56 protein-coding genes and 1 pseudogene (2 of these 57 cut by a window edge) are annotated in these 56,534 nt (G+C 58.9%); 47 read left to right on the forward strand and 10 right to left on the reverse strand.

Annotated features, from left to right (window positions below):
• The 25 genes from sucD to ACIY1O_RS00385 all read left to right on the forward strand — a co-directional run.
• Window positions 1–493, forward strand: partial view of a succinate--CoA ligase subunit alpha gene (gene sucD, locus ACIY1O_RS00265; RefSeq protein ID WP_397473056.1) — the 3' portion only. Its footprint begins 389 nt before the window's first position; the window shows 493 of its 882 coding nt (coding positions 390–882); its start codon lies beyond the left edge, outside the window; it ends in the stop codon at window positions 491–493.
• Window positions 494–636: 143 nt separating this feature from the next.
• On the forward strand, window positions 637–1,356 hold the full coding sequence (locus tag ACIY1O_RS00270) for a TerC family protein (protein WP_397473057.1): 720 nt from the start codon (window positions 637–639) through the stop codon (window positions 1,354–1,356).
• Entirely contained in the window at window positions 1,343–1,471 is a 129-nt protein-coding gene (locus ACIY1O_RS00275; RefSeq protein WP_397473058.1) for a hypothetical protein, read from the forward strand. Before ACIY1O_RS00270 ends, ACIY1O_RS00275 begins: the two co-directional genes overlap by 14 nt.
• Window positions 1,464–2,450, forward strand: a complete 987-nt coding sequence (hemC, locus tag ACIY1O_RS00280; RefSeq protein WP_397473059.1) for a hydroxymethylbilane synthase — start codon at window positions 1,464–1,466, stop codon at window positions 2,448–2,450. The genes ACIY1O_RS00275 and hemC overlap by 8 nt, the downstream gene beginning before the upstream one ends.
• A 9-nt stretch (window positions 2,451–2,459) precedes the next feature.
• Window positions 2,460–3,287, forward strand: a complete 828-nt coding sequence (locus tag ACIY1O_RS00285) for a uroporphyrinogen-III synthase (protein ID WP_397473060.1) — start codon at window positions 2,460–2,462, stop codon at window positions 3,285–3,287.
• 27 nt (window positions 3,288–3,314) lie between these two features.
• Window positions 3,315–4,808 (forward strand): uroporphyrinogen-III C-methyltransferase, encoded by a 1,494-nt coding sequence (locus ACIY1O_RS00290; protein WP_397473061.1) that lies wholly within the window; start codon window positions 3,315–3,317, stop codon window positions 4,806–4,808.
• Between the two features lie 3 nt (window positions 4,809–4,811).
• Window positions 4,812–6,347, forward strand: a complete 1,536-nt coding sequence (locus tag ACIY1O_RS00295) for a heme biosynthesis HemY N-terminal domain-containing protein (RefSeq protein WP_397473062.1) — start codon at window positions 4,812–4,814, stop codon at window positions 6,345–6,347.
• Between the two features lie 38 nt (window positions 6,348–6,385).
• Entirely contained in the window at window positions 6,386–6,922 is a 537-nt protein-coding gene (ppa, locus tag ACIY1O_RS00300; protein WP_397473063.1) for an inorganic diphosphatase, read from the forward strand.
• Window positions 6,923–6,967: 45 nt separating this feature from the next.
• Complete coding sequence (locus ACIY1O_RS00305) at window positions 6,968–7,102, forward strand: entericidin A/B family lipoprotein (protein WP_397473064.1); 135 nt, start codon at window positions 6,968–6,970, stop codon at window positions 7,100–7,102.
• A 256-nt stretch (window positions 7,103–7,358) separates the two neighbouring features.
• Window positions 7,359–7,622: a hypothetical protein gene (locus ACIY1O_RS00310; RefSeq protein WP_397473065.1), complete on the forward strand. Its 264-nt coding sequence runs from the start codon at window positions 7,359–7,361 to the stop codon at window positions 7,620–7,622.
• Window positions 7,619–8,914, forward strand: coding sequence for a hypothetical protein (locus ACIY1O_RS00315; RefSeq protein WP_397473066.1), 1,296 nt, complete (start codon window positions 7,619–7,621; stop codon window positions 8,912–8,914). The genes ACIY1O_RS00310 and ACIY1O_RS00315 overlap by 4 nt, the downstream gene beginning before the upstream one ends.
• Window positions 8,911–9,804 (forward strand): hypothetical protein, encoded by an 894-nt coding sequence (locus ACIY1O_RS00320; protein WP_397473067.1) that lies wholly within the window; start codon window positions 8,911–8,913, stop codon window positions 9,802–9,804. The genes ACIY1O_RS00315 and ACIY1O_RS00320 overlap by 4 nt, the downstream gene beginning before the upstream one ends.
• A gap of 154 nt (window positions 9,805–9,958) precedes the next feature.
• On the forward strand, window positions 9,959–10,534 hold the full coding sequence (locus tag ACIY1O_RS00325) for a hypothetical protein (RefSeq protein WP_397473068.1): 576 nt from the start codon (window positions 9,959–9,961) through the stop codon (window positions 10,532–10,534).
• 78 nt (window positions 10,535–10,612) lie between these two features.
• Window positions 10,613–11,575: a Flp pilus assembly protein CpaB gene (cpaB, locus tag ACIY1O_RS00330; RefSeq protein ID WP_397473069.1), complete on the forward strand. Its 963-nt coding sequence runs from the start codon at window positions 10,613–10,615 to the stop codon at window positions 11,573–11,575.
• Window positions 11,576–11,593: 18 nt separating this feature from the next.
• Window positions 11,594–13,000: a type II and III secretion system protein family protein gene (locus ACIY1O_RS00335; protein WP_397473070.1), complete on the forward strand. Its 1,407-nt coding sequence runs from the start codon at window positions 11,594–11,596 to the stop codon at window positions 12,998–13,000.
• A 2-nt stretch (window positions 13,001–13,002) separates the two neighbouring features.
• Entirely contained in the window at window positions 13,003–14,931 is a 1,929-nt protein-coding gene (locus tag ACIY1O_RS00340) for a TadA family conjugal transfer-associated ATPase (RefSeq protein WP_397473071.1), read from the forward strand.
• Entirely contained in the window at window positions 14,928–15,773 is an 846-nt protein-coding gene (locus ACIY1O_RS00345) for a type II secretion system F family protein (RefSeq protein ID WP_397473072.1), read from the forward strand. Before ACIY1O_RS00340 ends, ACIY1O_RS00345 begins: the two co-directional genes overlap by 4 nt.
• 13 nt (window positions 15,774–15,786) lie before the next feature.
• Window positions 15,787–16,650, forward strand: a complete 864-nt coding sequence (locus ACIY1O_RS00350) for a type II secretion system F family protein (protein ID WP_397473073.1) — start codon at window positions 15,787–15,789, stop codon at window positions 16,648–16,650.
• Between the two features lie 23 nt (window positions 16,651–16,673).
• On the forward strand, window positions 16,674–17,102 hold the full coding sequence (locus tag ACIY1O_RS00355) for a DUF192 domain-containing protein (protein WP_397473247.1): 429 nt from the start codon (window positions 16,674–16,676) through the stop codon (window positions 17,100–17,102).
• Between the two features lie 108 nt (window positions 17,103–17,210).
• A complete protein-coding gene (gene greB, locus ACIY1O_RS00360; RefSeq protein WP_397473074.1) occupies window positions 17,211–17,780 on the forward strand; it encodes a transcription elongation factor GreB in 570 nt (189 codons plus the stop codon).
• Window positions 17,781–18,050: 270 nt separating this feature from the next.
• Window positions 18,051–22,100, forward strand: a complete 4,050-nt coding sequence (gene purL, locus ACIY1O_RS00365) for a phosphoribosylformylglycinamidine synthase (RefSeq protein WP_397473075.1) — start codon at window positions 18,051–18,053, stop codon at window positions 22,098–22,100.
• A gap of 36 nt (window positions 22,101–22,136) precedes the next feature.
• The gene (gene guaB / locus ACIY1O_RS00370; protein ID WP_397473076.1) at window positions 22,137–23,597 is read left to right on the forward strand and encodes an IMP dehydrogenase; all 1,461 of its coding nucleotides are present in this window, start codon (window positions 22,137–22,139) and stop codon (window positions 23,595–23,597) included.
• Window positions 23,598–23,662: 65 nt separating this feature from the next.
• Window positions 23,663–25,249, forward strand: coding sequence for a glutamine-hydrolyzing GMP synthase (guaA, locus tag ACIY1O_RS00375; protein WP_397473077.1), 1,587 nt, complete (start codon window positions 23,663–23,665; stop codon window positions 25,247–25,249).
• Between the two features lie 244 nt (window positions 25,250–25,493).
• Window positions 25,494–25,814, forward strand: a complete 321-nt coding sequence (locus tag ACIY1O_RS00380; RefSeq protein ID WP_397473078.1) for a FitA-like ribbon-helix-helix domain-containing protein — start codon at window positions 25,494–25,496, stop codon at window positions 25,812–25,814.
• A complete protein-coding gene (locus ACIY1O_RS00385; RefSeq protein WP_397473079.1) occupies window positions 25,777–25,929 on the forward strand; it encodes a type I toxin-antitoxin system ptaRNA1 family toxin in 153 nt (50 codons plus the stop codon). Before ACIY1O_RS00380 ends, ACIY1O_RS00385 begins: the two co-directional genes overlap by 38 nt.
• Window positions 25,930–26,029: 100 nt before the next feature.
• On the opposite strand, the gene ACIY1O_RS00390 is transcribed toward ACIY1O_RS00385, so the two are convergent.
• On the reverse strand, window positions 26,030–26,281 hold the full coding sequence (locus ACIY1O_RS00390) for a hypothetical protein (protein WP_397473080.1): 252 nt from the start codon (window positions 26,279–26,281) through the stop codon (window positions 26,030–26,032).
• Between the two features lie 756 nt (window positions 26,282–27,037).
• On the opposite strand from ACIY1O_RS00390, the gene ACIY1O_RS00395 reads away from it, so the two are divergent.
• From ACIY1O_RS00395 to ACIY1O_RS00405, 3 genes and pseudogenes are all read left to right on the forward strand, one after another.
• Window positions 27,038–27,265 carry a hypothetical protein gene (locus ACIY1O_RS00395; protein ID WP_487047363.1) on the forward strand — a complete coding sequence of 76 codons (228 nt, stop codon included), beginning with the start codon at window positions 27,038–27,040 and terminating at the stop codon, window positions 27,263–27,265.
• 200 nt (window positions 27,266–27,465) lie between these two features.
• Window positions 27,466–27,786 (forward strand): FitA-like ribbon-helix-helix domain-containing protein, encoded by a 321-nt coding sequence (locus ACIY1O_RS00400; protein WP_397473078.1) that lies wholly within the window; start codon window positions 27,466–27,468, stop codon window positions 27,784–27,786.
• Window positions 27,783–28,208: pseudogene (locus ACIY1O_RS00405) on the forward strand (PIN domain-containing protein). Before ACIY1O_RS00400 ends, ACIY1O_RS00405 begins: the two are co-directional and overlap by 4 nt.
• Before the next feature lie 63 nt (window positions 28,209–28,271).
• Here the strand turns inward: ACIY1O_RS00405 and ACIY1O_RS00410 are convergent.
• The 3 genes from ACIY1O_RS00410 to ACIY1O_RS00420 all read right to left on the reverse strand — a co-directional run bounded on the left by ACIY1O_RS00410 (window position 28,272) and on the right by ACIY1O_RS00420 (window position 30,310).
• Window positions 28,272–28,709 carry an Ivy family c-type lysozyme inhibitor gene (locus tag ACIY1O_RS00410; protein ID WP_397473081.1) on the reverse strand — a complete coding sequence of 146 codons (438 nt, stop codon included), beginning with the start codon at window positions 28,707–28,709 and terminating at the stop codon, window positions 28,272–28,274.
• Between the two features lie 430 nt (window positions 28,710–29,139).
• Complete coding sequence (locus ACIY1O_RS00415; protein WP_397473082.1) at window positions 29,140–29,487, reverse strand: two pore domain potassium channel family protein; 348 nt, start codon at window positions 29,485–29,487, stop codon at window positions 29,140–29,142.
• A 199-nt stretch (window positions 29,488–29,686) separates the two neighbouring features.
• The gene (locus ACIY1O_RS00420) at window positions 29,687–30,310 is read right to left on the reverse strand and encodes a pseudouridine synthase (protein ID WP_487047364.1); all 624 of its coding nucleotides are present in this window, start codon (window positions 30,308–30,310) and stop codon (window positions 29,687–29,689) included.
• Between the two features lie 128 nt (window positions 30,311–30,438).
• Between ACIY1O_RS00420 and ACIY1O_RS00425 the strand changes: the two genes are divergently transcribed.
• Window positions 30,439–30,846 (forward strand): carboxymuconolactone decarboxylase family protein, encoded by a 408-nt coding sequence (locus ACIY1O_RS00425; RefSeq protein ID WP_397473083.1) that lies wholly within the window; start codon window positions 30,439–30,441, stop codon window positions 30,844–30,846.
• A gap of 135 nt (window positions 30,847–30,981) precedes the next feature.
• Here ACIY1O_RS00425 and ACIY1O_RS00430 read toward each other — a convergent pair whose 3' ends face one another.
• From ACIY1O_RS00430 to ACIY1O_RS00440, 3 genes are all read right to left on the reverse strand, one after another.
• A complete protein-coding gene (locus tag ACIY1O_RS00430) occupies window positions 30,982–32,967 on the reverse strand; it encodes a M48 family metallopeptidase (protein WP_397473084.1) in 1,986 nt (661 codons plus the stop codon).
• 11 nt (window positions 32,968–32,978) lie between these two features.
• Entirely contained in the window at window positions 32,979–33,575 is a 597-nt protein-coding gene (locus ACIY1O_RS00435; protein WP_397473085.1) for a LemA family protein, read from the reverse strand.
• A 155-nt stretch (window positions 33,576–33,730) separates the two neighbouring features.
• Window positions 33,731–34,498, reverse strand: a complete 768-nt coding sequence (locus ACIY1O_RS00440; protein ID WP_397473086.1) for an IclR family transcriptional regulator — start codon at window positions 34,496–34,498, stop codon at window positions 33,731–33,733.
• A 298-nt stretch (window positions 34,499–34,796) separates the two neighbouring features.
• Here ACIY1O_RS00440 and ACIY1O_RS00445 point away from each other — a divergent pair, with 298 nt between their 5' ends.
• The 11 genes from ACIY1O_RS00445 (at window position 34,797) to ACIY1O_RS00495 (ending at window position 46,206) form a co-directional block, all read left to right on the forward strand.
• Window positions 34,797–35,468, forward strand: a complete 672-nt coding sequence (locus ACIY1O_RS00445; RefSeq protein ID WP_397473087.1) for a cysteine hydrolase family protein — start codon at window positions 34,797–34,799, stop codon at window positions 35,466–35,468.
• Window positions 35,465–36,955, forward strand: coding sequence for an aldehyde dehydrogenase (locus ACIY1O_RS00450; protein ID WP_397473088.1), 1,491 nt, complete (start codon window positions 35,465–35,467; stop codon window positions 36,953–36,955). The genes ACIY1O_RS00445 and ACIY1O_RS00450 overlap by 4 nt, the downstream gene beginning before the upstream one ends.
• 1 nt (window position 36,956) lies before the next feature.
• On the forward strand, window positions 36,957–37,961 hold the full coding sequence (locus ACIY1O_RS00455; protein ID WP_397473089.1) for an amidohydrolase family protein: 1,005 nt from the start codon (window positions 36,957–36,959) through the stop codon (window positions 37,959–37,961).
• Window positions 37,962–38,013: 52 nt separating this feature from the next.
• Complete coding sequence (locus ACIY1O_RS00460; protein WP_397473090.1) at window positions 38,014–38,910, forward strand: polysaccharide deacetylase family protein; 897 nt, start codon at window positions 38,014–38,016, stop codon at window positions 38,908–38,910.
• A 49-nt stretch (window positions 38,911–38,959) separates the two neighbouring features.
• Window positions 38,960–40,054, forward strand: coding sequence for a carbon-nitrogen hydrolase family protein (locus ACIY1O_RS00465; protein WP_397473091.1), 1,095 nt, complete (start codon window positions 38,960–38,962; stop codon window positions 40,052–40,054).
• A gap of 91 nt (window positions 40,055–40,145) precedes the next feature.
• Complete coding sequence (locus tag ACIY1O_RS00470; protein WP_397473092.1) at window positions 40,146–41,243, forward strand: mandelate racemase/muconate lactonizing enzyme family protein; 1,098 nt, start codon at window positions 40,146–40,148, stop codon at window positions 41,241–41,243.
• 17 nt (window positions 41,244–41,260) lie between these two features.
• Window positions 41,261–42,052 carry an SDR family NAD(P)-dependent oxidoreductase gene (locus ACIY1O_RS00475; protein WP_397473093.1) on the forward strand — a complete coding sequence of 264 codons (792 nt, stop codon included), beginning with the start codon at window positions 41,261–41,263 and terminating at the stop codon, window positions 42,050–42,052.
• A 37-nt stretch (window positions 42,053–42,089) separates the two neighbouring features.
• Window positions 42,090–43,298: an alpha/beta hydrolase family protein gene (locus ACIY1O_RS00480; RefSeq protein ID WP_397473094.1), complete on the forward strand. Its 1,209-nt coding sequence runs from the start codon at window positions 42,090–42,092 to the stop codon at window positions 43,296–43,298.
• 25 nt (window positions 43,299–43,323) lie between these two features.
• Window positions 43,324–44,340 carry a TRAP transporter substrate-binding protein gene (locus ACIY1O_RS00485; RefSeq protein WP_397473095.1) on the forward strand — a complete coding sequence of 339 codons (1,017 nt, stop codon included), beginning with the start codon at window positions 43,324–43,326 and terminating at the stop codon, window positions 44,338–44,340.
• Window positions 44,337–44,885 (forward strand): TRAP transporter small permease, encoded by a 549-nt coding sequence (locus tag ACIY1O_RS00490; RefSeq protein WP_397473096.1) that lies wholly within the window; start codon window positions 44,337–44,339, stop codon window positions 44,883–44,885. Before ACIY1O_RS00485 ends, ACIY1O_RS00490 begins: the two co-directional genes overlap by 4 nt.
• A gap of 37 nt (window positions 44,886–44,922) precedes the next feature.
• Window positions 44,923–46,206: a TRAP transporter large permease gene (locus ACIY1O_RS00495; protein ID WP_397473097.1), complete on the forward strand. Its 1,284-nt coding sequence runs from the start codon at window positions 44,923–44,925 to the stop codon at window positions 46,204–46,206.
• Between the two features lie 60 nt (window positions 46,207–46,266).
• Here ACIY1O_RS00495 and ACIY1O_RS00500 read toward each other — a convergent pair whose 3' ends face one another.
• Window positions 46,267–47,832, reverse strand: coding sequence for a diguanylate cyclase (locus ACIY1O_RS00500; protein ID WP_397473098.1), 1,566 nt, complete (start codon window positions 47,830–47,832; stop codon window positions 46,267–46,269).
• 316 nt (window positions 47,833–48,148) lie between these two features.
• On the opposite strand from ACIY1O_RS00500, the gene ACIY1O_RS00505 reads away from it, so the two are divergent.
• A complete protein-coding gene (locus ACIY1O_RS00505; RefSeq protein ID WP_397473099.1) occupies window positions 48,149–49,318 on the forward strand; it encodes an MFS transporter in 1,170 nt (389 codons plus the stop codon).
• A 117-nt stretch (window positions 49,319–49,435) separates the two neighbouring features.
• Window positions 49,436–50,440, forward strand: coding sequence for an asparaginase (locus tag ACIY1O_RS00510; protein WP_397473100.1), 1,005 nt, complete (start codon window positions 49,436–49,438; stop codon window positions 50,438–50,440).
• Between the two features lie 78 nt (window positions 50,441–50,518).
• Here ACIY1O_RS00510 and ACIY1O_RS00515 read toward each other — a convergent pair whose 3' ends face one another.
• Window positions 50,519–51,064, reverse strand: a complete 546-nt coding sequence (locus tag ACIY1O_RS00515) for a carboxymuconolactone decarboxylase family protein (protein WP_397473101.1) — start codon at window positions 51,062–51,064, stop codon at window positions 50,519–50,521.
• Window positions 51,065–51,314: 250 nt separating this feature from the next.
• On the opposite strand from ACIY1O_RS00515, the gene ACIY1O_RS00520 reads away from it, so the two are divergent.
• A complete protein-coding gene (locus ACIY1O_RS00520; protein WP_397473102.1) occupies window positions 51,315–51,950 on the forward strand; it encodes a TetR/AcrR family transcriptional regulator in 636 nt (211 codons plus the stop codon).
• 97 nt (window positions 51,951–52,047) lie between these two features.
• Here ACIY1O_RS00520 and ACIY1O_RS00525 read toward each other — a convergent pair whose 3' ends face one another.
• Entirely contained in the window at window positions 52,048–52,806 is a 759-nt protein-coding gene (locus tag ACIY1O_RS00525; protein ID WP_397473103.1) for an alpha/beta fold hydrolase, read from the reverse strand.
• Window positions 52,807–53,046: 240 nt separating this feature from the next.
• Here ACIY1O_RS00525 and ACIY1O_RS00530 point away from each other — a divergent pair, with 240 nt between their 5' ends.
• The 4 genes from ACIY1O_RS00530 to ACIY1O_RS00545 all read left to right on the forward strand — a co-directional run.
• On the forward strand, window positions 53,047–53,586 hold the full coding sequence (locus tag ACIY1O_RS00530) for a flavin reductase family protein (RefSeq protein ID WP_397473104.1): 540 nt from the start codon (window positions 53,047–53,049) through the stop codon (window positions 53,584–53,586).
• Window positions 53,587–53,737: 151 nt separating this feature from the next.
• Complete coding sequence (locus ACIY1O_RS00535; RefSeq protein ID WP_397473105.1) at window positions 53,738–54,829, forward strand: LLM class flavin-dependent oxidoreductase; 1,092 nt, start codon at window positions 53,738–53,740, stop codon at window positions 54,827–54,829.
• 52 nt (window positions 54,830–54,881) lie between these two features.
• The gene (locus ACIY1O_RS00540; protein ID WP_397473106.1) at window positions 54,882–55,805 is read left to right on the forward strand and encodes a polysaccharide deacetylase family protein; all 924 of its coding nucleotides are present in this window, start codon (window positions 54,882–54,884) and stop codon (window positions 55,803–55,805) included.
• Window positions 55,802–56,534: the 5' portion of a branched-chain amino acid ABC transporter permease gene (locus ACIY1O_RS00545; RefSeq protein ID WP_397473107.1), read on the forward strand. It continues 122 nt past the right edge of the window; 733 of the gene's 855 nt are visible here — the first part of the coding sequence; its start codon is at window positions 55,802–55,804; the stop codon falls past the right edge of the window. Before ACIY1O_RS00540 ends, ACIY1O_RS00545 begins: the two co-directional genes overlap by 4 nt.

The raw sequence follows: 56,534 nt of genomic DNA on the forward strand, positions 1-56,534 counted from the left end.
GGGCCTAATCACCCCCGACGAGATCAAGATCGGCATCATGCCCGGTCATATCTCGCGCAAAGGCCGTATCGGCGTTGTCAGCCGTTCGGGCACGCTTACCTACGAAGCGGTGGCGCAGCTTACCGAGCTGGGCCTGGGCCAGTCCTCTGCGGTTGGTATTGGCGGCGACCCCATCAATGGCCTCAAGCACGTCGATGTGCTGAAGATGTTCAACGACGATCCGGATACTGACGCGGTTGTCATGATTGGTGAAATCGGCGGTCCTGATGAAGTCAACGCCGCAGAATGGGCCAAAGACAACATGAAGAAACCCGTGGTCGGCTTCATTGCCGGTGTCACGGCGCCTCCGGGCAAGCGCATGGGTCATGCCGGCGCTCTGATCTCAGGCGGAGCCGACACGGCCGATGCCAAGCTCGAGGTTATGGAAGCCTGCGGTATCCGCACTACGCGCGACCCGTCCGAAATGGGCAAACTGCTCAAATCGGTGCTGTAAGGCTTGCTTGTGTCGTAAAAATGCAAAAGGCCCGCCTCGGCGGGCCTTTTGCACCCTGAAGAGTCCGATCACAAGCGGGCGGCGCAACACGCCACTGCACTACGATAGTGTGCATCACGCTTTTTCCACGGTCAGGAGACCTGATGACAGAATTTCTAAGCACCCTGCATTGGGGCGCACTGTTCCAAATAGTCATGATCGACATCTTGTTGGGAGGCGACAATGCGGTGGTTATCGCGCTGGCCTGCCGCAAGCTCGATCCCAGGCAGCGGATGCGTGGAATTCTTTGGGGTACGGCGGGCGCCATCATCATGCGCGTGGTGCTGATATTCTTTGCACTGCAACTGCTCAATATCCCCTTTCTGAAGGTCGTCGGCGGGCTGCTGCTGGTCTGGATCGGCATCAAGCTATTGCTTCCGGATGACGGCCATCACGACGGCATCACTGCCGGCTCGTCCGTGTGGACAGCGGTCAAGACCATACTGATCGCCGATTTCGTCATGAGCCTGGACAACGTCATCGCCATTGCCGGGGCGGCCATGAACGCTCATACAGATCATCAGATGGGCTATGTGATCTTCGGCCTGCTGCTTAGCGTGCCCATCATCATCTGGGGCAGTACCTTGGTGCTCAAGCTCATTGATCGCTTCCCCATCGTGGTGCTGTTTGGCGCCGGCCTGCTGGGCTGGATCGCCGGAGGCATGCTGGTCACCGACGTGTTTGTCGTAAATCAAGTGGGTGCTCCTACCACCACGGCTAAAATAGCCGCGGAAGTGGTCGGAGCCGCTCTGGTCATCCTGGCCGGGAAATGGCTGGCCGCACGCAAGAATGCCAAAAAGGTGAATACACATGGGTCTATTTAAACCATCGTCGGGCGACAAGAAAGCTGTTGATGGCGGCATGTCGCTGCTTAAAGGGTTGCTTATCCTGGCCATCATTGGGATCATCGCCTACCTGATTTTCAACCACTATGCATGAGCGAAACCAAAGCCCCGCGAGCCTGGTCATCGCCACGCGAGCTAGCCGACTGGCGCTGTGGCAAGCCGAGCACGTAAAAAGCCGGCTGTTGGAGCTGTATCCGCGATGCCGGGTCAGCTTGCTTGAAATGACTACACGCGGCGATCAGATACTCGATCGCACGTTGTCCAAGGTGGGCGGCAAAGGCCTTTTTGTCAAAGAGCTTGAAACCGCCTTGCTCGACGGGCGGGCCGATCTGGCAGTGCATTCGCTTAAAGACGTGCCTGTCGACCTAAAGTTGCCCTTTGCCCTGACCGCGGTCATGAAGCGCGAAGATCCGCGTGATGCGCTGGTGTCCAATCAGGTCGACGATCTGGCCAAGTTGCCGGCCGGCTCCGTGGTCGGCACGTCCAGTTTGCGCCGCGAGTCGCAGGTGCGCGCACTTTACCCTCACCTGGAAGTGCGGCCTTTGCGCGGCAATCTCGATACTCGGCTGGGCAAGCTCGACCGGGGCGAGTATGCGGCCATCATTCTGGCGGCGGCGGGCTTGCAGCGATTAGGCATGGAGTCGCGCATACGGGCTTATTTGTCGCCCGAGCAAAGCTTGCCGTCGGCGGGGCAGGGCGCCCTGGGCATCGAGGTTATGGCCGAACGGGCCGAGCTGCGCAAGTGGTTGGCGCCGCTGGAATGCCGCGCCTCGTCGTGGTGCGCGTTGGCCGAACGCACGGTGTCGGCGGAGCTGGGCGGGTCGTGCCAGGTACCGTTGGCGGCTTACGCTCAATTGGAAGACAAGGTCTTGCGCCTGCGTGGTCTTGTCGCTGAACCTGATGGGGCCGTGCTGATAAGGGCCGAAGCATCGGGCCCGCCCGAGCAGGCGGAAGCACTCGGGCGGCAGGTGGCCGGGCAACTGCTCGATCAAGGCGCACGCGAGATACTCGCCCAACTGCTGCCCGGTCATCCAATTCCGGAGTCGCCTGGTTCGGGCTCCCCAACTGACTAGGCCACGGGCATGCCGGGCAGTTTGGCTAATGCACTGGTCTTGTTGACCCGTCCGAAGGGTCGCAATGAACCCTTGATGCAACGGCTGGCTTCAAAAGGGCTGGAATCGCTGGTGTTGCCGGTATTGGATATTGTTCCGGTTCCTGCCGCGTTGAACCCGCCCCCTGTGCCTGGGGGCTATGATCTGGTCGTTTTCGTCTCGGGCAATGCGGTGAACTGTTATTTCCGGCAGTTGAATCAGGCCGGCGCCATGCCGGCGGCCTGGCCTGAGCATACCCGCGTGGCCGCGGTGGGTGCGGCCACTGCAAAGGCTGTACTGGATACCGGCTTCGTTCCCGCCGAATGCATACTTGCCCCCCACGAGGCAGAGAGCCAAGATTCCGAATCGCTTTGGAAGTATTTGCAGGCCTTGACCGCGGCCATGAGCCGAGCGCTGATCGTGCGTGGTCAGGAAGGCCGTGAATGGTTGGGCCTGCGGCTGGAACAAGCCGGCGTAGAAGTGATCCGCCATATTTCTTATGAGCGGCGCACACTAGAATGGCCCGCGTCAATAGTTCGGCACTTGCGCGGCGGTCTTGATTCGGGGCGGCCTGTCATCTGCTTGCTGACCAGCGCGCATGGAGTGACGGCTTTCATCGATAATGCCGCACGGCATGACCTGTTGCCGGCGTGCCTTGGCTTCCACTACGTGGTGATACACCCCCGCATCGCGGCCCGTTTACAATCGTCGCTCGAAAGCTCTTCCGCTTCTGGTAAGGTAGGCGATCTGGCGGTTACCATATGCCCGCCAGGGGAAGACGCCATTGTGCAAGCAGTATTTTCGCTCGCTTCCCGCTGACAAGGTGCCAAGGATTACAATTTCGCCATGACAGACACAAAACCCGACAATACGTCCGATAGCGGCAGTGCCACAGCGCACGACAAACCCAATCAAAAAAAGGTTGCAGCGCCCACTGGCGCTCGTGTCGCCAAGTCGTCCCGGCGTTCGAGCATCGTCGTTGCCATTTTGATATTGCTGCTGATTGTGGCGGCGCTGGCTGCCATGGTCTGGTACCAGCATCGCGTCATGCACGAGCGCGTTGATACATTGCTTGGCCAGGCGCAGCAAAGCTCGCGTGAGGCACAGGCTGCCTCGGGCCAGGCGATGCAGGCGTTCGGTCTGGCGCGTCAGCAACAGCAAAAGATCGAACAGATGGCCGGCGAACTTGAATCTGCCCAGCAACATCTGCAAAGCCTTGAGCAGGCCTTGCAGATGATGACTGACAGCGGCGCCGATATCGCGCTCATCAACGACATGGACCATCTCGTATCCATTGCACACCAGCAATTGCTGCTGGGAGGCAACGTCAGCAATGCCATTATCGCGCTTGAAACCGCCCAGGCCCAGCTTGCGCGGGCGAACCGTCCGAGCCTGGCCTCGCTGCAGCAAGCCATCAACGGCGACGTAGAACGCTTGCGCGCCGTCTCCACCATCGACATCAATCGCCTGTCCAGCCGCATCGACGAGCTGGGTCGGCTGATTGAGTCAGCCCCCTTGCTCATCCCTGATGATGCCGCGCCGGCCCTTGCGCCGTCTCCGGCGGCGACAAGGCAAAATTCCGCGCCCGCGCCCAAAGCGGTTGACCCGTCTGCGCCATGGTGGAAACAAAGCATGTCTTCGGCGGCCGAGTGGTCGCGCCATACTTGGTTCAACATCAAGCAGGATCTGGCCGGCTTCATCAGTGTCCGGCGCGTAGACGATGCCGCTGCATTGTTGATGTCGCCCGAGCAGGCGGGCAGTTTGCGCGACAAATTGCGTTTGCGGCTCATGACGGCTCAGCTTGCCCTGCTGATGAAGCAGCCTGATGTCTGGGCCACTGAAACCCGCGCGGTGGTGCAATTGCTGCAGGCGCGCTACGACATCAACTCGGTCGAAGGGCATCGCGCACTCAGACTTGCCTTGCAGCTTGCCGATACGTCGATAAAACTCGAGCTTCCCACTGTGGCCAATAGCCAAAGCGCAATTCAATCCTTGCGCGAAGAAATTGCGAAATCGGCCCAGACAGGCTTGAACGACGCGGAAACCGACGAACAAGCGCCGAGCCAGTCGACCGAGCAAGGCGCAACCAATGGTGGCGACACCGACGGCCCCACCGAGGCGCCTGCAGAAGATGAAGCTGCGCCCGAGCCCGAGGCTCAAGACTCACCCGGTTCCGCTGCCCCGACCGAGGGGGCGACAGGCTCTGACCCGCAAGGCGTCGGCGAGCTGGTCAATGGCGCAGATTCGGGCGAAGCCGAGACACCAGTACCCAGCACCGAGTCGACGCCTGCGGCCACCAGCGCCGGCGCCGGCGTCCGTATCGCAATGGCGGGGGTATAACAAATGAGGACATGGTTGTGGATGTGCGTACTGCTGGTCTTGGCTGTGGCCTCGGCCCTCGTGCTGCGCGAGCACAGCGGCAACGTGCTGATCATCGCACCGCCGTGGCGGATCGAGCTGTCCCTGATATTCGCGGTATTGCTAATATTCGCTTTCTTTGTGGCTTTGTATGTCGTGCTGCGCATAATCGCCTGGCTCGTATCGGGGCCCGAACGATTTCGTTCGTGGCGCGGCTTGCGCGCCCGCAAGAAAGAACACGAACTGCTCGAATCCGGTTGGATCAGCGTGCTCGAAGGGCGTTATAACGATGCCGAGCAAAAGCTGTCCAAATTGCTTGGCCGCAGCAAGTCTGGCAATACTCGGGTGTTGGCGGGCCTGGCATTGGCCAGGGCCTCGCATCACCTCGGAGAATACGCCCGTCGCGACGACGCGTTGCGTTTAGCGGCCCAAGCAGCCGGCAAAAATGCCCGGCTCAAGGAAGCCCATGCGGCTGCGTCCGCCGAGATGCTCCTCGAACAGAACCGGCCGCAAGAGGCGTTGGCTTTGCTGCAGCCTTTGCATGATACCAACCCGCGCCATTCTCATGCGGCCCGCTTGCTGCTGAAGGCATACAGGCAATTGCATAATCACGAACGCGTTTTCGAGCTGGCTCGCTTATTAATGCGCCGCGGCGATCTGGATCGGGCCGAAGCGCTGTCGCTTATTGAGTCGGCTGCGGCGTTCCGGCTGGCATCGGCCACGCCTGACGAGTTCAAGGCGATTTGGGGTGGGCTTAAGTCAGAAGAGAAGACGCTGCCCGAAATCGCCCTGGCTGCCGCCGCGTTTCACGAAGGCCAAGGCGATTTTGACACCGCCGGCAAGGTGCTGGAAAACGCGCTCAACACAAAGCTTGAGTCGCGTCTGCTCAACGCCTATTCGCAGAGTCCGCCCGACCAAGTGGCGCGCCGCCTGGCCAAGGCAGAAGTCTGGCTCAGGAATGAACCGCAAAACTCTGATCTGCTGGCAGCATTGGGCAACCTTTGCCTTACAGGCCAATTGTGGGGTCCTGGCGAGCGTTATTTGCTGCGAAGCATGAAGGTGCGCAGCGATGTGCGCATTCATGCCTTGCTTGGCAACTTGTATGATCGCCTGGGCCGCGAGGCCGACGCCATGAAGCACTGGCGTTTGGCCTCGGGTGTGGCCGGTGTTTTGCCGGTGCTGGAAATTAGCAAGGTACTTCCGGCAGCCGACACAAGGTCCGACCCTACCTTGATCGACGTAGGCAGTATGCCCATTCCGGTACCAATCGACGCCGAGCCGTTCTCTCCTGTGGCTGCCAGCGCGGCTGATTATCTGGACGACTCGCCGCAATCGCCGCCGACCCGCGCGCCCAAGGCGCCGCCCGAGGCGGGTTCCGTTCCGTCGGCAGACTCCGACCTGGATGAGTATTTCGACAGCGCGCCCATTCCGGGGGTGGACGTGAGCCAGACCTCTGACCGGCCCTATAGCCCGGCTCACGACTCTTCGCCGGCCGACGATCCAGCAAGACGCAAAGACTGATTTTTCCCACTTTTTTATTTTACCGAGGTAGTGCAAGCATGAGCTTAGACCGCGTCCCCGCCGGCGCCAAGTTGCCCGACGAATTCAACGTCATTATTGAAATCCCCATGAACTCCGACCCCGTGAAGTACGAGGTTGATAAAGACACTGGGGCAGTATTTGTAGATCGCTTCATGTTGGCCGCCATGCACTACCCGGCCAACTACGGTTATATCCCCGAAACCATCTCCGATGACGGAGACCCGGCTGACGTCTTGGTGATTGCGCCGTTCCCCATCCAGGTGGGCGCCGTGGTACGCTGCCGCGCCATTGGCGTCCTGCACATGGACGACGAAGCGGGAGGCGATGCCAAGCTGCTGGCCGTGCCGGTCGACAAGCTGTATCCTCCGTATCGCAACATTCAGTCTCCCAAAGATTTGCCCGAAGAAAGCCTGGCTCGCATCCAGCATTTCTTCGAGCACTATAAAGACCTCGAGAAGGGCAAATGGGTCAAGGTCAAAGGTTGGGATGGCCCCGAGGCAGCCCGCAAGGAAATCATGGAAAGCGCCAAGCGCTACGCTGATTCGAGCAAGTAATTTGTGTTTTATCTGTACGCAGTCTTTTCTTAGAAGGAGTTCACCATGCTTATAAATAAAATCGTGTCGTCCTTGCTGATCTTGGGCTGCCTGGCGGCAGCGGGCTGCACCAACACCGTGCGCGGCGCCGGTGAAGATATTTCCGCGGCCGGCGAAGCCGTGCAAAAATCCACCAAGTAGGGTCTTTCACCATAGATCAAACGCGATAACGCCCCGGAGCCGGTAAAACTGGCTCCGGGGCGTTTGCTTTTCCGCGCTCAGCAAGCGATTGCTGGCATGCGTGGCTCAAGCCGTGGCGCTTGCATTTTGCGCGCCGCTTGAGGATAGGTGGATTGGAACCGCCTTGCGCGAATTGGTCCGTGTCGGCATCTGCGAATTGTGGCTTGCCCGCCTGAGGTCCAGACTTGCAGTACGACTGGATCAACAGGAGGCGACCATGCAAGCGCACACGCGGCAACGCGGCCAGGGCATGACCGAATACATAATTATCGTTGCACTGGTTGCGGTGGCGGCCATTGCCGTTTATCAATTATTCGGCCAGGTGGTGCGTTCCCAAACCGCTGCCATGGCGCGCGAGCTGGCCGGCGAAGACGGCACCGCGCAAAGCCAGGCGGCGCAGGCTGCATCTGAACTGGCCGCCGGCCAAACCGAGACCAAGACCCTGAAGTCCTTCACCGGCAACGCCGGGGTAGGGCAATGAGCCCGCATTCTCAGGGCGGGCAGGCGCTGGTATGGGGCGTTCTGCTGGTTGCTGTCGCATCTACGGTGCTGGTGCGCTACTTTGCCACGGGGCAGATGGTGGCAGCCAAGGCCCGCCAGCTTCATGGGCTTGACGCCGCGGCGTACAGCGGGGCGTTGGTGCAGGCGCGCGCCCTGAATATGCTGGCCTTGCTCAACCGCACCCAGGTGGCGCACCAAGTGGCCATGGCGCACTTGGTCACGTTGGGTAGCTGGGCATTTCTGGGTGGAACGGAAGCACGCCAGGCGTCGGTTGGAAACCCGCCGGTTTATCTCATCGGCATGCTGTTCGGTGCGGCCCATGGGACGGCATATGCGGCCTCTTTACGCGCTACCGGCACAGAGCTCCTTGCCAAGACGCCGGGTCAGCTGGCGCAAGCTTATGCAAATCACGAACAACTGGTTCATGGGGTACTGGGCTCTGTTCAGCACGACATCGTATCGACATTAAGCCAAGCACGCTACCACGCGATGATGCAAGTGCTTGAGCGCCACTATGATGGCGAGCCCTCAAAGATTGAGGTAACGCACGACGATTGGCCCGCGGCGGTAGGCGCGCAATCGGGGCGCAGGCTGCTTGCCCCTTTTGTGCGCCAAGTGGCGGGGCGTCACTCCTTTCTTGATCCACGCAATCACACGGCGCGAAATCCCTGGCCGGTGCAGGCGCGCTGTCCCACGCGGCGGCACGAACTGAGGCGACGCGGGCAAACCCAGCTAGACGATGCAGGGATTTGGCAGTCTCTGGACACACAATCATTTCATGCGCTGCGCTCCAACAGATGGATAGGTTGCTACTTTCGCGAATACGTCATGGGTTGGGGGTGGATTCCCACATCACGTACGCAAAACATCGATGCGCCCCACGTGGATAATCCGCCTGATAACTTCTCTGCTCAAGACTTTTGGCGCTGGGTGCAAGAAGCCACAAACTGGAACATTCTTTCCGGCGACAGCAACCCTCTTGCAAGCTCACGCGCCCTGGTTGATCGGTCTCGATGGCAATCGGCGGGCTTGCCCGACTATTTCGACGTGGCCTCAGGGCCGGCACAAGCCCGGGTGAGCTTCAGCGTAAAACTTCGGCGACAGGGGCCGGAAGAGACGCCCATTACCACATATGGCGCGGCCGAGACTTTCTTTGCCAGGCCTCATGCGCGTATTGACGGCGGTGGTGAATTTCCCAACTTGTTCCATCCCTATTGGCAGGCCCGGCTGACGGCTGACGGCACCGGTGCATCCGAACGGGGGACGCCATGATATCCCCTATCTCCTCCAGGTTCGCCGTCGATCAGTTTGCGACGTGTCAACTGTTTCATCAGACGGTGTGCAGGATATGTAATGAACGTTCGGGCCGGCAGTTCATGCAGCGACAGAAGCAAAAGCTCAATCGGACGTTCGCAACGGCCCCCCAGGCGGGCCAGGCGCTTGCAGAAGCCTTGCTCGCGCTTTCCGCGTTGTTGCTTGTTTGGGCGGCCGTGGCTTGGTTGGGGCGCTACCAAGACATGGCCTTGCAGGCTTCGCATGCAAGCCGGTACACGGCATTTGCCGAGGCGCGTGGCGAAGCGCCGGCACCCGATATTGTTCGGCGGCATTATTTTTTTGGCCCCACTCACCGTTGGTCAGACCGTCGGGGGGAATTGCTGCTGGCGGACAAGAACCAGGTCGCATTGGAGTTGAGCCGCGGACCACATCTTGAGGCCGTTGCCCAGCCAGGCCAGGCTGTGAGTCATGCTCAAAACTTGCGTGAACAGTGGGGCGTTGCCGATGCGGGAATCGTCGATGCCCGGATTAGCGTTGGGTTCCCATCGCGGCAGGCCCACAACGGCCCCGAGAAGCGGGCGTTCATGTCCGGCTTGCGCGATTTCGACGGCTATCCCGTGCTTGTGCGCCATACCTCGATTCTGAAGGGGGCCGGCCATGCCGCCGGTGACGCACAGGCCCAGCAACGAGTGGCCGGCTCGGCGTTGGCCTGGGGTGATGCAGCAAGCATTTCGTATGGCCTGGCGCAGCAAATCAAAACCGTCATGAAGCCTGTCGATGCAGGCTGGCGCAGGCCTGACCCCACGCAGGACTGGCTTGGGTCCTGGGCAGGAGACGTGCCCGAGTGGCACCAACACAGGGAGAGAAACCATGAATCAATGCCATAAGGCTGCATGCCCTCCAACGATAAGCGATTCCAACCACTTTGCTCTTGCTGTTGTTTTCAAAAGCACGCTTGTTTGTTTGATCGCCGCGGCCAGCCTGACAGGGCCGGGCTGTGCTTTGGCCTTCGCAAAAAGCGATATGGCATTCCCTCATGCAATGACTCCTTCTTTTCGCTGGTCTGAGCCTGTCGACATGCATTTGTCCGGCGTCCCGGTCGTCGTGCGGGGCTTCGTTGCCTCCGCGACACTTGACCAGGCTGCCCGGGTGATGGCGCGTCATCAAAGGCATTTTCAACGGATCACAACCTTGCCAGGCAGCATATTGCTGTCGGGCGTATACGCCGGTCGTCATTGGGTTGCGCAATTGGAAGCCGGCCCAGGGCAGGTCAAAGGCCTGGTGTCCACTTTGCCCATGAACCTGGAACCGACACCGAACGGTAACGATGGTGGTGTGCTCGGCCCATGGCTGACCCAAAACGCAGGCTTTGTTTTTAGCCAGTCGTCGACGGTGCTCGGACGCACGGTTTCGCATAGCCTGCATCGACCCAAGCAGCCACTTGGCGACTTTGTCTTGGCACTGAACCGTCGCATGGCCCAGGCCGGATGGCAGCCTAGTGGAAAGTATTCATGGGTTGCGGGCCCTTCTCAGAATCGCGCCGGCCGTGTCGACCTGTTTCCGGTTCCGGCGGCCGAAGGGCATGGTGGCGCTGTTCTGATCAGCCAGACGGATTGAGCATGGCTGCCCAATTCATGGCTGAGCATCCCTTGCTCATCAGCAATTCATCGGTTCACCACGTTGCCGAGGGCTGCCATGCGTCTGCCTCTTGATCGAAGGACCATCATCATGCTCGGGATCGCCCTGGCGGCGGGTTTGCTTGCCATGTGGACAGCGCGCCAGCATATCCAGGGCCGCATCACGCAGATTGAAGCCCAGTCCCGGGTTCCCACCGTGCAGCGTATCGTTGCGGCCCATGATTTGCCGGCGGGCGTCCGGTTGTCAGTCGACCATCTGGCGGTGCGCAGCTTTCCCGCAGCCTTGACCGCCAGCGACAGTCTTTCCCCCGACAACTTGGCGATGCTCGAGGGGCGTCTTCTGAGGACCCCGCTTCGGGCCGGCGATGCTGTGCTTCCGACGCATACCGCGACGGAAAGAGGCTTGCCTTTCTCGGCCCGATTGGGTGAAGGCCGTCGCGCCATCACCATGCCCATTGACGCCATTAACTCGGCGTCAGGGCTGCTTGAGCCGGGAGACCTCATCGACTTGTATGTGTCGTTCGACCATCAGCGAAGGCGTATTACGGCTCCGCTGCTGCAGGGGGTGCTGGTGTTGGCCACGGGTTCGTCCATAGACGGCCAGGCCAGGCACGAAGGGGCCATGGGCTATTCAACCGTTACGCTGGACACTGCGCCCGAGGACGCCATCAAGCTGGTGGCCGCCCGACAAAGCGGCTCCATTACCGCCTTGTTGCGACGTTCCGATGATGCCACGCCGACGCAACGCGCTTCACGAGGTGACCTGGCCAGTTTGCTCGGGGTGCAGCAACCGGTTGTGGCGACTCAGACGCCCCGGCGGGCGCCGGTCATCTACGGAGACAAGCCTGTACGCAGGTTGGCGGGCCTGCGTCCCTCGACCGATGCGGCGCCTGTGGCCGGCATGTTCGACCTGCCCGACGTTCCGCAGCTTGTCAGTGCTTGGCTTGCCGCTCGACAAGAAGTGGAGACTGACGAGCCGGATACAGGATTGAGCAACGATGAGCCAATCTACGAGCCCTGAATGGACAGCCGCATGGTTATGAAAGCACCTTTGCCACGCTGGCCGATAAGCCTTGCATTGACTTTGGGCTGCCTGTTCTTCGGCCATTCCCTGGCTGCCGCCGATCAAATCTTGAGCATGCAGGTTGGTGAGCTGCGGGTTTTGGCAGTGCCAGACGTGGCTCGGGTCGCGGTGGGCGACGGCAAGGTCGTCAATGCGATCACGACAGAAGAAAAGGAAGTTATCGTGTTTGCGCGCGGCGAAGGTTCAACTGTTCTGCAGGTATGGTCCGAAGATGGGCTGAGGCGTCGCTACGAGGTCGAGGTTGCTCCGGAGGGGACGCGCCAGACTCAACAGGAACTGCGCGCCGTGCTCGAGCGTATTCCCCAAACCCGTGTTTCCAGTGTGGGTGACAAGCTCATTGTAGAGGGCGATGACTTGTCCGACGCCGACCGTGAGCGCCTGGCCCAACTTTCGCAGCGCTATCCCCAGTTGCTTGATCTTACCGGCCAGATCGGCTGGGACAGCATGGTATTGCTCGATGTACAGGTAGTCGAGGTGCCTCGCAGTCAATTGCAAGAACTGGGTGTCCGCTGGAATGGCGAAAGCGATGGCGGTTTGTTTGCCGGCCTGGCCTGGGATAGCGGCACTCGCCGCTGGGATCAGCGCCCAGGAACCGGGGCGGAGTTATCACCGATGCCCATCCCCGGCATTGCTTCGCCGCTGGCGGGATATTTCGGCGTGAACACACTGCTTTCGGCCCGCATCAACGCCATGGCGCAAACCGGCACGGCAGTCGTGCTTGCCCAGCCTCAATTGCTTGCACGCAGCGGGGCCACGGCCGAGTTCCTGGCGGGCGGAGAGGTTCCGTATTCCACAGTGGATGCCAACGGCAATACCAATACGTCGTTCAAGCCTTATGGGGTCTCGCTTCGCATCACCCCGCAGATCGAGCGCAATGGCGCGGTGCGATCGCACATCGAGGTCGAGGTCAGTTCCATCGACAGTGCGCTGTCGGTGCCGAACGGGCCCTCGCTCAAGACACGGCGCGCCTCTACCGAATTCAATGTCCGGTCGGGTCAAACACTTGTAATGGCGGGTTTTCTGTCGCGCGATGAATCGCGCAACATCAGCAAAGTGCCTGGGCTCGGCGACCTCCCGGTGCTGGGGCGCTTATTCAGTTCAACGCGCTTCCAGCACAATGAAACCGAGCTTGCCATCTTTGTCACTCCGGTCGTCGTGTCGGCCGATCATCCCGATCTTCAGGCCCGGGTCGGCAGAGGTCGCGAAATACTTCGGGATACTTTCCGTGCGCCTGAAGTCTTGAATGTGCCGGTCCGCGATCTGCGGACATTGCCCGCACCCCTGGTTGGCGACGCGCATGGCTGGAATCCTCATTCGGGCCCTGGCTCTCAGTGGGTCGAAGAAAATTCATTCCAGGAGTAGTCATGGTCGAGCTTGAACTCGAATTCGAAGACGGCACAACCGAGCAGCGCAACGTGAGCCTACCGGTCGACATCGGGCGCTCAATCCGTTGCGGCTTGCACATTGCCGCCTGGCGTGTCGGAAAAAGGCATGCTCGCATCGAACAGGGGTCTGACGGCCCCTTCATTGACGATCTGGGCGCTTTGAGCGGTACCTTGGTAAATGGTCGCCGCATTACGCACTACGGGCCGCTATTGCCAGGAGACGAGATTCTAATTGGCCCTTGCCTGATGCGGGTACGGCGTTGCCCGCCAACCGGTTTGCCCGTCTCGGAATCCGACAAGGCTGGTCGTTCGATGCCTGCGGAGCCTGTCTCGATGAAGTTTTCGCCTGAGCAGGTTACGCCGGCCTTTTCGAAGCCCGGTCTCGATGCGGACCCTGATAGCAGCCCGGCCGACTGCAAGACGGCGGGTTCCGCTTCCATCGCGGCGCCTTCACTCGATAATGGCATGGCTGAGCTGGCTAAGCGCTTGCCGCATCGCAAAAGGCTGCAACGAGCTTTGCTCAAGGCGCTGGATCTGCGCCGGCGCGATGTGGTTAATCTTAGCGATTCGGCATTGCGCGGCGAAGCCTTTCAGGTGCTGGGTGACATCATCCGCGACGACGCCGATCTGCCCGACGACATGGATCGCCAAGCCTTGTTGACCGAAGTCGTCGACGAGGCGATAGGATTAGGCCCCCTGGAACCGTTGCTGGCTGATGAGTCCATCACCGAGATCATGATCAATCGGCATGACGAAATTTTTATCGAAACGGGCGGCTGTCTTCAGCGTCATCCCTCCGGGTTCAGCAGCGAACAAGCCGTACTGGGCGTTATCGAGCGCATCGTTTCGCCGCTCGGTCGCCGCATCGATGAAAGCTCTCCCATGGTGGATGCTAGGCTGCGAGACGGCTCGCGCGTCAACGCCATCATTCCGCCCATTGCTTTGCGCGGCGCAAGTCTGACCATCCGCAAGTTCCCCAAGCAACGGCCGACCATGGATGACCTCGTGCAAGTCGGGGCGCTTGATCCCGCCATGCGTGATTTCCTGGCGGCCTGCGTCAGAAATCGCAAGAACATCGTGGTGTCGGGCGGTACGGGCTCCGGCAAAACCACCTTGCTGAATGTGCTGTCCAATTGCATACCACGCGGCGAGCGCATCGTCACCATCGAGGATGCGGCCGAACTCAAGCTTCACCATGAGCATCTGGTGACACTTGAAGCGCGGCCGCCGAATCTAGAAGGGCGGGGTGCAGTGCAGATTCGCGATTTGGTGCGCAATGCGTTGCGCATGCGTCCCGATCGCATCGTGGTGGGTGAATGCCGAGGCGGTGAAGCATTCGATATGCTCGCCGCAATGAACACAGGTCATGAAGGTTCTTTGACCACCTTGCATGCCAACAGCCCGCGCGATGCGCTTTCCCGTCTTGAAACCATGATATTGATGGCCGGTATGGATCTTCCCCTGGCTGCGGTGCGCGAGCATATAGGCGCCAGCATTGACCTGATTGTCCAACAGATAAGGGCAAGTGACGGTCGACGCTACATTGATTCCATTGTCGAGGTAAGCGGCATTGAAAGCGGCCGTATCCAGTTGCAGCCATTGTTCGCGTACGAGGCTGGGCCGCCTCCTGCTTTTGCGGGTTGCGGCGTCGTTCCGAACTTCATGGCCCGCATGGGCGGGCGGTTGGATGGGCTGGAGGCGTCTTTGTTCGGGCGGCGCCATGTCATAGAGAATGCACAGGCCTCTTTCAAATCGGGCCTGACCGCCTCGGGGCGCGAGTCAGGCGGTCAGGTGAGCATGGAGTCGGGTCTTGATTCGTGCTTGCACTCCATCCACTCGAGGGCCGAGCCTGACAGCCCGTCCGATGCCCGCGCACCTCATGGTTCCCTTTCAGAAGACCGGCCATGATATTTATCTTTCTCGCCAATGTGTTGGTCGTGGCGTTCATAGTGATTTGGCTTGCCCAGCGTTGGTTGCCGCAATGGCTTGATCGCTATCACAGCGCGTTCACGCATACGGCGCAGAACCGTCTTGGCGAATTTTTTCTTTTTCTTGATCCCGCGAGTCTATGGCGTGCGAACCTGTTTGTTTGTGGCGGAGTGTTTGTTGTAGTGGTTCTGGTCTCGGGCTCTTTGGGGTTGTCGTTGACTGCCGGCGCCATCGTGCTTGTGGCTCCGCGTTGGGGCCTGGCTTACCTGCGCAAACGCCGGCAGGCTCACTTCGACGAGCAGCTTCCCGACATGTTGTTGTCGCTGGCCGGCGCCTTGCAGGCCGGCTCGAGCGTCCAGACAGCGCTGCGTCACATTGTGCCGCAGACTCCAGCGCCTCTTTCCCAGGAATTCGGCCTGATGCTGCGCGAACAGCGCATGGGTGTTTCCTTCGAGCATGCGCTGAAAAATTTGCATGCACGCATGCCGGGTGAGGGCACCGGCCTGGTTGTGTCGTCTCTTAACATCGCCCTGCATCACGGAGGCAACCTGGCCGAGACACTGGAACGGATAGCGATGACGCTTCGGGCGCGAACTCGGCTGCGCGCGCGCGTCGATGCTCTTACATCGCAAGGCCGCCTGCAAGCATGGATCATGGCATGCCTGCCTTTGGCGCTGGCGTTAGTGCTTGATCATCTCGACCCTCAAACCATGGCGCTGCTATGGCATACGTCAACGGGGTGGGCGGTGCTGGCCGTCGTTGCACTGCTGGAAGTGGTGGGCATCGTGTTGATACGCCGTATCGTCGACATACAGGTATAGGAAAGGGGGTGCGATGTTTTGGATAAGTTGCGCACTTGCGGGCCTTTCACTGCACTGCCTGATGTGGGTGTTGATAAAGCCCGCGCAAGCCGCCAAGGCTGCGCCGGATCACGTTCGACATGGCGGATTGCGGCTGGTATGGCCGTGGGTCGATGTGCTGGCGCGAATCTTGGCGCCCTCGCTGTCGTGGCGGGCGCGAAAGGCTTTCGAACGGCGGGTGCAACAGGCGGGGATGGATGGGGCCTGGCGGCCCGAACACCTTGCCGCAGCACAACTTCTGGCGGGGCTGTTCGGTGCGGCAGTGTGCTTTGTGGGTGCGGCCTTGCTCGATCTTGGCGTCACGCGAACGGTCCTTCCAGCTGTGGCGTGCACCGCGCTGGCCGGCTGGCTGCCGTGGCGCAAGCTGGCCGACATGGCGGCCCGTCGTCATCGTCGCATGCAAAAGGAATTCCCATTTTTGCTGGATATGACCACCCTGTGCGTGGAGGCGGGGCTAAGCTTGCAGGGAGCATTGAATGAAGCCGCACATCACGGCCCGGAAGGCCCGCTGCGGGATGAACTGCGGCGCGCCTTGGCCGACATGCGTACTGGTTTCACACGGCATGAGGCCCTGTCGCTATGGGCCGGCCGCACAGGTCTTGCCGAGGTGCGCCAATTGGTCACGGCCTTGGCTCAGGCCGATCAATTAGGCATGAGCCTTGGGCCGCTACTGCGCGCCCAGTCAGAGCAGCGTCGCAATGAGCGATTTCTGCGGGCGGAAAAGCTTGCTCTTGAGGCCCCTGTAAAAATGCTGTTTCCCCTGGTGTGCTGCATTTTTCCCTGCACCTTTCTCATTATCGGCTTTCCCATAACCGTGAAACTGCTCGAGGCCATGTAGAAATGTGTGTCGACAATGCCAGGATGACGCGCGCAGGGTATTGCGTTGCCGGTCGCGGGCATTCCACGGCGCCGCCGTTGCGTCTACGCATCGCGACATCATTCTGGGCGCGCGCAAAGGGGCTGCTTCTGCAACGTTACTCCGGCCACGATGAGGGCTTGTGGCTTAGGCCGTGTCGGGCGATCCACACGGCGGGCATGCGGCGCGCCATCGACGTCGTTTTCCTCGACCGCCAACACACCGTAATCAGGGTGGTACATAACTTGCGGCCTTATCGCGCCGCCTGGTGTTGGCGGGCGTACTCCGTGGTCGAGTTGCCGGCGCATTATTGTCGGCGGCATAGGTACTATTCCGCCGCGATAAGGCGCGCAACACGCTGCGTTGCTACTGTGAACGACTCTTGTACTTCAACTGCCTTTGGGTCGGGTAATTCCAAGTTGCCAAAATCTTGAAGCAGCCCGCGAGTTGCACCTGGTTCGCAGTCTGGCCCGGCGTTGATAGAATGGTCCTATATATCCACACGCCGGCCTGGGCCGACATATTTCCTTTTCCTGACATCCATGAGCAAAGCCTTTGTCAAAGAGTCGGACCACGACGATGACGACGATCTGGGCCCGGAGGCGCCTCCGCTGCCTGCCGGCGCCAAGAACTACATGACCACTCAGGGCTACGCCCGGCTGCGCGCTGAGCTCGAGCACCTGATGAACGAAGAGCGGCCTTCTGTGGTGCAGGTTGTCTCGTGGGCGGCGTCCAACGGCGACCGTTCCGAAAACGGCGATTATCTGTACGGCAAGAAACGCTTGCGCGAGATCGACCGCCGCATTCGCTTTCTTACCAAGCGGCTGGAAATGGCCGAAGTGGTCGAACCGTCGCTGCAACCCAATAAAGACCAGATATTTTTTGGCGCCACGGTGGTGTATTCCGACAAAGGCGGCGAAGAGTACCGTGTAACCATCGTCGGCGTGGACGAAGCCGAACCGCTGCAAGGCCGCATAAGCTGGATATCACCGGTAGCCCGGGCCATCACCAAGGCACGCGAGGGCGATACCGTCACGCTGCGCACCCCTGCGGGCATCGACGAACTGGATATCCTCGAGATTCATTACCCAGAGGTGGAAGGCGGGACTTGATAGGCAAGACGCCGCACCAGGCGCCGATGCGAACGCCGACGCATTCGCGGCCAAACTCCTATCCAAGCGTGGGCAGCGACCATACGCAAGCGCCGCCGGTGGCGCTTAAGAACCCCAGCACAACCCCCCACGCAAGCACCTCCAAGCACCCTCCGCCACAACTCTGAGAAGCTTATAGGCCGCGTCGCCAGCCAGAACGCAACCGTCTCTCCCGTAACTCGCTAAAATAGGGGATTCCCCTTACTTCCGCCCATTTGTGCCCCTCCTATCGTGACTTCCATCCAGCATTTCCCCGGTTCCCTGGTCTTGTCGCCGTTTCGCCGCGAGCGTCTTTTAAAACGATTTGCCGAGCTGGATCTGCCGGTCGCCGATATCCAAGGGCGTTACGAGCATTTTGCCTGGGTTGAATCCGCCCTTGAAGCGGCCGAACAAGACACGTTGGCGACGCTGCTTGACTACGGAGTGCCGGTTTCACCGCAAAAAGAAGATCGCCACGCGCTTACGCTGCGCGTCATTCCCCGCTTGGGTACGGTGTCTCCGTGGGCCAGCAAGGCCACCGACATTGCCCATAATTGCGGCCTAACCAAGGTAAGACGCATCGAGCGCGGCATTCGCTACACCGTCAAGCCCAAACGCAGCCTGCTGGGCAGCCAGTCCCTCGACGCAGCCCAGCTTGAGCAGATAGCTGCGTGCTTGCACGATCGCATGACTGAAACCGTGGTGGACGAGAGTTTCGACGGCGCCGCGCTGTTTGCATCCTTGCCCGGCAAGGCCATGCAGACAATTGACGTCATGGGCCAGGGCCTTCAGGCCCTTGAAGAGGCCAACCGCAGCTTGGGCCTGGCGCTTTCCGACGATGAAGTCGAATACCTCGACGCTTCCTTCCGCCAATTGCAGCGTAATCCCACCGATGTTGAGCTGATGATGTTCGCGCAGGCCAACAGCGAGCATTGCCGCCACAAAATCTTCAATGCCGACTGGATCATAGACGGCGCCGTGCAGCCCAATACCTTGTTCGGCATGATACGCGCCACCCACGCCGCCCAGCCGGAAGGCACCATCGTCGCCTATTCGGACAACGCCGCCGTCATGGCCGGCGGCCCAGCGCGTGTATTCCATGCCGGTGCGGCGTCCAAGGGTGATCAGGACGCCGCTGTCTACGCGGGTCATGACGTTGTCATGCACACACTGATGAAGGTGGAAACCCATAATCATCCGACCGCCATCGCCCCGTTTCCCGGTGCAGCCACTGGGGCGGGCGGCGAGATTCGCGACGAGGGCGCGACCGGGCGCGGTTCCAAGCCCAAGGCCGGCCTTACTGGTTTTACCGTGTCCAACCTGCGTTTTGCCGACGCAATAGAGCCATGGGAAGCTGACTCTCACGGCTTGCCGGATCGTATCGCCAGCCCCCTGGACATCATGATTGAAGGGCCGATAGGCGGCGCAGCTTTCAATAATGAATTCGGCAGGCCCAATTTGCTGGGCTATTTCCGCAGCTATGAACAAACGGCGGCCGGTTCGCGCTGGGGCTATCACAAGCCCATCATGATCGCGGGCGGCTTGGGCGCCATCGACCAGCGGCTTACCCACAAAGACCCTATCCCCCCCGGAGCATTGCTTGTGCAATTGGGCGGCCCCGGAATGCGCATCGGCATGGGTGGAGGGGCGGCTTCCAGCATGAGCGTCGGGGCCAATAGCGCCGAGCTGGATTTTGATTCCGTGCAGCGCGGCAACCCCGAAATCGAGCGACGCGCCCAAGAGGTCATCGACCGCTGCTGGCAACAGGGCGAGGGCAACCCCATCGTTGCCATCCACGACGTTGGTGCGGGCGGGCTATCCAATGCCTTTCCCGAGTTGGTCAACGATGCGGGGCGCGGCGCCATCTTTGAACTGACCCAGGTCCATCTGGAGGAATCCGGCATGTCGGCCGCGGAAATCTGGAGCAACGAGGCCCAAGAGCGCTATGTTCTGGCCATACAGCCCGAAGACCTGGAGCGCTTCGCCGCCATTGCCGACCGAGAGCGCTGCCCCTACGCTGTGGTGGGCGTTGCAACCGAAGAGCGCCAGCTAAGAGTTACTTTGGGCGAAGACCTGCCCGGCGTCGCGCAAGCCCCGGCCGGCCAGCCAGTACAAGAGCCGCGACCGGTTGACGTGCCGATCGATGTCATCCTGGGCAAGCCTCCGCGCATGACGCGCGACGTGAAGCGGCTGCCCCTGCAGCACGCGCCCGTGGACATCGTCGGCCTTCCGCTTGAAGACGCCATAGAGCGCGTATTGCGCCATCCCACCGTCGCCAACAAGACCTTCCTCATCACCATAGGAGACCGCAGCGTGGGCGGGCTGACCAGCCGCGACCAAATGGTCGGGCCGTGGCAGGTGCCGGTGGCCGACTGCGCCGTCACATTGGCCGATTTCGAAGGCGTGCGCGGCGAAGCCATGGCCATGGGCGAACGCACGCCCCTGGCGGTTATTGATGGTCCGGCCTCGGGCCGCATGGCGGTGGCCGAGGCCCTGACCAACCTGGTTGCGGCCGACGTGGGCTCGCTTAAAGACATCAAGCTTTCCGCCAACTGGATGGCGGCTTGCGGCGTGGAAGGCCAGGATGCCGCGTTATATGACACCGTTTCGGCTGTAAGCCAATGGTGCCAGGCGCTCGAGCTGTCCATTCCCGTCGGCAAGGATTCGCTTTCGATGCGCACCACTTGGCAGGAGCAGGACGGCACACGCGACGTGATATCGCCGGTATCGCTGATTGTGACGGCCTTTGCCCCGGTAACCGACGTGAGGGCCACCCTGACGCCCCAGCTTCGTACCGACGCGGGCGACTCGGCCCTGATTCTTATCGACCTGGGCCAGGGGCGTAACCGCCTGGGCGGTTCGGTGCTGGCTCAGGTGTTCAATCAAACCGGCGACACCATCCCCGATATCGACGATGCGGCCATGATGGCGGCCTTTTTCAGCGTGGTGCGCAAGCTGGCCGAGCAAGGCCATGTGCTTGCGTATCACGACCGTTCCGACGGCGGTTTGTTGGCGACCGTGTGCGAAATGGCGTTTGCGGGCCGGGTAGGGGTGTCGCTCAACCTCGATATGCTTACCATCGACCCGCACGCGGCCGATTGGGGCGACTACAAGATCCGTCCAGACCAGGTGGCGGTGCAGCGCGACGAGCTTACCCTCAAGGCGTTGTTTGCCGAGGAGGCGGGCGCCGTGTTGCAAGTGCCGCTGGCCCAGCGCGACGCGGTCATGCAGACGCTGCGCGAGGTGGGCTTGTCGGTGCACTCGCACGTGATCGGCAGCTTGAACAAGCAGGACGAAATCCAGGTGTATCGCGACGGCAAATGCATCTATGCCCGTCCGCGCACCGAACTGGCCCAGCAATGGAGCGAAGTGAGCCGCCGTATCATGGCGCTGCGCGACAACCCCGCCTGCGCTCAGGCCGAGTTCGATGTCTGGACGAACGCTGACGACCCGGGCTTTACGCCGGTGGTCAATTTCGACCCGCAAGAGGATGTCGCCGCGCCCTATATCGCCACGGGCAAGCGCCCGCGCGTGGCCATTTTGCGTGAGCAGGGCTGCAACAGCCAAGTAGAGATGGCTTGGGCATTCGACAAGGCGGGCTTCGAAGCGTGGGATGTCCACATGACCGACCTGCTGTCGGGTCGCGTCACCCTTGAAAGTGTGCAGGGCCTGGTGGCTGTGGGCGGCTTCAGCTACGGCGATGTGCTGGGCGCCGGCGAGGGCTGGGCGCGCACGATTCGCTTCAATTCACGTTTGTCCGACCAGTTCGCCAAGTATTTTCAGCGCGCCGACACCTTCGCCCTGGGCGTATGCAATGGCTGCCAGATGATGGCCACGCTGGCCGACATGATTCCGGGCGCCTCGCATTGGCCGCGCTTCACGCGTAACCTGTCTGAAAAATATGAGGCGCGGCTTTCCATGGTTGAAATTGCCGATTCGCCCTCGCTATTTCTGAAAGACATGGCGGGAACCCGGGTGCCCATTGCTGTGGCCCATGGCGAAGGCTTTGCCGATTTCCAGATGCAAGGAGACCAGACCCGTGTGGCGTCGGCCTTGCATTATGTCGACAACCTGGGCGGGCGTACCGAGGTCTATCCTTATAACCCCAACGGCAGTCCGGATGGCCTGGCCGGCGTCACCACCGACGACGGCCGCTTCACCGTAATGATGCCTCATCCCGAGCGCGTAACCCGCAATGTGATGATGTCCTGGCATCCTGAGCGTTGGGGAGCGAACGACGCCGGTGGCGATGCCAGCCCGTGGATGCGGATGTTCCGCAACGCCAGGGTGTGGTTGGGATAGGCGTATAATCTTGCTTTGTGCACGGAGTTTTCGAGAATGCGGCTCATCAAAAAAGCACTGACCTTCGACGATGTGTTGTTGGTTCCTGCCTATTCCGAGGTCTTGCCTCGCGACACTTCTCTGCTTACGCAGTTCACACGCGACATCACGCTCAACATCCCCCTGGTCTCGGCGGCCATGGACACCGTTACCGAAGCGCGCCTGGCTATCGCCATGGCCCAAGAAGGCGGTATCGGCATCATCCATAAAAACCTCAGTGCCGACGAACAGGCCCGGGAAGTGGCTCGCGTCAAGCGCCATGAATTCGGCATTGTCATCGATCCGGTAACCGTCACGCCCACCATGAAGGTGCGTGATGCCATCGCGTTGCAACGCCAGCATGGCATCTCGGGCCTGCCGGTGGTCGAAGCCGGAAAACTGGTCGGCATCGTCACCAATCGCGATCTTCGTTTCGAAGATCGTCTCGACGTTTCCTTGCGCGACATCATGACGCCGCAAGAGCGTCTGATCACCATGGATGAAAGCGGCACACTTGACGAAGCCCAGGCCCTGATGCACAAGCACCGCCTCGAGCGTGTGCTGATCGTCAACAGCAAGTTTGAATTGCGCGGCCTTGCAACGGTGAAAGACATCGTCAAGAACACCGAGCATCCCATCGCTTCCAAAGACGGCCAAGGGCAGTTGCGCGTGGGCGCGGCCGTCGGGGTGGGCGAGGGCACTGAAGAACGCGCCGAGAAACTTGCCGCCGCCGGCGTAGACGTCATCGTCGTCGATACCGCGCACGGCCATTCCGCTGGCGTGATCGAACGTGTTCGCTGGGTCAAGAAACAATATCCGCGCATCCAGGTCATCGGCGGCAACATCGCCACGGCCGAAGCCGCGCGGGCGTTGGTCGACGCCGGCGCCGACGCGGTGAAGGTGGGCATCGGCCCGGGCTCCATCTGCACCACGCGTATCGTCGCGGGCGTGGGGGTTCCGCAGATCACCGCCATTTCCGACGTTGCACAGGCCCTCGAAGGCACAGGCGTGCCGCTGATCGCCGACGGCGGCATCCGCTATTCCGGCGACGTCTCCAAGGCCTTGGCGGCGGGCGCATCCACCTGCATGATGGGCGGCATGTTCGCCGGCACCGAAGAGTCTCCCGGCGACGTCGTGTTGTACCAGGGGCGTTCGTACAAATCGTATCGCGGCATGGGCAGCGTCGGCGCGATGAGCGACGGCTCGGCCGACCGCTACTTTCAAGACCCGGCCAACAACGCCGACAAGCTCGTGCCCGAGGGCATCGAGGGCCGCGTGCCCTACAAGGGCAGCGTCATCGCCATCATCTACCAACTGGTTGGCGGTATCCGCGCCTCCATGGGCTATTGCGGTTGCAAATCCATCAGTGAAATGCGCAGCAAGGCACAGTTTGTCGAAATCACTTCCGCCGGCGTGCGCGAATCTCACGTGCACGACGTGCAGATCACCAAAGAAGCACCCAACTACCGAGCTGATTGATTCCGCCTCGTTATATTGCACACTTCGCGCCACCTTCGGGTGGCGCTTCAAATAAGCCAACCATCATGCATCAGAAAATCCTCATACTTGATTACGGTTCGCAAGTCACTCAATTGATCGCGCGACGCGTGCGCGAGGCGGGCGTCTATTGCGAAATTCATCCAGGCGATGTCGATGATGGTTTCATTAAGGGTCAGGAAAACCTGCGCGGCATCATATTGTCGGGCAGTCACGCCTCGGCCTATAGCGACGGCTCATTAAGCGCGCCGACTGCGGTATTCGAAGCGGGCGTACCCGTCTTGGGTATTTGCTATGGCATGCAAGTCATGGCCTTGCAGCTTGGCGGCGAAGTAGAGTGGTCAGACAAGCGCGAGTACGGCTACGCCGAAGTGCGCGCGCGCGGCCACACCCGCTTGCTTGACGGCATCGAAGACTTCGCCACCACCGAAGGCCACGGCATGCTCAAGGTGTGGATGAGCCACGGCGACAAAGTCACCGAGCTGCCTGCCGGCTTCAAGCTGATGGCGTCCACAGAATCTTGCCCGATCGCCGGCATGGCCGACGAAGATCGAAATTTCTACGGCGTGCAGTTTCACCCCGAGGTTACCCACACAACTCAAGGCCAGGCCTTGATATCGCGCTTCGTCCATGAAATCTGCGGTTGTGCCGGCGACTGGAACATGCCCGATTATGTCGACGAAGCCGTGGCCGCCATCCGCGCCCAAGTCGGCGACGATGAAGTCATATTGGGTTTGTCGGGTGGTGTTGATTCTTCCGTGGCCGCCGCGTTAATCCATAAAGCCATCGGCGACCAGCTTACCTGCGTCTTCGTTGACCACGGGCTCTTGCGTTTGAACGAAGCCGACCAGGTCATGAACACCTTTGGCGACCATTTCGGCATGAAGATCATTCACATCGATGCCACCGAACAGTTCATGGGCAAACTTGCGGGCGTTGCTGACCCCGAGCAGAAGCGCAAAACCATCGGCAGGGAATTCGTCGAAGTCTTCCAAGCCGAGGCCGGCAAGCTGGGCAATGCCCGCTGGCTCGCCCAGGGAACTATCTATCCCGATGTCATTGAATCGGCCGGCGCCAAGACCGGCAAGGCCGTTGCCATAAAGTCGCACCATAACGTCGGTGGTTTGCCCGATACCCTCAACCTCAAGCTGCTCGAGCCGCTGCGTGAGCTCTTCAAGGACGAAGTGCGCAAGCTGGGCGTTGCCTTGGGCCTGCCTCCCGCCATGGTCTATCGACACCCGTTCCCGGGTCCGGGCCTGGGCGTGCGCATTCTGGGCGAAGTCAAGCACGAATACGCCGATTTGCTGCGCAAAGCCGATGCCATCTTCATCGAAGAGTTGCGCCGCGCCGAAGACCCTGTCAGCGGCAAGAACTGGTACGACCTTACCTCACAGGCGTTTGCGGTCTTCCTGCCGGTTAAATCGGTGGGTGTCATGGGCGACGGCCGAACCTACGACTATGTAGTGGCCCTGCGCGCCGTGCAAACCTCTGATTTCATGACAGCTGACTGGGCTGAATTGCCATATTCCCTGCTGAAGAAAGTGTCCTCGCGCATCATCAATGAGGTGCGCGGTATAAATAGGGTGACCTACGACGTGTCAAGCAAACCGCCGGCGACGATTGAGTGGGAGTGATTCTTCTTAATAACTTATTGATTTTGTTTAATAAAATTAATGTCATTGATGATGTGTTTTACATTGTCAATGGCATTTTTCTTGGTATGTGAGAAGCATGCTATATACGGGTAGGGTGGGCATGTGCAGCCCGGCTAGATCCAGATTGGTTTCGTGAGCTGTCCCCGCAGGCGCAAAGGCTGATTATGAGTGCAATCGTTATATTTGAAGCCAGCAACCAGCCCATAGAAATTGGGACGTGATCGTGAAGCGCTTGATATATTTGAATGCAATTTTTATGATTGATTTCACGGCAATCAATGGGAGGCATGCAGGCATGAGAGCAGTAACGATCAGGAATGTGCCGGAAGAGGTGCATCGAGCGATCCGGGTGAGGGCGGCGCGGAACGGCCGTACATTGCAAGCCGAGATGTGCGACATATTGGCTACCGCCGTGAAACCGGAGGGCCGGGTAAAGCTGGGTGACTTGCTGGCAAGCATCGGGCGCAAGGTGAAATTGACCGACGAAGAAATGGCGGTTTTTGACCGTGACCATTCACCAGCCCGCGCAGCGAGCTTTGAATGATTTTGCTGGCGAACGCTTTCATGGTGGTGTACGCCAGGCCGAAACAGGCCGTGCGACTCGGAATGACTTCTGCAAAGCCCTGGAGGCGATTCGCCGATCTTTGCCCCAAGCGTAGCCCGGCGGAACGGATAAGAATAATAATAAGAAGATTATTATTCTTATCATCTTACCCAGCCCGGCAGTAAGTACGACGGCGGCCAGATGACCGCTTTCTGCTATTCAATCTCGTATCTGATCTTCGCCTGGGCGGCGATTTCGTAGGCCGCGTCGCTGGTGGCCTCGGCATGGGCCAGATACGCACGTATGGCTTCTGCGCTTTGCAAGTCCTCGACCAACAATTCGCGGCCGACTGCCGGGGTATCAACCCATTCGCGCTGTGCCGGTGGTAGTGGATAGCCACCGGCGGCTATGGCCTTGGCCAGCACATCGTCCGCGTTCAGCTCGACTACGGAGCCACCGCGCATCACGCGACCGGCTCGGCTATCTGCAACCGCGTCTTCAGTGTTTTCTTGCCCATGTCGGCTCTCCGTTTGGTAGCGGCCGTTCAAGTTTCCCTGAGCCTCCTAAGTTTTTCTCTCATTGAACAATATGCAGGGATCGCACCCTTGAAAATTTTGTACTATTATGAACCAATTTGACACACTGCAGAGCAGGTGCCGCCATGTCTACAAGCCACGACGACGAGTTCCTTACCATTAAGCAGGTAGCAGAACTCCTGAAGGTTACCATCCGCGACGCTCGCGCCTCACGCCGGATGGCTTCCGGTTTACGAAGGACGTTGCTCAGTTTTCCGGCTTCCATAAGTTCTGTGAAAACTTCCCCTACGACTTCGTTGAGAAGAAGGCGTCCGAGCGGGAGTCGGGGCTGAACATGGCGTACATACCCATTAGTAAGGTGTCTGACCAGATTCAGAACCGTGTTTTCAACAGACCGCTGGCCCACAATGCTAAGCTCGATCTCATGAAAAGCCGCTTATCGAGCGTCCAAACCCAATAATGTGATGAAAAAACCGCCTGTTCGCCTTTCTAGGTCGAATCCACGGGTAAGCCGCAGTGACCATCAATCGGTAAGTATCGTTCGAGAGCATCGACATCAACTTATCCTGGACTCTTGGCATCATCCAAGAATGGGTGCGATAGATCACAGGAAGGGCCTCCAATAGTAAGGAGAAAATAAAATGACGAAGCAGCTTCAAGACACCCAGATGAACTGCACCCCAAAGGTTGGATTTATATCCAACTTTTGGGGTGCAGTTCAAGAAGGAGCCGTTTTTCTTTACCGAGGAAATCGCGGTTGAGATGGTCGCTGCTGGCTACGAGTCCGAGCTACCGCCCATTGCCTGCACGATGCGTCTACGTGACGTGCTGACGGATATGAGCGATGCCGAGCTGGCATTGATCGCTGACCAGGAGCGCGAGCGCCGACAGAACAAGCAATTTTCAGTCAGCTAAATCGATGATGTGTTTTACATTGTCAATGGCATTTTTCTTGGTATGTGAGAAGCATGCTATATACGGGTAGGGTGGGCATGTGCAGCCCGGCTAGATCCAGATTGGTTTCGTGAGCTGTCCCCGCAGGCGCAAAGGCTGATTATGAGTGCAATCGTTATATTTGAAGCCAGCAACCAGCCCATAGAAATTGGGACGTGATCGTGAAGCGCTTGATATATTTGAATGCAATTTTTATGATTGATTTCACGGCAATCAATGGGAGGCATGCAGGCATGAGAGCAGTAACGATCAGGAATGTGCCGGAAGAGGTGCATCGAGCGATCCGGGTGAGGGCGGCGCGGAACGGCCGTACATTGCAAGCCGAGATGTGCGACATATTGGCTACCGCCGTGAAACCGGAGGGCCGGGTAAAGCTGGGTGACTTGCTGGCAAGCATCGGGCGCAAGGTGAAATTGACCGACGAAGAAATGGCGGTTTTTGACCGTGACCATTCACCAGCCCGCGCAGCGAGCTTTGAATGATTTTGCTGGATACAAACGTTATATCGGAGCAATTTCGAGCCGTACCCAGTGAAACGGTGATTGGCTGGTTGAGTCGTCAGCCGTTGGAAACGCTTTATCTGGCATCTATGACCGTGGCCGAACTGCGCGCCGGTGTTGCCCTGATGCCCGTTGGCAAACGCCGGACAGTGCTTAGTGACAGCATCGAACAACAAGTGTTGCCGGTGTTTGTGGGCCGGGTGTTGCCGTTTGATATGGCGCTTGCACACGTGCCTATGCCGATGTGCTGGCAGCCGCTCGCAAGGCCGGCAGCGGCATCGAGGCGGCTGATGCCGTCATAGCGGCGATTGCCCTGGATAACGTTCAGCGTGGCTACAAGGGACGTAAGCCCCTTCCTGGCGGCTGGCGTGAAAGTAATCAACCCTTGGGAAGATCAAGAGTAAAGCAGTAGTCGTGCAGTGTTGCACGGCACGCCGAACCTCGAGCTCATACCATTACGCCCGTCTTTAATACAAGTACTTCCCTAATACTTTGGCCTTGTCCCAGTCGGTCTTCCCTAGCCAAGTCGTCTCGCCTTTTATTACGTTAGGCCCGTCAAAAGTGTTGCGCACAAAGGCGCCTGCCACTATATCCTTGCTTTTGGGATCGTACATAACAACATAGCTTTCGCTGATGCAATCATGCGGCTTGCAACCCCAATAGACGTTGTAGTCGACGTTGTCGAGAGTTTCTACCGTTGGAGGGGCAGTGGTACCGTAGCTGCCTAGCCAAGAAGAGTCCTTGACGACAGGAGCCATGATTTTTTCAAAAGCGGATTTTAAGGCAGGGCTCGCCTGGGCAGCCTCATACAAGTGTTGCGGCTCCTTCTCCGCTTGGGCTACGTGCACACCTAAAAGCAAGGGCAAGATAGACAAAGAGATCATAGATGCTTTAACTACCTTCATGGCAAAGACTCCCATAATATGACAGGCGTGTTTATTTGAACGTGGCTCATGTCGCCACCAGCATCGGATATATGGAAAATAAATCCGATGCTGGCGTCTGGCGCCCTGGCCAGCTTACTGATTGTGAACGATGCTCGCAGCGCTTTGTCGAAAATACACCTCGCGCACCGCTCTTGCATCAGCCGTGACATTGGCTTTGAAGCAGGCCTTTCCATCGAGTAGATGGCAAAGTATTTAGCGCAGGACATAAGATTGCGGCCACCAAACAAGACTTACTGACCAGCTAAGTGCGCTTGTTATTTTGGCGCAGCACTGAGGCGTTTAATCAAATCTATTTCGGCTTGTCGGTATGGCGTTCCGTCCGATTGGAAAATATCATGAAACCAGATCACCGGCTGCTGGTCTGTATAGGGGTGGAACCAGGGTTGCGCTAGGCCTCGTCCTCATCCAGATGGAATTTATGAATGATGCGATGTGCAAGAGGCGCGAGAATGATGCCCAGTGTTGCCACGAACACCAGGCCCACAAACATGCTGTACCCGGCAAAGAAGAGTTTGCCGATGGGGGTTGCAGGAACGATATACGGACCAATGCCGCCCACGATAAGAGCGGTATTGAGCACCGCGTCGTGCCAGTGGATGGGTTCCAGCCAGATATGGGCGGCAACGCCGATTACGACTGTGATCGCCAAGACCAGAAGTGCGTACAGCACGTGAATGAAAAGACGGTGCGCAAAGTGATGGCCCGGCAACAGGGGCTGATTTTTTGATTCGTACATTATTTTAAAAAAACACGGCTATCCCGCCGTGAAATAGTTGTAGCGGGGCAGGCTGCTCGTGCACAGCATACTGACGTCTGTTGACGCAGATGCCCCTTACTGTCCCTATCATTGGGGGCCATTCTCGCCTCGTTAGACAAGGAATGTCAATTCGCAACTGTTAACTTCTGTCAATAATGCCCCGCTAAGCATAGTGACATTAAGTGGTGATGGAAGAGGGAGTCTCAAGCTCGCGCCACGCGCCCGGCTGCAGGCCATTCAAATGCCAGGGGCCAATCTGCACCCTGATCAGCCGTAGTGTCGGCAAGCCAACCGCTGCTGTCATACGCCTTACTTGTCGATTTCGCCCTTCCTGGATGGTGAGTTCCAGCCACGATGTAGGAATGGCCTTGCGATAGCGCACTGGCGGATCGCGCGGCCAGATATCGGGTTCGTCGATCAAACGCGCTTGCGCGGGTAAAGTTGGCCCGTCATTAAGCTTGACGCCAATTTGCAGGCTTTGCAATTGTTCAACGGTGGGTTCACCCTCGACCTGAGCCCAATAAGTTTTTGGGATTTTAAAGCGGGGGTCGGAGATGCGCGCCTGTAGGCGTCCGTCGTTGGTCAGTAGCAGCAAGCCTTCGCTATCACGGTCCAGGCGGCCCGCCGGGTAGACGTCGGCAACATCCACATAGTCTTTAAGTGTGGCTCGCCCTTGGTCGTCGCTGAACTGCGTAAGTACATTGAAAGGCTTGTTCAGCATCAATAGTCGTGCAGTGGCGGGCGCGGGCCGTCGGGCCGTCGGCGGCCGAACGAATGGTTTGCTGGAATGTTTGGGCGGCATGAAGGAACTCATCTGTGTTTGCTATTGTGGGGCACGATTCGATGCAGCAGTACAACCATTGAACCGGATATGATGAGCAAGCCAGCGGCAAGATGGTTTAGCAATGTTCTGATTCATAGGAGATGAATATGCCCAGTGATCGTTACCAAAAAGGGTTGGAAAAACTTAAAGAGCTGACGGTGCCGAACGAAAACAGCCCGACGGGTCATATGGAAGTAGGCGAGAGCTTCAAGGATGTGGCTCCAGACCTTACCCGCTTGGTGGTAGAGTTTGCGTTTGGCGATATTTACGCCCGTCCGGGGCTTGATAACAAGCAAAAAGTGCTTACGACAATTTCGGCTTTGGTGGCGCAAGGCACCCCGCAGATTGGCATGCATGTGGTCACCGGCCTGAATGCCGGCCTGACGCCTGATGAGATTGTGGGCTGTGTCATGCACCTCATTCCGTATGTCGGCTTCCCGCGCGCACTGACAGCCTTGAAGGTGGTGCAAGACGTCTTTGCCGAGCAAGGTGTAGCGATCTCTCAAACGAGTTGAACCAATTTTTCGGCTCGGCCCCGCTTTATAGAGGGCGAACGCTTTGTCTGCGGAGCCACGCTGATAAAGGTCCTCCGGCACGCGATAGGCGGGCAGGCGGGTTGGCGCTTTCATGCATTCAAGCGCAGTTGGAGTCTAGAGCTTCAGGTCTGTATCAGCAAGCAACGGCGGCAGCGGGCAGTTCAGCGAATCGGCGATGGCTCGCAGCAGCTCTGCCTGGGTGATGGTGACAAATCCGTCATGTTCGACGGCTCGCGCTAATGCCTGCATCAGCGGCCGTTTGTCCGACGGGGGCAGCTCGTTTAAATGGATGACTGCCGGTTCCAGAGCAGTGGCCGACACGGCATCGCGCGGCAACAGTTCCAGCCCTTTTATTGGCAAGCATGACGCGGCGGTGTCGAACGCAGCGCGTGCCTGATCGTCGCCCGTATGGCCGGCATGCACGAGTGCCGAAAGCAGAACCTGACATTGCTGGCGCGAATTGTTAAGCGTCGACTTGTGCAGACGAGGCGGCGGTGGCTCTATGTTGTGAACCACGATACGGTACAGCGCCCACTCCATCAGGCTGATCTGCTTATCGGCCATGATAAGTTTGCCAAGGCAACTTTTGAACGTGTTGTATTGTGCGCTGGACAACTGCTTGAGCGCCGGCAGGGCTAATGAAACCAGGGGCAGGCGCGAGCGTGGGTCCAGTGCGGCGAGCTTGGCCGCCAGCTTGATCACGTATCGATATGCATCGGGTTCGGCCGTCTGTTCCAATGCGGCCAATTGGCTGGAGCGCACAGGTTCGGATGTGTCCAGCAGCATGCCATAGATCAGCGCCCGCGCGGAATAAATATCGTGGGCGGCCTCTCGCAATTCTGGGTCAAGAGATGCGATCGTTTGCTGCGCATAGGCTACATGCCTGGCGCCGGGCCGGCCAATGGCTTCGATGGCGTCTTGTGAGGCGTTGGCCGGCAGCAGCGTCGTTTGTCTCGACGTGCGGTCGTGTGCAAGGGTGGCTGCGGTTGCCGCATGCAGCACGCCCAGCGCAGCGCTCGAGCGGTCAGCGTCGTGCGTTGGTTCAGGGGCGGCCTCTGGCTGCGGTGATATGAAGCTGCCGTCCCACTCGGGCTGCACGCGGCGGATGCGCTGTTCCAGCGGTGGATGCGTGGCCATAAACGTGCTGAATGCGCCTCGGATAGCGCGACTGAAGAACATATGACTGTATTCGGACGCGTTCGCCGCGTCGACCTGAGAGCCTGCCTGGCTGCCTCCGATTTTCTTGAGGGCGTTGGCGATGCCGGCGGGGTTCCGGGTAAATTGCACGGATGACGCATCGGCCAGGAACTCGCGTTGGCGGCTGACGGCTGATTTGATCAGGTTGCCGAAAAATGTTCCGGCGAAGCCCACCACGACGAGCACGATGCCGATGGCAAGCATGATAAGTGCCGAGTTGTCCTTCGAGCCGCTGCTGCGTCGGAACGGGGCGCTGCGCAGCAAAATATAGCCGACCAGGCCAATAAGCAGTATGCCGTTCAGCGTTGCCACCAATTTGGTGTTCAGCCTCATGTCGCCATGAAAAATGTGGCTGAATTCATGGGCCACCACGCCCTGAAGCTCATCGCGCGTTAGTAGCCGGATGCAGCCCCTGGTGACACCAATGACGGCATCCTGCGGTGTGTGCCCGGCGGCAAACGCGTTGATGCCCTCATCTTCCAGCACGTATACGGGTGGAACAGGAATGCCCGATGCAATTGCCATTTCTTCTACGACATTAAGAACCTTTTGTTCTTCAAGATTGGCCGTGGCGGGGTCGATGGGTCGGCCATTAAGCGATTCGGCTACTGCCTTGCCGCCACTGCGTAACTGGAAGTGCTTGAAAAGGCTGCCGGCTGCTACGACTGCGATGACCAGCACCGCTATGGCGCCGACCAGTTGCCAGTCGAGCAGGGTGATCGTTTGTGTGACCCAACTTTCTGCTGTAACGGCGGCGTTCGGGTCGCGCTGATTAAGCAGGGCGAGAATTGCGGCGACCGCCACAGATGAAATTGCCACAAGACTGATGACTGCCAGGCACATTAATACAACCAGCTTGCTGGTATTGTGCTTGGCGCGCTCTTGTTGCTCGAAAAAGTTCATTGTGGCTACGTTTAAAACGAAACCTGCGGCGCCGCTTGTATCTGTTTGCTGTCTTCGAACTCAAGCAGGGAAGCGTCTGCGGAATGTCCAAAGGCTCCGGCTACCAGTACTGGCGGGAAACTCTGTTTATAGGTGTTGTAGGCCATTACGGTGTCATTGAACGCCTGGCGTGCGAAGGCCACTTTGTTCTCGGTGCTGGTAAGCTCCTCGGATAGCTGCTGCATATTTTGTGAAGCTTTCAGGTCGGGGTAGGCTTCCATTACGATATTAAGACGACCCAAGGCGTTGCCCAAGGCACCCTCAGCACCGGCCAATTGGCTCATGGCAGCAGCATTCCCAGGGTCGGCGGCGGCCGCCTGCAGGCCCTTGGCCGCAGTATCGCGCGCGGCGACCACGGCTTCAAGCGTTTCTCGTTCATGCGCCAAATAGCCCTTGGCTGTTTCCACCAGGTTGGGGATCAGGTCGTAGCGGCGTTTGAGCTGCACTTCAATTTGCGCAAAGCTGTTCTTGTACCTGTTTCGTAGAGCAATGAGCCGGTTGTAGATGCTGATGACATAGATGGCCACGATGGCCAGTATGACAAGAATAATGATTGCGGTGATGCCCATGTTCTTTCCCAGAGTTGGTACAAGATGAAATCAGCAGGCATGAAACGGCGCAGATGGCCATAGCCGCTGATCGCGGTGCGCGGATGTAGTACGAACAATCTATCACACTGGACGGCTATGAGCAGATTGGCGGGGCCGGATAACTGGCGAAAAGTTCAGGTTCGTCCGTGCAAGGCAAGCTCAATGGCGTTGGTGCAGGCAATCAGTTGTTTGTCTATCTGTTTCTGGCGGCTTTCTCTCATGCGGTTACTGATTGAAGCTACCAGAACAGAAGCGAAGGGCGCCCGAGAGCGGTCACGGATCACGCGTCCGATGGCTGTGACATCGAGCGCCGCGCTGCCTTCGTCGATTGCAAGGCCGCCGCGCTCTCTTGTGCGGGTCACGGCTTCGAGCAGCGATTCTTCAGTTAGCCGATAGCTGTGCAGACGTGGCGCAACCGCCTTGATGGCGATTTTGATATCTGCGTCGTTCAGGGCGGCGAGAATGGCCAATCCGGCAGCGCCGGCTCCGATCGGGTGGCGGTCGCCTTCTGTGCGTGTCATGGTCTGGATATGGAAGTCGCCCGCGATGCGATCGAGGCAGCACGTATCGAAACCACTGCGTACGACGAGGAACACCATGTCGCCCGTGGCTTTCGCCAGTTCGCGCAGAGCAGCTTGCGAAACCTCGCGCAAGTTGGTCTCGGGCAGTGCCGCGAGCCCCAATTCATACAGCAGCGGGCCGAGCCGGTAGCCGTGCGCCGGGTCCCGGGCCAGCAGCCGCTCTTGAACCAGCCGCTGCAGCAAACGGTGCGCCGTTGATTTGTTCAATGATGTGATTTCGGCGATATCCACCAAACGCAGATTGCGCGCTTGGCTGGATGCGATCAGCTTGAGCAGAAGGGCCGCGCGGCCGACGGTTTGTGCAGGTGATGAAGCGGACAAAATAGTGTCTCAATAGATGGGAATTAATTGGAGCTATCTTAACAAAAATACGGAGGCACACATTGTAAAAGTATAGGGGATGATCGCCGAACATGCCAAGCGTTAAGACTATAAATCACTGTTATTTCAAAGTAATTCAAGGTTCAAGCTTTGTGATTCAGTAATGAAAATTACGGTTCAAGGTAGATCGGGGTTTCTACTTATTTATATCAATAAGTGGGAAAAACAAATAAAAATATTGAATGTTGCTTATCGTTGACTTAGGCTTTAAACCATACAGATCGAAGGAGGCTTAGCCATGGAACGACGATTCGGGGTCGACACTATACGGCCCGCCGTAGTTACGATAGACATGCACCGCGGACACCTTGATCCCGCTGTCGCAACCATGCCTGTCAAGCCCGGCACCGAGGCGCGCACCATCCAGAACAATGCAGCCTTCCTGGCAGCAGCGCGCGCGGCAGACGTGCCGGTTATTCACATGCTTACGCAATACATTGATCCATGCGAGATACGCATGAATCCGTTCTGGCGCACCCGTGCCGATAACCCGACCGCCACACGCAAGCTTGTCGAGCGTCATCAGATTCAGGGCGGGCCCGGCTGCGAAATCATGCCCGAAATACTGGATTCAACCTATGACCTGATACTGGACACCAAGCGCAGATACGACTGCTTCCAGGCCACCGACCTGGAACTTGTCCTGAAGGCGCGAGGCGCCACCATGGTGATGTTCACCGGCATCAACACCAATAGCTGCGTGCTGGCCACCACCGTGCGAGCCAACACGCTGGATTTCGCCTCTGTCGTTGTCGAAGATTGCGTCGACACCATGGACGGCCCCGAATTGCACGCGGCAGGGCTTGACGTCATGCGCACCGCTTTTGGCTGGGTTATGACGGCTGAACAAATCCAGCAGGATATTTTTTCGGCACTGTCGGCAGGTAAATATGTAGGGGCCGCGCCGTGAAAACCTGGGGAATGTTCGTTGATGGCGACTATCACCCTTCGGCCTCGGGGGAGGTCTTCCCGGTCGTGAATCCGAAGAACGGCGCCATCATTGCCGAAGTTGCTGAAGGCGCCTCCACGGATATCGACGCAGCCATAGCCGCAGCCGACCGGGCGTTCGGGGCGTGGTCCAGCCTGTCCGGCGCCGAGCGTGGCGACATCATGCATAAGGTCGCCGATGTTCTAGACCGGCGCCTTCCCGAGCTGCTTGAAATCGAAATTGACCAGATCGGCCGGCCGCGCCGGGAAATGCAGGCACAGCTTGCGCGCCTGCCCGAGTGGTTCCGTTATTTCGGCGCCGTGGCGCGCACCCAGGAAGGGGCCGTTCCGCCGTTCGGCCAGAACTACCTTAATTACACACGCCGCGTCGCGCTGGGCGTCGTCGGGCTGATCACGCCCTGGAACCATCCACTGCTGATCCTGACAAAAAAAGTCGCTCCGGCAATGGCCGCCGGCAACACGATGGTGGTCAAGCCCAGTGAGCTGGCTCCGATCACGCCGCTGCTGCTCGGTCAGATACTGGCTGAGGCTGGTGTTCCCCCCGGCGTTTATAACGCAGTGCCCGGGTACGGGCACACTGCGGGCGCGGCCTTGGTCGAACATCCAGGAATCCGAAAGATCGACGTCACCGGTGGTACCGAGACGGGAAAGACCATAGCCTCCCTTGCCGGACGAAATCTTACCCGCGTCGCGGCAGAGCTTGGCGGTAAAGCGGCCGTAGTCGTATTTCCCGATGTCGATGTCCAGCGAGCAGCCTCGGCCGCCTTATTCGCGGCCTTCATCGCCAGTGGCCAAACCTGCGTCCAGGGGGCTCGCCTGCTGGTTCACAGATCCATTCACGATGCGGTCGTCACAGAGATCGTCCGCCGCACTTCGGCAATCCGCTTGGGCGACCCGCAAGACGCCGCCACGCAAATGGGGCCTCTGGTTTCCGCCAAACAGCGCGATCTGGTTGAAAAATACGTGGCTATCGGAATTGAAGAAGGGGCGACTCTTGCCGCGGGCGGTAGTCGTCCCGACGACGCCGCGTTTGACAAGGGCTTTTACTATTTGCCGACGGTATTCACCGATGTTGCCGGCCAAATGCGCATTGCCCAGGAAGAAATCTTTGGGCCCGTCATGTGCGTGATTCCTTTTGATGACGAGGAAGAGGCGGTGTCGCTCGCCAATGGCACCCAGTTTGGCCTTGCCACCAGTGTCTGGACGCACGACATCGCTCGCGGCCATCGGGTGGCGCAAAGGCTCGAGTCGGGCATCGTCTGGATCAATGACCACCACCGCATTGACCCGTCGTCACCCTGGGGCGGCTTCAAGATGAGCGGGATCGGCCGTGAGAACGGCCTGGTTGCCTATCACGAGTACACACAGCTGCAAAACACCATCGTGAACCTGTCCGATGAAACTTTCGACTGGTACGACGATAGCGCTGAATCAAAAAGGTATAGCTGATATGCGGATCGATATCCATAGCCATGTGGTTCCCAGGCGCGTCGTCGACCAGATAGCGCAGTCTCCGTCCGAATTCCTGGCGCGCATCGATGAAGGGCAAGACGGAGCGCGCAAGGTCGTTCACGAACAGGGGTACATCTATCCGCTGTTTGATGAGTTCCATGACCCAGAGGCCAAGCTCGAGTCCATGGATCGCAAGGGAATCGATATTTCCGTCATTTCTCCCGCGCCTCCGATGTTCTATTACTGGGCTGACGTCGATCTGGCCGAAAAAATGGCACGGCTGGTCAATGACGGCGTGGCCGACATGGTGGCCGCCAATCCGGCGCGCTTGCGCGGAATGGCCACCATTCCGATGCAGCATGTCGATGCCGCGATCGCCGAGATGGAACGGGTTGTCCGAGAGTACGGGTTCAAGGCGGTTGAAATCGGCACGTCGATCGAGGGTGCGCAGCTTATCGAAGAGCGGTTCCGGCCGGTGCTCAAGCGCGCCCAGGATCTTGGCCTTTTCGTTTTCGCGCATCCCTATTACGTTGGAGCGAAAAAAGGGCTCGAATCCTTTTACCTGACCAACCTGATCGGCAATCCGCTTGATACGGCTGTCATGGTGGCCAACCTGATGTACAGCGGCGTTCTCGACGAGCTCCCCGACCTCAAGATCTGCCTTGCCCACGGTGGCGGGTTCACGCCATACCAGCTTGGACGCCTCGTGCATGGGCACAAGGTCCGTCCGGAAGCGCGCCAGTTTACGCAAACGTCGCCCAGTGAGTTGATCCGCCGCTTTTATTTCGACAGCCTGGTTTTCGATCCAGGAGCCTTGCGCTACCTCATCGACCTCGTTGGCGCCGAGCGGGTCTGCATCGGCACGGATTCGCCTTTCGATATGGGTGACGAGCACCCCGACCAGACAATCGCGTCAATACCTGGCCTTACCAGCCACGAAAACCACGAGGTCTGCTGCGGCACCGCCATGCGCTTGCTTGGCGAAGGCTCCTCGGGTTTTTAAGCGGGTACGCGTGCAGCAGCAGTAGCATTTTCCAACACCGGAGAATAGCAACATGGCAGCAGAACAGATCGGCAACAGTGTGCGGGATCGGGTTCCGTACACGCTGATACACAAGCGACCACCACTACGCCTTCCGGGCGATGCCAGGATTGCGGTGTGGACAATCGTCAATGTCGAGAACTGGCGCCCAGGCAAGCCGATGCCTCGGGTGATTTTGCCCCCGCCCATGGGCCAGCCGCTGTTGCCCGATGTGCCCAACTGGGCCTGGCATGAGTACGGCATGCGTGTGGGTTTCTCGCGCTTTCTCCAGACGCTTCGCCAGCGCGAACTCAAGGCGACGTTTGCCGTGAACGGCAGCGCTTGCTCGGTCTACAAAGAAGCATGCGAAGCCGCTCACGAGGCCGGTTGGGACTTCATCGGACACGGATTCGTGCAGACGCCCATGCACACGGTCGAGGATGAGCGCAAGGCGATCGCCGACACCATCAAAGCCATCACTGAACTCACTGGCAAGCCCCCGCGCGGCTGGGAAAGCCCGGGGCTGACCGAAACCGATCAAACCGTCGACCTGCTGGCCGAGGCCGGGATCGAATACGTGGCCGATTGGGTGCTTGATGACCAGCCCGTGCATATCAATACCAAGTCGGGGCGAATGACCTCGATTCCATACACCGTTGAAATCAACGATGTGGTCATCAGCGCAGTTCAGCAGCAGCCGTCCGACGAAATCCTGCGCCGGGGGCGAGATCAATTTGATCGTCTCTATATGGAAGGGGCCGATTCCGCCCGAATCATGGCGATCTCGATTCATCCCTTCCTAACGGGCGTGCCGCATCGGATCAAGTACCTGGAAGCGCTATACGACTACATCCTTGGCCATGAGGGCGTGCTGATGTGGACAGGATCGGAAATTCTGGATTGGTATCGGTCGCAGGTTGACCAGGCATAAATAGGCGAAGCGATCAAGAAGCACTGAGCATAATTCTTAGGAGGCCATCGTGGCAGATACTCTAGGACATATCAAGGCGGCAGTCGTCCAGTCGGCAGGCAGTTTTCTAGACAGGGACGGAGCCGTTCGCAAGGCGGTAGAACTGATTGAAGAGGCCGGCGCGATGGGCGCCCAGATCGTGGTGTTTCCGGAAGGCTATATCCCGGCCCATCCGATCTGGTTCCATTTTCACGCGGCCACCAGCGCTCGCGGGCTTGAGATGGCCGCTGAACTGTTCCGCAATTCAGTGGTGGTGGGCGGGCCGGATACTGATCGCCTGTGCGCTGCCGCGAAGCGGGCGGGCGTGTGGGTGGTCATGGGTATTTGCGAAAAGCTTCCCAACACCACGGGCACCATGTGGAATAGCGCGTTGCACATATCGCCGCAGGGAACAATCGCCGCCAATCATCGCAAGATCAGCCCGACGGTGGGAGAGCGGCTTGTGCACACAGGCGGCGGCAGCGAGGGGCTTGAGCTGCCCAGGGCCGGCTTCGGGGCAGTCAGCAGCCTGTTATGCGCCGAGAACTCCAACCCATTGCTCGTGTTCAGCGTCGTCGCTCAATACTCCATCGTACATGCCGCGCTGTGGCCCAACCATTTCTCGCCCACCCAGCCGCGCATGCGCGATGTCATTCTTAATTCGTCCCGGGCAATTGCCTACCAGGGAGGCTGCTATGTGCTGAACGCCGCCGGAACGCTCGACGACGCCACGATTGAGCGCATTGCACGCGACGACGACGACCTGGCCTGGCTTCGCAAGGAAGGTACGCTGGGCGGAAGCTGCATCGTGTCGCCCGGAGGCGAGTTATTGGCCGGCCAGGCCGGCGGCGAGGAAACCATACTTATCGCCGACCTCGATCTTGATGTGGCCGTCGGCAAACGTTCCATCCACGATTATGCGGGCCATTACAACCGTGCCGATCTGCTCGGCCTTACTGTGCACCCCACACCGCATAGCTTGTTCAAAGCGCCGTGGCAGCCACAGCAGCCCGGCGCTTCCGACATAGCCTCCGCGGGCCAGGCGGCTGGAAATGGGGCCGGCGAAGGTGGTGCAGGGCGGGAAGGAGCACCCATGCAGGAAGCCGGAGACGATCGGGCGTCGTAGTCGGTACCCGCAACCGTCCTCAGGTCTGTTTCTGATGCATTGAATATCGAGTCGATGCCCAAGGGTGTCGAAATGCTCAAGGAGAATATTGATGTCCCGTTCCACCATCATAAAGTCCGTCGAGACCCACTTTCTTTCCATTCCGCTTGAGCGTCCGCTGATCACGGCTGCTTTCCCCATCCCGGCAATCGACACGGCAATGATGCAGATCACCACGGAAGGGGGCTTGCAGGGTGCGGCATGGAGCTTTGCATTTGGCAAGGGCCGGGTGGCGAGCCTGGTGCGCATGATGGAAGACTTGGGGCAGATCTCTGTTGGTCATGATGCGCTGGATACCGAGGCGCTGTGGTCAAAGCTTTCCAAGGCGGTGGGTTTCATCGGCCAGCGCGGCGTAGCGGCGGCGGCCATGTCGGCAATCGACACCTCTTGCTGGGACATCAAGGGCAAGGCGGCAGGCCTGCCTGTTTATCGCTTGCTTGGCGGTTTTCGCAACGAAGTCGAGGCTTACGCCAGCCAAGGTTTGTGGCTGGATCGCTCCCGGGACGCGCTGGCAAAGGAAGCGAGCAGCTACGTCGAACAGGGGTTCAAGGCGGTCAAGATGCGCGCCGGTCTTGCCGACGAGAACGAGGATGTGGCCCGTGTGCGCGCCGTGCGCGAGGCCATTGGCCCGGACATCAAGCTGATGGTCGACGCCAACCAGGCATGGGATTTAAAACAGACGCTGCGCATGGGTCGAAAATTTGAAGAATTCGACCTGTTCTGGCTCGAAGAGCCGATGCCGTTCAAACAGGTGGCCGACTACGCGCGGGCGACTGAAGCCCTGGCCATGCCGATGTGCACAGGCGAGTCGAATTACTTGAAAGATGAAATTCTGAATCTGGTTCTGCATCGGGCCACTGACTATGCCATGCCCGACTTGATGCGCATGGCCGGGGTGACCGAATGGATGAAAGTGGCTCATGTATGCGAAGCGCACGAAGTCAAAGTGACGCCGCACCTGTTCATGGAGCATTCGGCCCACCTGGCGGCCGCCTGCCCTAACGTCGTGTGGCAGGAATACCAGCCGTGGTGGCAGCCTGTAATGGCCGAACCCATCGACATTGTCGACGGCAATATCCGTTTGTCGGACAAGCCGGGCTTCGGGTTCGAACTCTCCGCCAAGGCACTGGCCGATTTCAAGGTCTCATGAATACCGTGGAGGCAGTAATGGCAACATCTGAGCAGCATTATGTCGATCTTGTTCGCCGCTTCAGTCTTAAGGGCCGGGCGGCGCTGATCGTCGGCGGTTCGCGCGGCATCGGGCGGGCGATAGCAGAGGCGTTCGCGGATGCGGGCGCCGATGTCGCCGTGGTCGGCCGTTCTTCCGGGCCGCTTGAACAGACCGCCGCCGCGATCGAGCGGCGCGGCGTGCGGGGCGTTGCCCTGACGGCGGATGTCAGCGATGAGTCCGGGCGGAAGCAGTTGGTCGCCGATGCGCACGCACGCCTCGGACGCCTCGACATCCTTGTCAATAGCGCAGGGGCCAAGCCCGTGCGCGGCGATATGCTCGATCGTGAGCGCGATGAACTGCCAGAGCTGCTCCAGACCAATGTTCTGGCATATCACCAGGTATCGCTGGCGGCGGCGCGCATCATGAAGGCCCAGGGGTGGGGGCGGATCATCAACATCAGCTCGGCCACCGGCCAGAAGGCGCGCCGAGGCATGGCCGAGTACGCCATCACGAAGGCGGCCGAGATCATGATGACGCGGGCCTTTGCAGTCGAGCTGGGTGAATACGGCATCACCGTAAATGCGTTGGCGCCGATCCTGACACGCACCGAATTTTCAGCAGCGCAGCTGGCAGACGAATCGGATGTGCAGCGCGTCCTTGCGATGCAGGCCATCAAGCGCATTGCGGAACCCGAAGACGTGGTGGGCTCTGCCTTGCTGCTGGCCTCGGATGCGGGGGCTTTCATTACCGGTACCACAATCACTATAGACGGAGGCGCGGCGGCCTAGAGCGGCGGTGGCGCATTACCTTGGAGAACCATGAATCATGGCGGAACAAAAGCTCATAGATCAGAAATCATCCGACGCCTCGGCGCATTATGAACCTTATGGCTGGCAGCATTGGCCAGAGCATCCTTGGCTGTCCTATCAGTTCCGACGCGCGCTTGGCGAGTCTCAAGAGGGCGGGGGAAGCGTCAGCGAGTCTTTCCTCGCCGCCAGCAGGATGCGGCCCGGCGACAAGGAAAGCTGGCACAAGGAATGGCTCGTCATTGCCCAGGCGAACCTTGAGCGCGGCTACGAGGCCGAGGCCAAGGGGCACACCTATACCGCCAGGCGATACTGGCTCAAGGCATGCAACCAGTTCCGCTCGGCAGAATTCTGGTTGCCCGCACACGATGAGCGCCGGTTGGCCACCTTCCTTAAGTGCGAAGAAAGCTTTCAGGCCGCCGGACGCTACTTTGATCCGCCCATTGAAAAAATCGAGGTGCCGTATCTGGATGGGCAGGTGCTGCATGGCTATTTCATTCAAAGCCCCGGTGCTCGAGCCGCCGGCGGCAAGCAGCCTGTCCTCATCGGGTTCGGAGGGCTCGATTCCTTCAAGGAAGAGCTGTATTTCATGGTTGGCCGCGGGGCGCTGGAGCGCGGCATTTCCTGCCTGCTTATGGACGGTGCGGGCCAAGGCGCCACCCTGCGCAAACATGGGATACATAATCGCTTCGACTACGAAGTACCGGTGGGTGCGTGCATCGATTATCTACTGGCGCGCGGCGATGTTGATGCGAAGCGAATTGCTGTCAGTGGTTCCAGCCTCGGGGGCTATTACGCCGCCCGCGCAGCCGCTTTTGAGCCGCGCCTGGCCGCGGCCGTGTCTCATGGGGCGGTATGGGCGGTCAATGAAATCTGGGGCGAGGCCGATGAAACTCATGGCCTGGCCGAGCATATTAAATGGGTTTTTGGCGCCGGCTCGATGCGCGAGGCGCTGCAAATGGGCGAGGCGTTCACCCTCGAAGGGGTGGTGGAACGTATTCGTTGCCCTTATCTCATTGTGCACGGCGGGTTCGATGTATTGGGAGTCCGTCAGGCGCAACACACTTTTGACGCAGCAAAGAAGGGGGGCGTTGACGTAACCCTGCGCCTCATCGAGGAAGACGAAACGGGTGCTGAGCATTGCCAGCACGACAATCCGACGCTGGCACAGGACATTATCGGGGACTGGCTCGCGGATCGTTTCGATATCAAGCAGCCTAGCCGCTAGGCTATTGCAAAATCAGGAGACGAGCATGAAAAAGACCATATCAGCGAGTTTGAAAGTTTTGGTGGCTGCGATCGGGATCGCAGGGGTTTCGGCTGCCTCCGCAGCCGGTTTCACAATGAAGATCGCGCACTCGGCCAACCCCGGTGAGTCGCGCGATCTTGGGGCTCATCGGATGGCCGATCTGCTCAATGGCAAGAATTCCTGCGACCTCAAAGTTCAGGTATATCCGTCGTCGCAGTTGGGCGGCAGCAACGACATGATCCAGCTCCTGCAGCTTGGCTCAGTCGAATCCACATTGCTGCCCGCATCTTTCCTGGTCGGCTTCCAGCCGTTGCTGGGCATCATGGACTTGCCCTATTACTTTCCCGACGACCCTCAGAAGCTGCTGGAAATTCACAAGAGCCAGGCCATGAAAGACTTGCTGGATACGACCACCAGCAAGGGTATTGTGTCCCTGAATGTGTGGCACACCGGCTACAAAGAGTGGACGGGCCCCCGTCCAATGGTGACGCCTGAAGACTACAGGGGGCTTACCGCGCGTGTCATGCCATCCCAGGTGTTGGTCGAGCAGAACAGATTGCTGGGCTTGCAGAACGTTTCGATGAACTTCGGGGAAACTTATTCAGCGCTTCAGAACGGCGCCATCCAGGCGCAGGACAACCCGATCACGCTGATCCAGTCCATGAAGTTCTATGAAGTCCAGAAGTACATGACCATGACCGACCACGGAACCCTCGACCAAGTGTTCATGGTGTCCAAAAAGTGGTGGGACCAACTTCCCGAAAGTTGCCAAGGAGAAATTCGTGAGGCAGCGGATGCGGCAGCCGTAGTGTCCTACGAGACAACTCAAAAGGGCATTGAAGAAGCGCTTAAAGTGTTCAAGAGCGCCGGTATGGAAGTCGTGCCCATGACAGCGGAGCAAAAGGCGGTGCTGGCTGAGGTCACCAAGCCCACACGCGATTTCTACGTGAAGCTCACGAAGGGGGAAGGACAGACTTATCTGGATGCCTTTGATGCCGAACTGGCCGAGGTAAATAAATGAAGTGGGCCACATGCATCATCCGTGGCTTGAACGCGTTCAGTCGTACGTTCTCGGGCGTGGTGCTCCTGGTCATGACATTGGTCTTGTTCGGGAATATCGTCGCCCGGAACTTCCTGGGGTACTCCTACGTCGGAGGAGACACCCTGGGATCGTGGTTGATGGTATGGCTGACTTTCATTGGCGCCGCGTTCATTGTCCCTATTCATGGCCACGTTGCCGTCGATTTGCTGCTTAGGGCCGCAGGCGTGCGTCTCATGCGGGCGGTTGTTTTCATTACGGCCATTGTCGGAATGGTGACTTCCGCCATCATGGCTGTTCTTGGCATCCAACTGACCAAGTTCATCTTCAACACTGGCGAGATCGAAACTACCCTGGGGGTTTCCCCGGGGTTCCTCTATCTGCCGATCGGCATAGGAATGGTCTTGATGTTCATCAACTATGCCGATCTGCTCGTGGCCATGTTGCGCAAAGATGACTCACGTCTGCCTTCCGTCGAGGCGGCGATCGAGCCGATAGCAACGCCTGAGGGGCCTTCTGGTGTGTGATCTGAATACGGACAACTACTTAGCCAAGGTGGACTAAATGCCCTATGTCGTTATCCTGTTGGTTGGCGCGAGCGTGCTGCTTCTGCTTTCCGTGCCGATTTTTTTGTCGCTGTTGCTGCCGTCCATCGTCGCTTTCAGTGTCTCGGACTTGGGCTTGCCCCTGGTCGCGTTGCCTCAGCGAGCCGTTCAGGGCGTCAATGTTTTTGCGTTGCTTGCCATTCCGATGTTCATTTTCGCCGCGGACGTAATATCCCGCGGTGAAATTGGCAATCGGCTGGTTGACGTTGCCGATTCGTTGGTGGGCCATATACCGGGGGGGCTAGCCATCTCGACAGCCCTGACCATGGCCGTATTCGGCGCCATTTCGGGCATAGGGGTGGCCGCGGTCGTGAGTGTCGGGCCGATTGTCTACCCCGCATTGATCAGGCAAGGTTATAGCAAGCGTTTCTCCATCGGCTTGATTCTTTCGGGGTCTACGCTGTCGATGTTGATCCCCCCTAGTGTGGCTGTCATTCTTTATTGCTTGCAGACGGGCCAATCCATTGCCAAGGTTTTTCTTTCGGCATTTGGCGCCGGCCTGGTGTTCCTGGTACTGCTGATCGCGTATTCGCTGGTGTATGCCTTGCGTCGCGGCATTGGCAGGGCTCAACACTTTTCCGCGTCGGCCCTTCTCAAGGCGCTGAAGCGTGGCGGTTGGGCGCTGATGCTGCCGGTCATCATTCTGGGCGGCATATACAGCGGCTACTTCACTGTAACCGAGGCGGCCGCCGTATCGGCGGTATACGCGATGTTCGTCGAGGTATGCGTCTATCGCAGGCTGAAGCTGCGCGAGCTTCTGGATGTCACGAGCACGTCGGCGGCGACGATTGCCATGCTGCTGATTTTGATTGCCGCGGGCTCTATCATGACCTGGTTCATGACTGTGCAGCAGGTGCCCCAGATGATCGCCGGCCTGATCGGCTCGGGGTCGGCTGAAAGCCTGCTCTTGATCGTCAACGTGATATTTCTGATAGCCGGCATGGTAATCGACCCGAACTCGGCCATTATCGTTTTGGCGCCGCTGATTTTTCCAGCAGCCATGGCTGTGGGTATTGACCCGGTGCACCTGGGCGCCGTCCTTACCCTCAACCTTGCCATCGGCATGATCAGCCCGCCCTTCGGCATCAACCTGTTCGTCGGCATCGTGACATTCAAGTCGCATTTCGCAGAAGTGGTAAGGGGCTGCTTTCCCTTTCTCATTCTGGCGCTTGTTGCCTTGGCTCTGGTCACTTATATCCCGTCGCTCATCATGTGGCTGCCTGAACTTTCCAGCGTGCGCTGACAAAGCCGCGGCGACAAGGGCCTTGCGTCGAACCGCCCCGCGACCGCGGGGCGGGCGGCTCTATATTGCCAGGTGTACGCGATTGCGGCCGGCGGCCTTGGCTTGGTAAAGCGCTGTGTCCGCAAGCGCCATGGCGTCATGCACGCTGGCGCCGTGTTCGGGATAGCAAGCCACGCCCAGCGAAATGGTCACGTGTCCCACGCCGTCAAAGCGGGTCTGTTCTATGACGGACCGTAATCGTTCGGCAAATTGCCTTGCCGAATCAAGCTTTGTGTCCGGCAACAAAATAACGAATTCCTCGCCCCCCGTGCGGGCGACCACATCTTCTTTGCGAGCCTCGGCCATGATCATGGCCGTCATGGTTCTAAGGACCTCATCGCCCGCGGCATGGCCATGCCTATCATTGATGGCCTTGAAATGATCGATGTCGACCATCACCGCGGCCACGTTCTGCGCCGTCTTCATCAATTTTCCGATGGCTGTGTCGAGCCCTCGGCGGTTGCCCACGCCGGTAAGCGGATCCGTGGAACCTTCGCGGTGAAGCTTGCGTAGGCGGCTTCCCACTGCGGAAAAGCTTTGCAGCAGGCCTTTTTGTATCAGCGCCGCTTCGACGTACCAGCCCTTGATGAAGCGAATGCGCAAGAAACTGGCCCGGTTGTCCAGATTGGCCGCGACTTCGGCAAGTTCATGTAAAGGGTAAGCAATAAGCCGGGCCAGCCACCAGATTGCCAGCAAGCTGATGATGAACAGCGGCAATGTGTGGTAAAGCGTCTGTAAAAGAAGCTTGTCGATGTTGGATAGTGCGATTTCGGTGGGCCGCTGTACGACGACACCCCAGTTCGCGAAGGGTATCGGCGCGTAGCTGACGAGCTGGTCATGGGATTCGGCGTTGCTTGTGCGCTGCGTTCCCGCTTTGCCGCGCAATAATTCCGGCACAGGTTCCGTGTCTTGGAAAGAGGAGCCAATCAGGTCTTGCTGTGGGTGGTAAACAACCGTTCCCGTTTCGTCCACGATGTAGAAATAAGAGCCGTTTTGATAGTGATGCTTGGCTAAAGCGGTTTGCAGGGCGCTGCCGCCTTGCAGGCGAATAGCGCCGCCGATAAACCCCGCATAGCCGCCCTCGGGCAAAAAGATGGGATGGGCGATGACGCTAAGCCAGCGGCCGGACGGTCCCTTGAACGCGCCGCTGATTGTTGACACACCTTTCACATTGAGCAACTGCCTGACCTGTGAGGCCTGTAAAAGTGTGCCCACCAGGAAAGCACTGCCGGGCAGGGCCGCAAAAATCTTGCCTGAGGAGTCAACCGCAATAAGGGTGCTGAAGGTGTCAGAGATGCTTGCGAGCTGCTCCAGTTCTTTTTGTGTGGCGGCCGGATCGAGCCGGCTTTCGGTTACGTCCAATGCAGCGGCTTCAAGCACCTGTGCGGATGATGCAATAAATGAATCGGTTACGTGTGCCAGCCTTTCAGCATAAGAGCGGTTTGTGTCCAGGCTGTGTTGCAGCAGCAAACCGTGCTGGACTTGATACGCAGCGTGCATGCTGTTGCCCAATGCCAAAAACACGAAGAACAGGCACATCCAAAGGATCAGACGCCTTAGATCAACGCGGAAAAGCGATTCAAACATTTTTTTCGAGATGGCTGTATGGATTAACGTGCAAGCGGGTTGATTGTACGTCGAAGGTTGGGGCGGACGGAATTCAGTCAAAGGCCGCAGGCTCAATCCCAGCCGTGCTTGCCGCGAGTCTTCCAACAATTATTCACAGGCTTGCACACAGAAACAGTGGATAAGTGTGAAGCGGCGTTCAAATGGCTTATGCTGTGCGGACTTGAAAATTTCGGGACACACAACATGCAGCAAGTGATCCATACCGGGCCGCGGCCTCTTGACCGGCTTCCGGCCGGCACGATTGACGACGTCACCCACATGTGGGATTAAAGAGATGAAGATTCCTGCTTGGGCGCCGTTTGCGTCATTGACGGCGGTGGCGTCATTGGGTCTTGCGATATTCTTCACGCTGTACTCGCTTATTCCCGTGACGCGAGCTGATGCGCCGGGGTTGAGCAGCTTGTTCCTTGGAACCATGATGGCGTTCGTCATGGGCGTGCAGGCCCTCACGCCGGCCCTGGTCAGCCGATTTTCACTTCGGTCCGTGCTGGCCGGCTCGGTGGCCCTGACGGCCGCCGGAGCACTGATCACAGGCATGGCGGCCGGCACGCCCGCATTGCTTGCCGGGGCTGTTGCCGCGGGTGCGGGCTTTGGCATCTTGATCGTTGCCGGATCCCAAGGCATAGCATTGCTCGTGTCGGCCAACAGGCTCGGACGCATGATCGGCATTTACGGACTGGTCACCATGGCCGCTTCCGCCTTGGGCTCGCCCATAGGAGTGCAGCTCGCGCTCACGTTCTCGCCGACTGTATTTGGCATTTGCGCCTTCATCGCTGGGATGATCGCCGTCGGGTTGTCGTTCGGGGTACCGGCCGCTGTGGGACGGGCTTCAGCCGGCTTGCCCGCCTCAGGCAGCGTTCAGCGCAAGCCTTTGGCCGAGGGCAAGAAAAGCGGGCTGCGGCGTATGCGTGACCTTGTGGCGGGCGCCCCGTGGCTTGTCTTGTGTTTCTTGCTTATTGGAGTGGTGCTGCTCTCGCATGGCTTGTCCAGCCTGCCAGTACTGGCGTCAGCATACGGAAGCGCCGCCGTCGTCATTTTTTCGGTCCAGGCGGGCAACGCGCTGGGACGCTGGCTCGGCGGTGAGCTCGAAGCGAAAACCACGACTGGCGCCACGATTGTCACGGGGGCGGTTTTGCTGGCGGCCGGAGGAGTGTGTGGGGTATTTGCCGCAAGCTCCACGGCGGCGATGGTTTCCGGCGTGCTGATAGGCGTCGGAATCGGAGTTGTCCAGACCGTCACGCTTCACACGGCAATGCGCCTGCTAAGCGCGGGCCGCGCGTCGGTGATGTGGAATCTTTCTGTCGATGCGGGACTGTGGGTAGGAGGCATCCTTTGGGGCCTGGCGCTGACATCGCGGTTTGTCGAAGGCGGAGTCCTCTTGTTTTCCGCAGCCATTATCCTCGTCGGAATGATGCTTGTGCTGCAACTGCGGCGAAAGCTCTAGGCAGAGGCAATGCATTACTTCGGTGGTCGTGCCCACGCAAGCGGCGCTCCATGAAGTATGCTGTAGTCCATTGTGCGCCCGGCGGATGGCGGGCGTGATAACTTGCTGGAGCAGACAATGGCCTTGCCTACCGTAAAGGTGTTCGCCCTGGGCGGCACCATTGCCATGACCGAAAGTCCTGATGGCGGCGTTGTGCCGACATTGACGGGCGAGATGCTGATCAAGGCGGTACCCGCACTGGCTGAGCTGGCCAAGCTGGAAACCGTCTCTTTTCGGCAGATTCCGGGCGCTCATTTATCGTACGACGACCTGCTGGCGCTGGCGGGGGCGATAGAAAAAGCGGTGGCTGAAGGGGCAAGCGGGGTGGTGGTTACTCAAGGCACCGATACTATTGAAGAGACGGCGTTCGCGCTGGACAGGCTGGTTGACTGCGACGCACCTGTTATTGTTACCGGCGCCATGCGCAACCCGACGGTGCCTGGCGCGGACGGGCCGGCAAACCTGCTGGCGTCTGTGCAAACAGCTTGCAGCGACGATGCAAAAGGGCTGGGCTGCATGGTGGTGTTCAGCGACGAAATCCATGCCGCCCGCTTTGTGCGCAAGGCGCACACCAGCAGCACGGCGGCTTTTGTTTCGCCGTTGGCGGGCCCCATCGGCTGGGTTTGCGAAGGGCGCGTGCGCGTCGTCAATCGTGTGCAGCGCATGGGATCGGCATTGCGTGAACTTGGCCGCGACAGCGCCGACGTGGCTTTGCTTACGGTGTGCCTGGGTGATGACGGCCGGCTTGTCGATGCGGCCTGCAAGGCGGGCTTCGCCGGGCTGGTTGTCGAGGCGACGGGCGGTGGCCATGTTGCGCCGCCGGTGGCCGAGGCCCTGGAGCGGGCCGCTGCCCAAATGCCGGTGGTGCTGGCTTCGCGCACCGGAAACGGCGAGGTGCTGGGCAAGACGTATGGCTTTGTGGGCAGCGAAATCGACCTGCAAAAGCGCGGCCTTATCCGGGCCGGCTGGCTTGATGGCAAGAAAGCGAAGATATTGCTGACCTTGCTGCTGCGCGGCGGCCGGGTCGACGCCGCTTCGGTGCAGGCCGCGTTTGGCGTCTGGGGCGGCGGGGCGTTGGACTAACCCCCGGCCTTGGCGGCGGATTTTTTCGCCTGCCTAGGGCCCCGCAACGGCCTTGTGCCTTTGGGCGTCAGGCGTCGTCTACGCTGTCGGCTCGGCGGCCCGGCGCGGGTCGTCCGAATGAATTTGCAGGGCCTCCAGAAACCGCGACACCATGTTGTAGGTGGCGATGGTGGCGGTAAGTTCGACCATCTCGCGGTCAGTGAAGTGCTTGTCAACAGCGTCGAAGATGGAATCTTCAACCTGTACATTTAATGTCATGGCATCGGTATAGGCCAGTACTGCGCGCTCGCGCTCAGAAAACAACGCTGTGCCTTCCCAATCTTCTAGCGCGTCCAGTTGAGCCTGGCTTAGCCCTTCTTTGAGAGCGATGGGTGCGTGCTGGTCGGCTTCGTAAGGCGCGCGGTTAAGATGGGCCACGCGCATGATGATCATCTCTCGGATGGCTCCTGGCAAAGTACTTTGCTGGCGGATTCCTGTCAGATGGTTGAGCCAGCCGCGAGCGATCGGCGGGCTTTGTAAAAGCATTTGGTACAAATGCAGTACGCTGCCTCGTTCGGCAATGATCTGCTCTACCAGTGGGCTGGCTTCGGGGTTGGCAAGGTCGGCGTAGGGGAGGCGGGCCATGGGAGTCTCCGGCTTAGAATGTGTGAAGTGTTTGGCAGGTGTGATTAGACGGCAATGCTTGAGACATGCTGCGTGATCGTCTGTTGGATGTGTGTCGGCTGTGATTACAATGGCGTCCTGATGCACCCCCCGAATGCGGGTAGCCGCAGGCGTGCCCCAAGCGCGGGGAGTATGAGCCGCGCAGTACAAGACTAATGGGTTTTCTATGCCAGCAACACCACAGAAAAACAAGCGTAGTCGCGCACCGCGCATGAACCCTGCCGAACGCGAGCAGATGATTGTACGCAAGGCGGTGCAATATTTCGCTGAGCACGGTTTCGACGGCAGCACCCGCGAATTGGCCAAGCAGATAGGCGTGACGCAATCGCTGCTGTACCGTTACTTTCCGACCAAGCAGGCATTGATCGAAAAGGTGTATGGGCAGGTGTATGTTGCGCGCTGGAACCCATTGTGGGAAGAAGGCTTGCGTGATCGCGAGAAGCCTTTCGAAGAGCGGCTGAAGGGCTATTACCTGGACTATGCGCAAAACCTGATTCGCAACGAATGGGTCCGTATCCTGATCTTTGCTGGTTTGCGCCAAAAGGGCATCGATGACCGCTTCTTCAAGCTGCTGCATGAACGTATTTTCAAGACAGTGGTTTACGAGGCGCGGCATGAATTCGGTTTCTCGCCGGATCCGGCCAACGATGACATCGATCTCGAGGTGGAATTGGTATGGGCGCTGCACGCAAGCATTTTTTACATCGGCATGAGGCGTTGGGTATATCAAACCGCGATTCCAAAGAACTTCAATAAAGTAATCGAGGCGTTGGTCGAAGGCTTGATACAGAGCCTGGGCCATTTATATCGTAAGAACAGCGCCGGCGACGAGAATCCGTCTTCCTGACCGGCGCCCACGCGGGCCGCTGCCGCGCTGCGCATGTGGCATCGCACACACCGCGGCGCCGTAGTTCACTCGTGTTGTGGTCGCCGGAATTCGCGTTCTATTCCAAGTGCTCCTGAACTTGTTCCAGAAATGCTTTTGGGTGCTCAATGTTGGAAATATGCGCGCAATGGTCGAATACGTGCAGTTTTGCATTGGGCACGAGTTGGGCGATCTCTTGCATATGTTCCGCCGGAGCGGCGACATCCTGATCTCCGGTCAGTAAAAGTACGGGGCATCGTATTTCGGACAATTGCTCGCGCAAATCGAGATTACGAACGGCAGTGGCCGCCAGGGCGTAGCCTTCTACGTCGCATGTAAGAATCATGTCCCGCATGCGCGCAACGGTATCGGGTTCGGCATCGCGAAAGCCCTCGGTAAACCAGCGTTCCAATGTGCCTTGAGCGATGGCTTGCAAGCCGTTTTCTTGCGCCGTCTGGATCCGGGCGTCCCATTGTTTTTGGCCTTCGGCATTGTTCCAGTAACGGCAATTGGCGGCCACCAAGCGCCGCACCCGGTCGGGGTAGCGGGCGGCCATGTGCAAGCCCAGCATCCCGCCTAGCGAGAGCCCGACGAAATCAAACTGTTCGACGCCCAGCTTGTCCAGCCGAGCGATCAGCGCTTGCCCCATGCCGGCGATATTGTCTTGCGGCGGTAGCGATGCGTCGGTGGCCGGACCATGCCCGGCATAGTTGCAAGAGACTATTCGATGGCGCTCGGACCATGCGGGAATCTGCCGGTGCCACATATCCTGGGTGGCCGAAAGAGAGTTTGCCAGCACCAGGACAGGCGCCCCGGCGTCGTGGGGTTGTGTGTTCATGGTCTTCTCCGGTGTAGGGTTTTTTAAAGACATGATATTGCAAATTCAAGGCATGCAAACTTATAATGATCATTAGATCACTAAATTGAGGCTGAAGAAAGCAGCGGCTGCGACAACAGTCATTGTCAACAGACCGCCGATCAGCGCCATATCGAGACAGTGCGGCCGGTTGAGCAGATGAAGAGCACCGGCTGCGTCACGCGAGGCCAAGGCGGTCAGTCACAGCAGGGAGAGACAAGCATGCCGATAACGCAGGATGAGTGGGTCACGGTGGACGCTCCGGCCCAAGAGTTTGGGCCGGCAAACATGGCGGCGCCCCAGCAGCGGCATTTACGCAATGCGCTGGGATGCTTCCCCACCGGCGTGGCGGTGATCACGACCCGAGACGAGGCGGGCGCGCTCTATGGTGTAACGGTCAGCTCGTTCAATGCCGTCTCGCTCGACCCGCCAATGGTGTTGTGGTCGCAGAAGCTATCCGCGCCCAGCCACGGAGTATTTCGGCGAGCAGTGCATTTCGGCGTCAATGTATTGGGCAACCACCAGCGGCATTTGTCCGAGCGGTTCTCGCGCCCGTCCACGAACAAATTCGATTCTGTGGACTACATGCTGACCCCGGAGGGCGTACCGCTATTGGAAGACGTGGCCGCCCAGTTCGTATGCCGCAACGATTTCCGCTCATACGGTGGCGATCACGCGGTGTTTTTTGGCACTGTGATGCATTTTGGATATAGCCCGACGTCAACGCCGTTGATATTTTCCCGGGGCGGCTATCTTGATTAGAACTTAGAACTAAGGGTTTCTTAGTAGAAGCTCTAGTATTTCCTTGTACTGCTTTGCGCTTATTATTGATCACTTGAGCATCAATTAAGGGGAGACAGTCAGTTATCCCTTTAAAGAAGAACAATGAAAGGCGCTGTCTGGAGACCAAACAGTGGAATTAGGCATTTTTTTGATGCCCCTGCATCCCCCGGGGCGAAATGTTACCGAAACGCTTAAAGAAGATCGCGAAGCGGTGTTGCTGGCCGATCGCCTTGGCTTTACCGAGGCTTTTGTCGGCGAGCATATTACCGATGCCGCCGAAACAGTCACGTCGTCCATGGTTTTCCTTTCCAGCCTTCTGTCGGAAACCAAGCAGATCAAATTGGGCACCGGCACCATCAACATGCCCAACAACCACCCGGCGGCCGTGGCGGCGCAAGTGGCCATGCTTGATCATTTGCTCGAGGGGCGCTTCATCATGGGCATCAGTCCGGGCGGCCTGATGTCTGATGCAGAGGTCTTTGGGAACCTTGACAAGAATCGCAATGAGATGCTGGTCGAATGCATCAACACGGTGCTCAAAATCTGGGAATCCGAGCCACCATACGATATACAAGGCAAGTACTGGAATATCTCGGTGGGGCGCACCATGATCCCCGAGATCGGCCAGGGCTACATCATGAAGCCCTATCAAAAGCCGCATCCCCCTATCGTCGGCACAGCGGTGGCGCCATTTTCCCAGGGTGTCACTGAAATGGCCAAAAGAGGTTGGCAAGCCATATCGGCCAATTTCCTCCTGCCTCAATGGGTCAAGACCCATTGGGACAAATACGCCGAGGGGCGTGAGCTGGTTGGGGCGCAGCCCCATCCAAGTGAATGGCGGGTTGCCAAGAGCATATTCGTCGCCGATGACGATGCAGTCGCGCAACGCTACGCTTACGAGGCTTCCGGACCCTATCATTTTTATTTTTCACAGCTAATACGCAAGCTGGTGACTGCCGGAGGGCGGGGTAATTTGTTCAAGGCCGATCAAAGCATGCCCGACGAGCTCATTACGCCGGATTACGTCACCAAACAGTTGGTCATTGCCGGCTCGGTCGATTCGGTCGTAGACCAGATACTGGCGTTTCGTGACCAGATCGGCGATTTCGGCAAGTTGCTATATGCCGGTCACGACTGGGTTGACCCCGTGTTGGCCAAGCGCTCAATGCAATTGATGGCCGAAGAAGTCATGCCGCGGGTCAATGCCGCAATTAAAGAGTAGGCCGTATACCGGCGAACCAGTCGTCTTATAAAAAAATTTCCAAGGTAGCAAGATGGAGACAAAGCAGAAAACAGCAGCAAAGGGGGGCCAGTGGCCAACGGAACGCCTGCCTTACAGCGCCATTGTCGACAGGCCCCGGCTCGATCTGGGCGCCGATCTTCGCGTCGTCGTCTGGCCGGTCATCAATGTCGAGTACTGGTCTCTTGACCGGCCGATGGCCCGACAGGTCATTCCACCGCCCACCGGTGTTACCAGCCTGCCCGATATTGCCAACTGGTCTTGGCACGAATATGGCATGCGAGTTGGTTTTTGGCGTTTGCTGGAAGCTTTCAGCAGTCGCGGCATCGCAGGCACTTTATCGATAAACGGCCATGTCTGTGAAGCTTATCCAAGGGTTGCCGGCGCGGCGCTCGAGGCAGGCTGGGAATTCATGGGCCATGGCGACGTCCAGATTCCCATTCACGCGGTCGACGACCAGGCGGCCATGATTCTTCTGGCACAAGAAAAAATCCGGCGCTTTACCGGCAAGCCCGCGCTTGGGTGGCTGGGGCCGGGCCTGACACAAACCTTCGAAACAGTCGATTTGCTGCATGAAGCCGGCATACGCTATATCGCCGACTGGGTTCTGGACGACCAGCCGTGCAGGCTGAACACCTTGCACGGAGATATGGTAGCCATGCCATACTCGGTCGAGCTTAACGATATCCCCATGATGGCCGTGCAGCATCATGATTCTCAGGTCATGTTCACCCGTGTGCGCGATACCTTTGATCGTCTTTGGCAAGAAGGGCAGGAACAGCCTCGCATCATGGCCATACCAGTGCATCCCTTCCTTTCCGGTAGCCCTCATCGCATTCGCTACCTGGAACAGGCTCTTGATTACATCCTGGAGCACGACAAAGTTGCGTTCTGGACTGGTGAAGAAATCTACAGGCGGTATACGGAAAACAATCACACTGTCGGAGTCGGCGCATGATCGCCAACATAATTCAGATCGCTAACGCACTGTCTTTGTCGGCGCTGCTGTTTGTGGTGGCCAGTGGCTTCACGCTTATTTTCGGCTTGTTGCGCGTGGTCAACCTGGCGCATGGCTCTTTGTACTTGCTGGGCGGATACATTGGCATGACAGCGGGTCGCTGGAGCGGCAGCTTCTTTATCGGCGCATTGGTCGCTCTTGTCGCTATCGCGGTGCTGGGCCTGCTGTTGGATCGCGTGCTGCTCGAGCGCATCAAGAACCAAGATCTCAAGCAGGTCTTGCTTACCCTCGGTGTGGCGCTGATTATCAACGATGTCTGCCTGGTCATCTGGGGTGGCGACGCTCTTACCGTACGCGTGCCCCAGGCCTTGCGCGGTGCGGCCAACTTCGAGGGCGTGTTTTACCCAAAATATCGTATTTTCGTCATTGCAGCCGGCCTTGCCACGTTTGCCTTCTTGTGGGTTCTGTATAACCGGACCCGCCTCGGTGCGCTGATACGTGCCGGGGTCGACGACAAAGAGATGGTTCAGGCGATCGGCATCAAGATCAGCCGCCTGTTCGTTCTTACCTTCATGCTGGGTTCGGCGCTGGCCGGTTTGGGCGGGGTGCTGGGTGGGGCGTTTCTTACCTTATACCCCGGGGGCGACGCCGAGATTCTGGTGTACAGCCTGGCCATCGTCATCATAGGGGGCAGGGGCAGTCTGGGCGGCGCGGCCATCGGCAGCTTGC

The sequence above is a fragment of the Pusillimonas sp. genome (assembly GCF_044464525.1).
In the GTDB taxonomy this organism is placed as follows: Bacteria; Pseudomonadota; Gammaproteobacteria; order Burkholderiales; family Burkholderiaceae_B; genus Pusillimonas.

Excerpts from the sequence above, each read along its gene's own strand:
- ACIY1O_RS00270 (WP_397473057.1), top strand. The coding sequence starts at position 637 with ATGACAGAATTTCTAAGCACCCTGCATTGGGGCGCACTGTTCCAAATA.
- ACIY1O_RS00275 (WP_397473058.1), top strand. The coding sequence starts at position 1,343 with ATGGGTCTATTTAAACCATCGTCGGGCGACAAGAAAGCTGTTGATGGC.
- hemC (WP_397473059.1), top strand. The coding sequence starts at position 1,464 with ATGCATGAGCGAAACCAAAGCCCCGCGAGCCTGGTCATCGCCACGCGA.
- ACIY1O_RS00285 (WP_397473060.1), top strand. The coding sequence starts at position 2,460 with ATGCCGGGCAGTTTGGCTAATGCACTGGTCTTGTTGACCCGTCCGAAG.
- ACIY1O_RS00290 (WP_397473061.1), top strand. The coding sequence starts at position 3,315 with ATGACAGACACAAAACCCGACAATACGTCCGATAGCGGCAGTGCCACA.
- ACIY1O_RS00295 (WP_397473062.1), top strand. The coding sequence starts at position 4,812 with ATGAGGACATGGTTGTGGATGTGCGTACTGCTGGTCTTGGCTGTGGCC.
- ppa (WP_397473063.1), top strand. The coding sequence starts at position 6,386 with ATGAGCTTAGACCGCGTCCCCGCCGGCGCCAAGTTGCCCGACGAATTC.
- ACIY1O_RS00305 (WP_397473064.1), top strand. The coding sequence starts at position 6,968 with ATGCTTATAAATAAAATCGTGTCGTCCTTGCTGATCTTGGGCTGCCTG.
- ACIY1O_RS00310 (WP_397473065.1), top strand. The coding sequence starts at position 7,359 with ATGCAAGCGCACACGCGGCAACGCGGCCAGGGCATGACCGAATACATA.
- ACIY1O_RS00315 (WP_397473066.1), top strand. The coding sequence starts at position 7,619 with ATGAGCCCGCATTCTCAGGGCGGGCAGGCGCTGGTATGGGGCGTTCTG.
- ACIY1O_RS00320 (WP_397473067.1), top strand. The coding sequence starts at position 8,911 with ATGATATCCCCTATCTCCTCCAGGTTCGCCGTCGATCAGTTTGCGACG.
- ACIY1O_RS00325 (WP_397473068.1), top strand. The coding sequence starts at position 9,959 with ATGACTCCTTCTTTTCGCTGGTCTGAGCCTGTCGACATGCATTTGTCC.
- cpaB (WP_397473069.1), top strand. The coding sequence starts at position 10,613 with ATGCGTCTGCCTCTTGATCGAAGGACCATCATCATGCTCGGGATCGCC.
- ACIY1O_RS00335 (WP_397473070.1), top strand. The coding sequence starts at position 11,594 with ATGAAAGCACCTTTGCCACGCTGGCCGATAAGCCTTGCATTGACTTTG.
- ACIY1O_RS00340 (WP_397473071.1), top strand. The coding sequence starts at position 13,003 with ATGGTCGAGCTTGAACTCGAATTCGAAGACGGCACAACCGAGCAGCGC.
- ACIY1O_RS00345 (WP_397473072.1), top strand. The coding sequence starts at position 14,928 with ATGATATTTATCTTTCTCGCCAATGTGTTGGTCGTGGCGTTCATAGTG.
- ACIY1O_RS00350 (WP_397473073.1), top strand. The coding sequence starts at position 15,787 with ATGTTTTGGATAAGTTGCGCACTTGCGGGCCTTTCACTGCACTGCCTG.
- ACIY1O_RS00355 (WP_397473247.1), top strand. The coding sequence starts at position 16,674 with ATGACGCGCGCAGGGTATTGCGTTGCCGGTCGCGGGCATTCCACGGCG.
- greB (WP_397473074.1), top strand. The coding sequence starts at position 17,211 with ATGAGCAAAGCCTTTGTCAAAGAGTCGGACCACGACGATGACGACGAT.
- guaB (WP_397473076.1), top strand. The coding sequence starts at position 22,137 with ATGCGGCTCATCAAAAAAGCACTGACCTTCGACGATGTGTTGTTGGTT.
- guaA (WP_397473077.1), top strand. The coding sequence starts at position 23,663 with ATGCATCAGAAAATCCTCATACTTGATTACGGTTCGCAAGTCACTCAA.
- ACIY1O_RS00410 (WP_397473081.1), bottom strand. The coding sequence starts at position 28,709 with ATGAAGGTAGTTAAAGCATCTATGATCTCTTTGTCTATCTTGCCCTTG.
- ACIY1O_RS00415 (WP_397473082.1), bottom strand. The coding sequence starts at position 29,487 with ATGTACGAATCAAAAAATCAGCCCCTGTTGCCGGGCCATCACTTTGCG.
- ACIY1O_RS00420 (WP_487047364.1), bottom strand. The coding sequence starts at position 30,310 with ATGCCGCCCAAACATTCCAGCAAACCATTCGTTCGGCCGCCGACGGCC.
- ACIY1O_RS00425 (WP_397473083.1), top strand. The coding sequence starts at position 30,439 with ATGCCCAGTGATCGTTACCAAAAAGGGTTGGAAAAACTTAAAGAGCTG.
- ACIY1O_RS00430 (WP_397473084.1), bottom strand. The coding sequence starts at position 32,967 with ATGAACTTTTTCGAGCAACAAGAGCGCGCCAAGCACAATACCAGCAAG.
- ACIY1O_RS00435 (WP_397473085.1), bottom strand. The coding sequence starts at position 33,575 with ATGGGCATCACCGCAATCATTATTCTTGTCATACTGGCCATCGTGGCC.
- ACIY1O_RS00445 (WP_397473087.1), top strand. The coding sequence starts at position 34,797 with ATGGAACGACGATTCGGGGTCGACACTATACGGCCCGCCGTAGTTACG.
- ACIY1O_RS00455 (WP_397473089.1), top strand. The coding sequence starts at position 36,957 with ATGCGGATCGATATCCATAGCCATGTGGTTCCCAGGCGCGTCGTCGAC.
- ACIY1O_RS00460 (WP_397473090.1), top strand. The coding sequence starts at position 38,014 with ATGGCAGCAGAACAGATCGGCAACAGTGTGCGGGATCGGGTTCCGTAC.
- ACIY1O_RS00470 (WP_397473092.1), top strand. The coding sequence starts at position 40,146 with ATGTCCCGTTCCACCATCATAAAGTCCGTCGAGACCCACTTTCTTTCC.
- ACIY1O_RS00475 (WP_397473093.1), top strand. The coding sequence starts at position 41,261 with ATGGCAACATCTGAGCAGCATTATGTCGATCTTGTTCGCCGCTTCAGT.
- ACIY1O_RS00480 (WP_397473094.1), top strand. The coding sequence starts at position 42,090 with ATGGCGGAACAAAAGCTCATAGATCAGAAATCATCCGACGCCTCGGCG.
- ACIY1O_RS00485 (WP_397473095.1), top strand. The coding sequence starts at position 43,324 with ATGAAAAAGACCATATCAGCGAGTTTGAAAGTTTTGGTGGCTGCGATC.
- ACIY1O_RS00490 (WP_397473096.1), top strand. The coding sequence starts at position 44,337 with ATGAAGTGGGCCACATGCATCATCCGTGGCTTGAACGCGTTCAGTCGT.
- ACIY1O_RS00495 (WP_397473097.1), top strand. The coding sequence starts at position 44,923 with ATGCCCTATGTCGTTATCCTGTTGGTTGGCGCGAGCGTGCTGCTTCTG.
- ACIY1O_RS00500 (WP_397473098.1), bottom strand. The coding sequence starts at position 47,832 with ATGTTTGAATCGCTTTTCCGCGTTGATCTAAGGCGTCTGATCCTTTGG.
- ACIY1O_RS00505 (WP_397473099.1), top strand. The coding sequence starts at position 48,149 with ATGAAGATTCCTGCTTGGGCGCCGTTTGCGTCATTGACGGCGGTGGCG.
- ACIY1O_RS00510 (WP_397473100.1), top strand. The coding sequence starts at position 49,436 with ATGGCCTTGCCTACCGTAAAGGTGTTCGCCCTGGGCGGCACCATTGCC.
- ACIY1O_RS00515 (WP_397473101.1), bottom strand. The coding sequence starts at position 51,064 with ATGGCCCGCCTCCCCTACGCCGACCTTGCCAACCCCGAAGCCAGCCCA.
- ACIY1O_RS00520 (WP_397473102.1), top strand. The coding sequence starts at position 51,315 with ATGAACCCTGCCGAACGCGAGCAGATGATTGTACGCAAGGCGGTGCAA.
- ACIY1O_RS00525 (WP_397473103.1), bottom strand. The coding sequence starts at position 52,806 with ATGAACACACAACCCCACGACGCCGGGGCGCCTGTCCTGGTGCTGGCA.
- ACIY1O_RS00530 (WP_397473104.1), top strand. The coding sequence starts at position 53,047 with ATGCCGATAACGCAGGATGAGTGGGTCACGGTGGACGCTCCGGCCCAA.
- ACIY1O_RS00540 (WP_397473106.1), top strand. The coding sequence starts at position 54,882 with ATGGAGACAAAGCAGAAAACAGCAGCAAAGGGGGGCCAGTGGCCAACG.